Consider the following 57,671-nt stretch of genomic DNA (forward strand, 5'->3'; position numbering starts at 1 on the left):
TGCGAACGCGGTCGCGCTCGGCCCCGCACTGCTGCAAACGGGGCGCCTGAACGTCCGGCTGATGCTGGACACCGAGCTGACCGGCGACTGGCATGCGCTCGGCGTCGTGCGGATCGTCGAGCGGCGCACCGACGCGCGACTGCTCGTCGACGACGGCTACATTCCGCCGCGTCTGGTCGCGCAGCACGACGCGGCGTTGCTGGCATACACGCGCGAGCTGCACGGATTGCTGACGCAGCGCAGCGACGCGCTGGCCGAGCGCCTGTCGGAGCCGGGGCGCGGCGGCGTATCGGAAGTCGCGGATTTCCTGCTGCTGCAACTGGTGAACCGCTATCTGGCGCTGACCTGGCACGCGCAACAGGACGTCGCGACGCATCCGGAGGCGCTGTTCCGCGACTGGCTGAAGCTCGCATGCGACCTCAGCACGTTCACGGCGGCCGGCCGGCGCCCGCAATCGCTCGCGGTCTACGTGCACGACGACCTGCGCACGAGCTTCGCCGAATTGATGACGGAGCTGCGCCGGTCGCTGTCGACGGTGCTGGAGCAAAACGCGATCCAGATCGAGCTGCGCGACGCGGGCAACGGCATCCGGGTCGCGACGCTCGCCGATCCCGCGCTGCGCGACACGGCCGGCTTCGTGCTGGCCGTGCGCGCGGACGTGCCGGCCGACAGCCTGCGCGCGCGGTTTCCGGCGCAGGCGAAGCTCGGCCCGGTTGAGCGGATCCGCGACCTGGTGCAGTTGCAGCTGCCGGGCATCACGATGCGCCAGTTGCCGGTCGCGCCGCGGCAGATCCCGTATCACGCGGGTCATACGTACTTCGAGATCGACAAGGGCAGCGACCTGTGGAAGCAGCTGGCGCGCTCCGGCGGTCTCGCATTTCATTTCGCCGGCGAATTTCCGGGGCTCTCGATGGAGTTCTGGGCGATTCGCGGGTGAGGGCGGGGCAGCGCGATGAATTCTTCCTCCGATTCGATTTCCGCCGGCGCAGGCGGGTTCGTGCCGCCGAATCCGGGCGGCATGCATCCATCGGCCGCGTCCGGCGCGGCCGGGCCGACGGCCACGCAGCCGCGCCCCGGCCGCTGGGCCGCCAGCGGCACGAATCCGCTCGTCGCGGCAGCCAACCCGCTGCTCAATCTCGTGCCCCAGATCCGCTCGACCGTCCATCATCCGAATCCGGCATGGCTGCGCGAGCACCTCGTCGTCGAGATCCGTCAGTTCGAGGCTCGCGCGCAGGAAGCCGGCGTGCCGTCCGAGGCGATCATCGGCGCGCGCTACTGCCTGTGCACGGCGCTCGACGAAGCAGCCGCGCTGACGCCGTGGGGCGGCAGCGTGTGGTCGTCGCACAGCCTGCTCGTGTCGTTCCACAACGAAACCTGGGGCGGCGAGAAGTTCTTCCACCTGCTCGAACGCCTGTCCCAGCAGCCGCGCCAGCACCTCGACCTGCTGGAGCTGCTGTATTTCTGTCTCGCGCTCGGCTTCGAGGGCCGCTATCGGGTGCTCGACAACGGTCATGCGGAGCTCGACGCGCTGCGCTGGCAACTGGCTCACACGATCCGCTCGGTGCGCGGCGAATTCGAGCCCGCGCTGTCGCCGCACTGGCGCGACGTCGTCACGCGCGACGTGTCGCGTCGCTTCGTCGTGCCGCTCTGGGTCTGCGTGGCGCTTGCGCTGCTGATCGGCTTCGGCGTGTTCGTCGGGCTGCGCATCGCGCTGGCCGGGCATTCGGACCGGCTGTTCGCGTCGATCGACGCGCTGCACGTGCCGAAGCTGCAGCCTGCTCAGGCACCGCCGCGCCCGGCGGCGCCGCGCGTCGCGAAGTTCCTGGCGCCGGAGATCGCGGCCGGCCTCGTGTCGGTGCGCGACGACGCCGATCGCAGCGTGATCGTGCTGCGCGGCGACGGGCTGTTCAAGTCCGGCTCGACGTCGGTGATCGACCGTTACGCGCCGGTGCTCGCACGCGTCGCGGATGCGCTCGAGCAGGTGCCCGGCAACGTGCGCGTGACCGGCTATACCGACGACACGCCGGTGCACACGGCACGTTTCGCGTCGAACTGGGACCTGTCGCGCGAGCGCGCGGAGGCCGTGCGCGGCATGATCGCCGCGCGCCTCGACCATCCGGAGCGACTCGCGGCCGAGGGGCGCGGCACGCTCGATCCGGTCGCGCCGAACGATACGCCCGCGAACCGCGCGCTGAACCGGCGCGTCGAGATCACGCTGCTGCCGGCGCCCGGCAGTGCCGCCGTCGGCGCGACGCAGGGAGCGCACTGACATGAACCAGGCTGTCGCGCGTTTCGTCCGGCCGTTGCCGTCGCGGGAGATCTGGACCTTCGCCGGTCTCGTCGTGCTCGCGTGTTTCGTGTGGCTCGCCGGGCCGCTGTTCGCGTTCGCCGAGATCCGCCCGCTCGAAAGCGGCTGGGCGCGCGCGGCGACGATCGCGGTGCTGTTCGCCGCGTGGGGCGCACGCGTGGCGTGGCGAAGCTGGCACGCAAGCCGCTTGAACGCGCAGTTGCTGAACCAGTTGCGCGAGGCCGCGCCCGGGCCGGCGAACGCCGACGACCCGGCCAAGGCCCAGCTCGACGAGCTGCGCAGCCGCTTCGACGAGGCCGCGGCGCTGCTGAAGAAGGTCCGCTTCGGGCAGGCGGACACCGCGCGCAAGGGGTTGGCGCGTTGGTTCGACCGGATGTCGCGCCAGTATCTGTACCAGTTGCCGTGGTACGTGTTCATCGGCGCGCCAGGCTCGGGCAAGACGACCGCGCTCGTCAATTCCGGGCTCAGTTTTCCGCTCGCCGAGCAGTTCGGCCGTGCCGCGATTCGCGGTGTGGGCGGCACCCGGCACTGCGACTGGTGGTTCACGAACGACGCGGTGCTGATCGACACGGCCGGCCGCTACACGACCCATGAAGGCAACCGCGCACTCGACGAAGCCGAGTGGAAAGGCTTCGTCGAACTGCTGAAGAAGTACCGCACGCGCCAGCCGCTGAACGGCGCGATGCTGACGATCAGCGTCGCCGACCTGGTCGGCGCGTCGGAAGCCGAGCGCACGCAGCACGCGATGGTGCTGCGCAAGCGGCTGCTCGAGCTGCGGGCGCAGCTCGGCATCCGGTTTCCCGTCTACCTGCTCGTGACGAAGGCCGACCTGCTGGCCGGCTTCGCCGAGTATTTCGGCGGCTTCGGCCGCGCGGAATGCGCGCAGGTGTGGGGTTTCACGTTCCCGCTCGCGCAAAGCGAGGCGCCGGGCTTCGACCTGCGTGCCGACTTCGACCGCGAATACCGGCTGCTGCACCAGCGGCTGAACGACGGGCTGCCCGAGCTGCTCGCCACACAGACCGACGCGCGCCAGCGCGAGATGGCGTACCTGCTGCCGCAGCAGGTCGCCGACTTGCAGGACATGCTCGGCCAGTTCGTCGCCGAAGTGTTTTCCGTGTCGAGCTTCGAGCCGATGCCGATGTTGCGCGGCGTGTACCTGACGAGCGGCACGCAGGAAGGCACCGCGTTCGACCGCGTGATGAGCGGCATCAAGCGCTTCCTGAAGATCGAGGGCGTGCCGCCGGTTGCCCAGGTCGGCTCGACCGGGCGCAGCTTCTTCTTGAAGTCGTTGCTGCAGGAGCACATCTTCCGCGAAGCCGCGCTCGCCGGCAGCGACCTGCGCTGGCATCAGAAGCGGCGCGTGTTGCAGATCGCCGGCTATGCGCTCCTCGCGCTCGCGAGCGTGGTCGTGCTGGCCGCCTGGCTGCGCAGCTATGCGAACAATCGCGCGTATCTCGACCGGATCGCGCAGCAGGTGCCCGCCGTCGATGCGCAGATCGCCGGTGCGAAGTTCTCGGATGCGGCCGACATCGCGCGGCTGCTGCCGGTGCTCGATGCGCTCGGCGGGCTCGCGAATGCCGGCGGCGTCGACCGCTCGCATCCGCCGCTCGCGTACCGCTGGGGGCTGTTTCAGGGCGAGAAGATCGACGAGGCCGTCGACGCCGTGTACCGGCGCGCGCTCGACGACGTGCTGCTGCCGATCGCCGCGCGCCGGATGGAGGCCGCGCTGAGCGATGCGCGGCCGGACGAAACCGACTACGCGTATGCGGCGCTGAAGGCCTACCTGATGCTGTACGACAGCGCGCATTACGATCCCGCGTTCGTGCAGGCCGTCGTCGATCTGGAAATGGAGCGCTCGTTGCCGCCCGATTTCTCGCCGGCCGAACGCTCGGCGCTGCGCGCGCATCTCGCCGCGCTGTTCGGCAACCGGGTGGCCGTGTCGCCGTATCCGATGAACGAGCGGCTCGTGGCCGACGTGCGCGACCGGCTGCGGCAGGTGCCGTTCTCGCAGCGGCTGTATCGCCAGCTCACGCGCACGCTGCGGCCGGCGACGTCCGCGTTCGATTTCAGCGTCGCGCGCGCGGTGGGGCCCGACGCGTCGCTCGTGTTCCGCCGCCAGAGCGGCAAGCCGCTGTCGGAAGGCGTGCCGGGCCTGTATACGCGCAACGGCTATCGGAACGTGTTCGCGCCGCGCCTCGCGGGCGAGGTCGACGCATACGGGCGCGAGGAGGTGTGGGTGCTGAATCTCGGGCTGTCCGAGATCCCCGGGCCGAACGACGCCGCCGCATGGGCGCGCGACATCCGCCAGCTGTACCTGAACGACTATCTGAAGATCTGGGACGACCATCTCGCCGACATCAAGCTGCAGCGCACGGCGACGCTCGCGCAGAGCATCCAGGTCGCGCGCGCGCTGTCGTCGGCGGATTCGCCGCTCACCCGGCTGATGATCGCACTCGCACGCGACACGGCGCTCGGCGACGCGCCGGGCGGCGCGCGCAATCTCGCGTCGCGCGCGCAGGACAAGGTCGACGAGGCGCGCAGTTCGCTGTCGCAGATCTTCGCGGGGCAGGGCGCGAGCGACGCGAATCCGTCAGCGGTGGCGCCCGCGAGCCCCGAGCAGGTGGTCGACAGCCACTTCGCCGGGCTGCGCGCGTTCGCGCCGGGCAGCGGTGACCAGGCGCAGGCGTTCGACGCGGTGCTGAAGTCGATCGACGCGCTCTATACGTACCTGACGGCCACCGACGATGCGCTGCGCAGCGGCGCCCAGCCGCCGCCGTCCGACGCGCCCGCGCGACTGCGCGCGCAGGCCGGTCGGCTGCCCACGCCGTTCCGCGAAGTGCTCGACGACCTGTCGAACGTCGCGAACGGCAGCGTCGCGACCGTCGAGCAGCGCAGCGTCGCGCAGCGGGCCGGCGCGAACGTCGGCGATTTCTGCCGGCAGGCGATCGCGGGCCGCTATCCGTTCGCGCGCGGATCGTCGCGCGACGTCGCACCGGCGGATTTCGCGCAGATGTTCGCGCCGGGCGGCCTGATGGACGATTTCTTCCAGAAGAACCTGCAGTCGATCGTCGATACGACGTCGCATCCGTGGCGTTTCGCGAACCGCAACGCGGACGCCGATCCGGCGGCGGCCGCGATGCTTTCGTCGTTCGAGAAGGCCGCGGTGATTCGCGACGCCTATTTCGGCGGCGGCGCACGCACGGCGCAACTGAAGGTGCAGATCCAGCCGCTCGAAATGGACCCGTCGCTCACGGAGATGGTGCTCGACGTCGACGGCCAGATCGTCCGTTATGCGCACGGCCCGCTCGTGCAGAGCGCGGTGGACTGGCCGGGCACGCGCGGCAGCAACCAGGTGCGCCTGCAGGTGTCGGGGCAGGCCGGCGCGACCGACGGCTTCACGACCAACGGGCCGTGGGCGCTGCACCGGCTGTTCGACCGCGCGGCCGTGTCGGCCGGGCGCGGGTCGGACCAGATGGTCGCGCGCTTCACCGTCGACGGCAAACCGCTCGTGCTGCAGGTGAATGCGGGCAGTGTCCGCAATCCGTTCAGGCTGCCCCAGATGGAGTCCTTTACATGCCCTCCGAAGCAATGAGCCGCCTGCCGCCGCTCACGCGCGCCGATGGCGACGCCCCGGCCTGGTACGGAAAGATCCCCGGCGCCGGCGACTTCGTGAACAGCCGGCTGCCGCATGCGCTCGCGCAGTGGTGGGAACGCTGGCTTCAGCAGGGGATGGCCGCGATGCGCCAGCGTGGCCCGGACGAGATCGCGCGCCACTACACGGTCGCGCCGGTCTGGAATTTCCTGGTGCCGGCGGGCGCCGGCGCGTCGTGCGTGCAGGCAGGTTGTCTCGCGCCGAGCTGCGACCGCGTCGGGCGCTACTACCCGGTGATCGTCACGCTGCCGATGCCGGCGGCCGACTACTGGAACGGGCTGCCGGACGCCGCCGACGCGTTCTACTGGCAGATCGGCCACGCGCTGCTCGACGCGATTCGGCATGCGCGCGCGCCAGTCGACCTCGAGGAGACGCTTGACCGCGTGCGGCTCGCGCCGGGCGGCGGGCCGCCGGCGGAAGTTGTCGACGGGATGCCGGCAACGCTGCCCGAACGACCGGCGCTCGCCGCGTGGCCCGGGCTGTCCGGTTATTTCGATCCCCACGGCGGGACGAGCTTCTGGTGGACCAATCGCGCCGACGGCTCGCCGCTGCGCACGCATGCGCATACAGGTGCACCCGACAACGCGCTGTTCCTGACGCTGTTCGGCGGTAGCTGACGGTGCCGGTCGGCGGTCGGAGGCTGGCAACGCAGGCAATACGGATGCGGTATCGCGAGGTAGACATGAAGGACCCTTCATCGAGAGACAACGAGCACGACACGGCGACCCGCGGCGACGCGCCCGAATTCACGGTGCGGCCGCTGCCGCTCGGTCATCGCCTGGGCGAGCTGCAGCTCGACGAGGTGCTGGGCATCGGCGGTTTCGGCATCGTCTATCGCGCGTTCGACCGCACGTTGCGGCGCGCGGTCGCGATCAAGGAATACATGCCGTCGATGCTCGCGACGCGCGGCGGCGACTACACGGTGTCGCTGCGCTCCGAGCGGTTCGCCCAGGCGTTCGACGCGGGACGCGGCGCGTTCCTCAACGAGGCGCGCTTGCTCGCGCAATTCGACCATCCGGGGCTCGTGAAGGTGCTGCATTTCTGGGAGAGCCACGGCACCGCATACATGGTGATGCCGTTCTACGAGGGGCGCACGCTCAAGCAGCTGCTCGACGGCGGTGTGCGGATGAGCGAGACGCAATTGCGCAACATCGTCGGCGCGCTGCTCGGCGCGCTCGACACGCTGCATCGCGCGCAGTGCTTCCATCGCGACGTCGCGCTCGACAACGTGCTGATCCGCCCGAACGGCAGCGCGATCCTGCTCGACTTCGGCGCGGCGCGCAAGCGGATCGGCGATCTCGTCGACGACGGCGCGATGATGATCAAGCCCGGTTACGCGCCGATCGAGCAATACACCGACGACCCCGCGTTCAGCCAGGGGCCGTGGACCGATCTCTACGCGCTCGGCGCGGTGATGCACGCGTTGATCACAGGTGAACTGCCGCCCGCGGCCGTCGTGCGCAGCATCAAGGACACGTACCGGCCGCTCGCGTCGCGCGAGTTGCCGGCCGGCGAGGTGTACAGCCCGGCGTTCCTCGCGGCGATCGATCACGCGTTGCAGTTGCGGATCCCGGATCGGCCGGAGTCGGTCGCGGCGTTCGCGGCGGAACTCGGGTTGCGCGATCTCGACCGCACGGGCGGCGGGTATGGTGCGGCAGTTGTGTCGCCGGCCGCCGATGCCGGCGGCGGCGGAGCAGGGAAGGTGGCTTCCGGTGTTTTGGGGGCGGCAGCGGCGTCGGGCGATGCAACACCGGGTGTGCGGTCGTCGCAACCTGAGCGGCCTGAAGGCCCGACGAGCACTTCCGATACGCCGTCTACCGCGTCCGCCGGGGCTGGCGACAAGCCGAACGATCGCGGGCCTTTGGCGTCGACGGCGGCTGCGCAAGCCCTGCATTCATCGACTTCGCCCACGTCTGCAACTGCTTCGTCATCCGTATCGCAGGCGTCGACTTCCGCGAAAACCGGGCGATCCGACGGGCGTGAAGGTGATGAGGGGCGTGCAAAGGAAGAGGCGAACGACGAGCGGTCGGCTTCGACGCCCGAGGCGCGTGAGGATGCCGGCGTGCGATCGGGAAGCGCCGGGGCGGACAGCGGGCAGGGCCGTGCAACGGATACAGGAAACCTGAACGGAACGGCAGTGCCGATTGCTGGCGCTGCTGGCGCTGCTGGCGCTGCTGGCGCTGCTGGCGCTGCTGGCGCTGCTGGCGCCTCCACATCCACGCCGTCGCCGGGTGCATCGCCTCCGATCCACCCGCCGCGCCGCCCATCGTTCATCGCGGCGGGCAACCGGCGCACGAAGATCTACGTGGGTGGCGCGCTGGCAGCAATGATCGTCGTTGGCATCGCCGCGACCTATCTGTCGCGTCCCGCGAAAGTCGCGGGCGAACCGGAAGCGGGGGCAAGCCTGCCGCTGGCGGGCGTTGCGTCCTCGGGCGCGGCGTCGGACGCGATGCTCGCGCAGCGCGGCCCGACGCCGATCGTCGTGCCGCCGTCGAGCCTGCCGGCCGGATCGTCCGCGCAGGTGCCGCCTCCCTCGCTGGCCGCCGCGCCGGCCAGCACGCCCGCTGCGGGGGCGGCCATTCCCGCGCCGCAGGTCGCGACGACCGCCACGGACATCGCCGGCGTCACGCCGTCGCAAGCCGGTTCGAGCGCGACCATCGCGCCGGCCGGCAGCCTCGACACATCGGAGCGCGTGGTCAACGTGCCGCCGTCGGAGGCCGCTGCGCCGCCGTCGACCGCACCGGTGCCCGCGCCGGCGTCGCCATCGGAAGCGGCGACGGCCGTTGCCGCGATCAACGCGCCGGCCGTCGAGCAGCGCCCGCCGAAACAGGAAACCGTCCAGGTCCGTTTCAACGTGCGTCCGTGGGGCGACGTGTACGTGAACGGCGCACGACGTGGCGCGAGCCCGCCGCTGCGCTCGGTGTTGCTGACACCGGGCGTCTATCAGATCGAGATCCGCAACGGCTCGCTGCCGCCGTTGCACCGCACCGTGGCGATCGACTTCGGCAGCAAACCGGTCAACATCGACTATGCATTCGAATGACGTCAGCCAGGCGGCGCTGGCTGCCGCCGCATTGTCCCCGCCGTCGCCCGGTTTGCCGGCCGCGACGCCGCGCGCCGAGTTGATCGGCCGGCTGCTGGCGGAGGTCTCGCCCGAAGCCCCGTGCGGTCCGAACCTCGAATACGACGCCGACTTCCTGCAGCTTCAGGAGCGGGCGACACCGCGCGCCGAGCAGCAATACGGCGACACCGTGATTCCGGCCGAGACGCCCGACTGGCGCGCGGTCGAGCGCCTTGCGCTCGCGCTGGGCGAGCGGACGAAGGACTTGCGTGTCGCCGCGTATCTCGCGCGCAGCTGGACCGAGCAGCACGGCATTCCGGGCTACGCGGACGGGCTCGCGGTCGTCGCCGGTCTGATCGGGCGCTGGTGGGACGACCTGCATCCGTGCCTCGACGCCGATGGCGAACCGGATCCGACATTGCGGATGAACGCGCTCGCCGATGTCGCCGGCGCGCACGAATGCGCGCGCGCGGCGCGGCGCCAGCCGCTGTTCGACGGCGGCCCGAGCGTGCGCGACGCCGAACGCGCGCTCGACGGCCGCGACGAAACGGGCGGCCCGGCCGCAGTCAGCCGCGACGGCCTGGTCGCCGCGCTGTCGACCGCACGCGACGACGGCCGCGTGCCGATCGACGCGGTGCGCGCGGTGCTGGGCGCGCTGAATGCGATCCGCGCGCACGTCACGGACCGGCTCGGCAGTGAATGGTCGCCCGATGCAAGCGACACGGAAAAGGCGTTGCAACGGATCATGCACGAAATGCCGGAGCCGGAGCCGGAGCCGATGCACGCGGCACGGCCAGCGGACGGTTCGATTCCGGCGGCGCCGGCCGCATCCGGCGCCGCGCACGGCGCGTCCACGCCGGCCGCGTTGCCGAACGGGCAGGCCTGGCGCGATGCCGAGGTCGCGAGCCGCGACGACGTGCGGCTCGGCATCGACAAGATGTGCCGCTATTTCGAACTGCACGAGCCGAGCCACCCGGCGCCGCTGCTGCTGCGGCGTGCGCAGCGGCTGCTCGCGCTCGACTTCTACGAAATCATCCGGGATCTCGCTCCGGAGAGCCTGCCGAAGCTGGACCTGCTGAGCGGCGAGCGGAGCGAATGAGGCAAGCCGCCCGGCGGCGGCGACGTACACGCAATCTGATCGATGTGAAGGAGCGGACGATGACGGACAGAACGAAGGCGGCAGGCAGCGGACAGAAGTTCATCGCGCGCAATCGGGCGCCGCGCGTGCAGATCGAGTACGACGTCGAGACCTACGGCGCCGAGCGCAAGGTGCAGCTGCCGTTCGTGATGGGCGTCATCGCGGACCTGGCGGGCAAGCGTGCCGAGCCGCTGCCCGATTTACCGGAGCGCAAATTCCTCGAGATCGACGTCGACAACTTCGACGAACGGATGAAGTCGGTCGCGCCGCGCGTCGCGTTCCAGGTGCCCAACACGCTGACGGGCGAAGGGATGCTCAACGTCGACATGACGTTCGAGCAGATCGACGATTTCTCGCCGGCGGCGATCGCGCGCAACGTCGACGCGCTGCGCCGGCTGCTGGATGCGCGCACCGAGCTGTCGAACCTGCTGTCGTACATGGACGGCAAGCACGGCGCCGAGCAACTGATCGAGCGCGCGATCAACGATCCCGACCTGCTGAAGACGCTCGTGCGCGAACCGCGCGCCGATGCGCAGGCCGGCGACGCGACCCAACCGGAGGCCCGCGATGAATGACCCCGTCCAGTCCCGCGCAGAAGCTCGCAACACCCGCGACGCCGCGCAGCCGGCCGTCGCGCACGGCGAGTTCGCCGCGCTGCTGCAGAAGGAGTTCAAGCCGAAGACCGCCGAGGCGCGCGAGTCGGTCGAGCGCGCGGTGCGCACGCTCGCGCAACAGGCGCTCGAACATACGGTCGGCATGACGACCGACGCATACGGCAGCGTGAAGCAGATCATCGCGGAGATCGACCGGAAGCTGTCCGAGCAGATCAACCAGATCCTGCATCACGACGAATTCCAGACGCTCGAAGGTGCATGGCGCGGCCTGCATTACCTCGTCACGCACACCGAGACCGACGAGCTGCTGAAGATCAAGGCCTTGCCGGCGTCGCGCAACGAGGTCGCGCGGATGCTCAAGCGCTACAAGGGTGTCGCATGGGACCAGAGCCCGCTGTTCCGCAAGATCTACGAGGAGGAATACGGGCAGTTCGGCGGCGAGCCGTTCGGCTGCCTCGTCGGCGACTTCTACTTCAATCACAGCCCGCCGGACGTCGAGATGCTCGGCGAGCTGTCGAAGATCGCGGCGGCCGCGCACGCGCCGTTCATCGCGGGCGCGTCGCCGGAACTGATGCAGATGGATTCGTGGCAGGAGCTGTCGAACCCGCGCGACCTCACCAAGATCTTCCAGAACACCGAATACGCGGGCTGGCGCAGCCTGCGGCAGTCGGAGGATTCGCGCTACGTGGGCCTCGCGATGCCGCGTTTTCTCGCGCGGCTGCCGTATGGCGCGCGCACCAATCCGGTCGACGAATTCGACTTCGAGGAAGACACCGACGCCGCGAATCACGACCGCTACACGTGGGCGAACTCGGCTTACGCGATGGCCGCGAACATCAACCGCTCGTTCAAGTTGTACGGCTGGTGCTCGTCGATTCGCGGCGTCGAGTCGGGCGGGGCGGTCGAAGGGCTGCCGAGCCATACGTTCCCGACCGACGACGGCGGCGTCGACCAGAAATGCCCGACCGAGATCGCCATCAGCGACCGCCGCGAAGCCGAGCTCGCGAAGAACGGCTTCATGCCGTTCGTGCACCGGAAGAACTCGGATTTCGCGGCGTTCATCGGCGCGCAGTCGCTGTACCAGCCGGCCGAGTATCACGACCCCGACGCGACCGCGAACGCGCGGTTGTCCGGCCGCCTGCCTTACCTGTTCGCGTGCTGCCGCTTCGCGCACTACCTGAAATGCATCGTGCGCGACAAGATCGGCTCGTTCCGCGAGCGCGACGACATGGAGCGCTGGCTCAACGACTGGATCATGAACTACGTCGACGGCGACCCCGTGAACTCGTCCCAGGAAACCAAGGCGCGCAAGCCGCTGGCGGCCGCGCAGGTGGTCGTCGACGAGGTCGAGGACAACCCCGGCTACTACACGTCGAAATTCTTCCTGCGACCGCATTACCAGCTCGAAGGGCTCACCGTGTCGCTGCGGCTCATCTCGCGGCTGCCTTCGGCGAAGGCGGCGAACGAGTGAGCGGCACGCGGCATTCGATACGGCATTCAACGTGATTTCGCACCGAAACGGAGACGGCAATGGGCGTGGCAATGTTTATGAAGGTGGACGGCGTGACCGGCGAATCGGCGGACGCGCAGCACAAGGGCTGGACCGACATCGAATCGTTCACGTGGGGCGCGAGCCAGCCGGGCGCGATGGCGAGCGGCAGCGGCGGCAACGCGGGCAAGGCGAGTTTCAACGATCTCGTCGTGGCCGCGTACATGGACAAGGGCGCGCCGGCAATCGTCAAGAACTGCGCGAGCGGCAAGCATTTGCCGAAGGTCGAGATCTCCGCGTGCAAGACCGGCGGCACGCAGGTCGAGTTCATGCGCGTGACGCTGCAGGAAGTGCTCGTCACGTCCGCGCAGGTCGCGGGCATCGACCCCGGCGACGCGGCCGACCGGCTGATGATGCACTACGGCTTCCAGGCCGCGAAGGTGAAGAAGCAGTACTGGCAGCAGAACGACAACGGCGGCAAGGGCGCCGAGGTGTCGGTCGGCTGGAACATCAAGGAAAACACCGAGATGTGACGGCGGAGCGATGACGATGGACGACCCGCAAGCCCGCGCCGGCCGCCACGCCGGAGTGCGCGACCGGCTGCAGCCCGCGCTGCTCGACCGGCTGACCGACGACGCGCCGCAGCGCACGGCCGATCCGCCCGGCACGCAAGGGATCGGCGCCGAGCGCCTGCGTGCGGCCGTGCTGCGCGATCTCGCGTGGCTGCTCAATACGCGCAATGCCGAGGACGGCTTCGTCGACTGGGCCGCATTCGCGCATGCGCAGGCCTCGGTGCTCAACTACGGGATGCGGCCGCTCGTCGGCAAGCCGATGTCGGGCGTCGAGCGGATGTCGGTCGAGGCGTCGATCCGCGACGCGATCGTGCGCTTCGAGCCACGCATCGCGCCGGACAGCGTCGAGGTCCGCAGCATCGCCGATGCATCGGACGGGCGCGCCGGCGAACGGCGTCACAACGTGCTGCTGTTCGAGATTCGCGGCACGCTGTGGTCGATCCCGCATCCGGTCGAATTCGTGCTGCGCTCCGACCTCGATCTCGAGACGGGTGCGATGTCGCTGCGGTCCGCGGCGGGAAACTGACACGATGGATACGCGCCTGCTCGACTACTACAACCGCGAGCTCGTGTACCTGCGCGAGCTCGGCGACGAATTCGCGCAGCAATTTCCGAAGGTCGCCGCGCGGCTGCGGCTCACCGAATCCGGGCCGCCCGATCCGTACGTCGAACGGCTGCTCGAAGGCTTCAGTTTTCTCACCGCGCGCGTGCAGCTGAAGATGGACGCCGAGTTTCCGCGCTTCACGCAGGCGCTGCTGGACGCGGTGTATCCGGGCTATCTCGCGCCATTGCCGTCGATGGCGATCGTGCGGTTCGCGCCGATGCTCAACGAAGGCAGCCTCGCACAGGGCTGGCGGCTGCCGGCCGGCACCGCGCTGCGCGCGCGGCCCGCCGCGTCCGAGCAGACCGCATGTGAATTCCGTACCGCGCACGACCTGACGCTGTGGCCGCTCGAGCTGACCGATGCGGCCGTCACCGGCGCGCCGTCATGGCTGCCGCGCGGCGCCGTGCCAGCGCGCCAGGACGTGCGCGGCGCGCTGCGCATCCGGCTCAAGGCGCGCGGCGGCGCCAGGCTGTCGCAACTGCCGCTCGAGCAACTGACCTTTCATCTCGCGGGCCCGGAACGCGACGCGCTGCACCTGCTCGAACTGATCGCCGCGCATGCGCTCGGCGCTGTCTGCCACGATCCGGGGCAGCCGCCGCGCTGGCTGCATACGCTCGACGCCGATGCGATCGTCCATGAGGGCTTCGATCCGGCGCAGGCGATCCTGCCCGACGACGGGCGCAGTTTCCACGGCTACCGGCTGCTGCGCGAGTATTTCGCGTTTCCGGCGCGCTTCCTGTTCTTCAGTATCGGCGGGCTGCGCGCCGCGCTCGCGCGCGCCACCGGCGACGAATGCGAGCTGACCGTGCTGTTCGATCGCCACGACGCCGCGCTCGAAGCGGCCGTCGATGCGCGGCATCTGGCGCTGAACTGCACACCGGCCGTGAACCTGTTCGCACGTCGCGGCGACCGGATCCTGTTGCAGCCGGGCGCACGCGAGCATCATGTCGTCGTCGACCGCAGCCGGCCGCTCGATCACGAGGTCTATGCCGTGCAGCGGCTCGCGAGCGAGCAGCGCGACGATGGCCAGTCGCGCGAATTCCGGCCGTTTCATGCGTCGTTCGCGCGCGACGACGGCAACTACGGCGCGTACTACACGGTACGGCGCGAGCCTCGGCTGGTGTCCGCGCAGGCACGCGCGAACGGCACGCGCACCGGCTACGTCGGCAGCGAAACCTACGTGTCGCTCGTCGACAGTCAGTGCGCGCCGTACGACGAGACGATGCGCTATCTGTCCGTCGACACGCTCTGCACGAACCGCGATCTCGCGCTGCTGCTGCCGCCGGGCGATGCGAACGCGTTCACGCTGCGCATTTCGGCGCCCGTCGAGCGCATCGTCGCGATTCGCGGCCCGTCGCGCCCGCGCCCGCCGATCGCCGATGCGCAGACGGCCTGGCGGCTCGTCCGTCATATCGGGCTCGCCCGGCAAACGCTGACCGATCTCGACGACGACGAGGGCGCACATGCGCTACGCGAGCTGCTCGGCCTGCACGCCGACCCGGCCGATGCCGCGATGCGCCGGCAGATCGACGGCGTGCGGCGCGTCGCGTTCTCGCCGGTGTTCCGGCGGCTGCCGGCGCTCGGCCCGCTGATGTTCGGACGCGGCGTGCAGGTCGACGTGACCGTCGACGATCATGCGTTTTCCGGCGACAGCCCGTTCCTGCTCGGCGCGGTGCTCGAACAGTTCTTCGCGCGGCATGTTTCGATCAATGCGTTCGCCGAATGCGTGCTGACCAGCGTGCAACGCGGCACGCTCGCGCACTGGCCCGCGCGCATCGGCCGGCGGCCCGCGATATGAAGCACGGCACGCCACCCGACGCTCGATCGGCCGTCGAATCCGCCCGCCGCGATGCGTGGTGGGCGCGACTGCGCGCCGCGCCGCATGGCTACGACCTGTTCCAGGCGTTGCGCTGGCTCGATGCGCTGTCGTCCGGCCGCGCACCGCTCGGCCATGCCGCGCGGCCGCGCGACGAACCGGTGCGGCTCGGGCAACAGCCGTCGCTCGCGTTCGCGGCGTCGATGGTGGCCGGCGCATACGATGGGGACGGCGGCGCCACGCGGCCGCGCATCGCGATCCACGGTTTCGGGTTGTTCGGACCGAACGGTCCGCTGCCGACCCACCTGACCGAATACGCGCACGAGCGCGCGGCCCAGCACGACGACCCGACGTTCGCCGCATTCGCGGACCTGTTTCATCACCGGCTGATTCTGCTGTTCTACCGCGCATGGGCCGACGCGCAACCGACGGCGAGCCTCGATCGTCCCGGGCGCGCGCGGTTCGACGCGTATGTCGCGAGCCTCATCGGGCGCGCCGCGCATGACGACCGGCCGGCCGCGCAGGCCGATGCGGAACGCACGGCCGCCGACACGCTCGCGCCGCATGCGCTTTATTTCCACGCGGGTCATCTCGTGCGGCACACGCGCAACCCGGAAGGGCTCGTGCAGATCCTGAGCAGCCATTTCGGCGTCGACGCGCGCATCGTCGAGCACGTGCCGCGCTGGGTCGCGATCGAGCGCACGCAGCGCTGCGTGATCCGTGCGACGCGGCCGACCCTGCGCGTCGGCGGCGTCGCGCTCGGCATCGCGGTGCGCGACGCGCAGTCTCATTTCCGGATCGTGCTCGGGCCGCTGTCGCTCGACGCGTACCGGCGCTTCCTGCCGGGCGGCCCGCACGCGCGGCAGCTCGCGCACTGGGTGCGCGAATACGTCGGCATCGAGTTCGACTGGGACGTTCAGCTCGAACTGGCGGCCGACGCGGTGCCCGCGATCGCGCTCGGCGCGCCGCAGGGCCTCGGCCGTACTGCGTGGCTCGGGCAGCGGCTCGACGCGGGGCCCGCGCGCGATCTCGTCGTCCGTTACGACGCGCGCCGTGGCGGGCCGCCGCGCACCGGCGCCGTCCCTCATCGCGAAACCGCCTAAACGGGAACCGTCATGTCCGATATCGGCCGCGTCAACCTGTTCGGAAAGCTCAACCCGCTCCTCTACGAAACGCTCGAGCAGGCGACCGGATTCTGCCGGCTGCGCGGCAATCCGTACGTGGAGCTCGCGCACTGGATCAAGCAGCTTCTGCAGCGGCCCGACGGCGACCTGCAGCGCGTGTTGCGCCGGTTCGAGATCGACGAGGCCGCGATCGAGCGCGGGCTCGTCGCGTCGCTCGATCGGCTGCCGCGTGGCGCGGGATCGGTGTCGGACCTGTCCGTGCACATCGACGACGCGGTCGAACGCGCGTGGGTCTATGCGACCTTGAAATACGACGCGACGCGGATTCGCGGCGCGGTCCTGCTGCTCGCGATCCTGAAGACGCCGCAGTTGCGCAACGTGTTGTATGCGATCGCACGCGAGTTCGAGCGCATCGTGCCCGACGTGCTCGCCGACGAACTCGCATCGATTGTCGACGGTTCGCCCGAGGCGCAACCGGCCGCGCGTGCCGATTCGGGCTCGGGTACCGGCTCCGGCGACGCCGCGATGCGCGGTGCGCCAGTCGCGGAAGGCGCGGAAGGCGCGGCCCTGGCGCGCTTCGCCGTCGACCTGACCGCCCGTGCGCGGGCAGGCGAGATCGACCCCGTCGTCGGGCGCGACGCGGAGATCCGCCAGATCGTCGACATCCTGCTGCGGCGCCGGCAGAACAACCCGCTGCTGGTCGGCGAGGCCGGCGTCGGCAAGACCGCCGTCGCGGAAGGCTTCGCGCTGCGCATCGCCGCCGGGGACGTGCCGCCGTCTCTGCGAGACGTCGCGCTGTACCTGCTCGACATCGGGCTGCTGCAGGCCGGCGCGAGCGTGAAGGGCGAATTCGAGAGCCGCCTGCGCGGCGTGATCGACGAAGCGATGTCGTCCGAGCGGCCGACGATCCTCTTCGTCGACGAAGTCCATACGCTCGTCGGCGCGGGCGGGGCGGCCGGCACCGGCGACGCCGCGAACCTGCTGAAACCGGCGCTCGCGCGCGGCCTGCTGCGCACCATCGGCGCGACCACCTGGTCCGAGTACAAGCAGTACATCGAGAAGGATCCCGCGCTGACGCGGCGCTTCCAGCTCGTCCACGTGCTCGAACCCGAAGAGGCCGCCGCCGTGACGATGCTGCGCGGTCTCGCCGCGAAGCTCGAAGCGCACCACCGCGTGCTGGTGCTCGACGACGCGCTGCAGGCCGCCGTGACGTTGTCGCATCGGTATATTCCCGCGCGGCAGTTGCCGGACAAGGCGATCAGCCTGCTCGACACGGCCTGCGCGCGCGTCGCCGTCAGCCAGCACGCGGTGCCCGCGCCGATCGAGGATGCGCGCCGACGCATCGACGGCCTGCGCGTCGAGCGGGAACGGATCGCGCGCGAGTGCGCGCTCGGCACCGGCGACACCGCGCGGCGCGACGCGATCGATGCCGAGCTTGCCGCCGTACAGACGGAGCTCGATCGGCTCGATACGCGCTGGCAAGCCGAGCGCGACGCGTTGGCCTCGATCGTCGAATCGCGCGCCGCGCTGCTCGACGACGCGCCGTCGCGCGCGCTCACCGGCGACGCACGCGCCGATGTCCTGTCGCGCCTCGCTGTCGCACAGCAGGCGCTGGCAGAGATGCAAGGCGACGCACCGCTCGTGCTGCCCGCCGTCGACACGCATGCGGTCGCCGCCGTCGTCGCCGACTGGACCGGCATCCCGCTCGGGCGGATGGTGCGCGACGAGACGCAGGCCGTGCTCAAGCTCGCCGAGACGCTCGGCGAACGCGTCGTCGGCCAGCACCATGCGGTCGAACTGATCGCCGAACGGATTCAGACCGCACGTGCGAAGCTCGACGACCCGACCAAACCGCACGGCGTGTTCCTGCTGTGCGGGCCGTCCGGCGTCGGCAAGACCGAGACCGCGCTCGCGCTGGCCGACACGTTGTACGGCGGCGAGCGCAACGCGATCACGATCAACATGAGCGAATTCCAGGAGGCGCACACGGTATCGACGCTGAAGGGCGCGCCGCCCGGCTACGTCGGCTACGGGCAGGGCGGGGTGCTCACCGAGGCCGTGCGGCGGCGGCCGTACAGCGTCGTGCTGCTCGACGAGATCGAGAAGGCGCATCGCGACGTGCACGAGATTTTCTTCCAGGTGTTCGACAAGGGCTGGATGGAAGATGGCGAGGGGCGCGACATCGATTTCCGGCATACCGTGATTTTGCTGACGTCGAACGTCGGCGCCGATCGCGTGATGCAGCTGTGCCGCGACCCCGAGCGCCTGCCCGACATGCAGACGCTTGCCGATGCGCTGCGCGCGCCGCTGCTCGACGTGTTCCCCGCCGCGCTGCTCGGCCGGTTGACCGTCGTGCCGTACTACCCGCTGACCGATGCGACGCTCGCGCGCATCGTCGAGTTGCAGTTGCGGCGCTTCGAGAAGCGGATCGACCAACATCACGGGATCCGGCTGCGCTGCACCGATTCGGCGACCGCGCTGATCGTCGCGCGCTGCAGGACGATCGAATCCGGCGGGCGCATGGTCGACGCGATCCTCACGCATACCGTGATGCCGCGCATCGGCCGCGCGATCCTCGAAGCCACGCTCGAAGGTCGCGCGCTGACGTCGATCGAGGTGAGCGCCGCCGGCGGCGAATTCGCTTACCGGTTCGACGAGGAGGGAACGACGTGAATCGCGTATTCACACTCGACAGCCCGCACGGCGACGACCTGAAGTTCCACACGCTCGACGGCAGCGACGAACTCGGCCGCCTGTTCGAATTCCGGATCGAGGCGCTGGCTGACAGCCACAGCCTGTCGCTGAAGGACATGCTCGGCAAGCCCGTGACCGTGCGGATCGAGCAGCAGGACCTGTCGACGCGCTATCTGAACGGGATCGTCGCGCGCGCGACGCTGGCCGGCCGGCGTGCCGAGCGGCACTACGGTTACGAACTGGTCGTGCGGCCGTGGCTGTGGCTCGCGACGCGTCGCTCAGATTGCCGGATCTTCCAGAACCGCACCGTGCCCGACATCGTGCAGGAAGTGCTCGCGCCTTACGGCTTCCCCATCGAAAACAAGCTGACCGATGCGTACGTGCCGCGTGAGTTCTGCGTGCAATACAACGAGACCGACGCCGCGTTCGTGATGCGATTGATGGAGTTCGAGGGCATCTATTTTTATTTCCGGCACGCGGCCGACAATCACACGCTCGTGCTGTGCGACGCGATGTCGTCGCACGTCGCGTTGCCCGGCTACGAAACGATCCCGTACATCGCGCAGGATCGCACCGCGATCGCCGACGAGGAACACATCGACGGCTGGCTGCCCGCGCAGGCGGTGAGCGTCGGCAAGCATCAGACGACCGACTACGACTATACGAAGCCGCGCGCCGATCTTTCCGCGCAGAAGGTCGATCCGCGCGGTCATGATCACGACAGCTTCGCGTCGTTCGAATGGCCGGGCGGGTATCGCGACGATGCGCCTGGTGCGCATTACAGCCGCGTGCGGCTCGAGGAGCAGCAGGCCGAACATGAGCGGGCGAGTGCGGATACCGACGTGCGCGGCGCCGCGCCGGGCTATCTGTTCACGCTTGCGCATTGCCCGCGTGCCGATCAGAACCGCGAGTACCTGATCGTGCGGTGTTGGTACCGTTTCCAGGAGAACGCGTATGCGAGCGATCAGGGCGCGGAGGCTGTCGTGCATCGAACGATGATGCTCGTGCAGCCGTCGAGCCTGCCTTACCGATCGCCGCGTGAAACGCCGCGGCCGCGGACGAACGGGCCGCAGACGGCTACCGTGGTCGGGCCGCCGGGGGAGGAAATCTGGACCGATCAGTATGGGCGAGTGAAGCTGCAGTTTCGCTGGGACCGGTATGGGCAGAGCAATCAGGATTCGTCATGCTGGGTTCGAGTGTCGAGTCCTTGGGCCGGGGGTGGATTCGGAGGCGTGCAGATTCCGCGTGTCGGCGATGAGGTGGTCGTCGATTTTCTCAACGGCGATCCGGATGAGCCGATCGTGACGGGGCGCGTTTACAACGGCGAGAAGATGCCGCCGTGGGGGCTGCCAGGCAGTGCGACCCAAAGCGGGTTGTTGTCGAGGTCGTCGCCGGGCGGGACCACCGAGCATGCGAATGCGTTTCGGTTCGAGGACAAGAAGGGCGCCGAGCAGTTGTGGATGCATGCTGAAAGGAATTTCGATGCGGAGACGGAGGCCGATCACACACTTTCCGTCGGGAACAACCATACGCATACCGTCGGGAACGACGAAACGATGCAGGTGAAGAACAACCGGCAACGGAGCGTCGGGAAGAACGAGACCGTGAATATCGGGCAGAACCGGGTCGCGCAGATCGGGGTGGACGAGACGCATGGGGTGGGGGGAAACCGGACGCGAACGGTCGGCAAGAACGAAACCGTGACGATCGCGGCGAATCGCGACGCGACCATTGGCGGAATACATACCGAGACGGTTGCGAAAGCCAAGACTGAAACGATCGGCGAAGGCAAGACGCTGAATGTCGGACAGATGTATCAAACGACGTCGCAAGACATGAAGACGCTGGTTGCGTCGTCGCATACCGAGGAAATCGGTGCACGTACATCGACGATTGCCAACGCCCATACGCACACGGTCGGCGGTGAGCACACCGTCAACGTCGGCGCGAACCATACGACGAACGTGCAGCATCAGGTGCTCGTCAACGCCGGAGATCAGCTTTCGCTCGTCTGCGGGATGTCCAGCATCGTGATGAAGCGCGACGGAACGATCACGATCCAGGGCGTCAACGTCGCGTCGGCTGGCACCGAAAGCCACACCGTCAACAGCAAGAAGGTGACGTCGTCTGCGTCGGTCGAGCATACGGTCGAAGGGACGATCCTGAAACTGAATCCATAACGGAGGCTCGCACGAATGCAGAACTGGCAGCCGACCAATCCGATAGAACGCAGGTTCATGGATGCGCATACGGACTGGATGAGTTTCGCAAAAGAGCAGGATGCGCGATTGATGATCTGGCAGACCGACGAGACGGATGCGGAACTCGTGCGGCTCTATTTTCAGGTTCAGGACGAGACGTCGTGTGCGGTCAGGACGATGCGCGCGTCGTTCATTAGTGAAGCGAGTTATGCGAAGGCGCTGACGGACGAACTCATTGCGTTCTATGACAGCCGGCGTGAAGGATCCGATGCGCATGGGGTGCGGGCCGATTGGCAAGCGCCGTACGACGATGACAAGGATCCGTTGCTGTATCTGTTCGCGGTTGCCGACAGCCTGATGCAGCACCATCCGGACGTTTTTCCGGCGATGGTATTCGTGCTGGAACCGGCCAAAGTGCGGGATGACACGGCATGGGTGCGATGGCTCGACGATTTGCTGTCGATCATTGCGGTCGCGCCGCAGCTTGCCGAGCGCGTGCGTTTTGTCGTGCCGCGTACGGATATCGCGCCGTTTGCTGCGTTGATGCAACGGCATCGTGCCGTGGTGCGGGTCGTGCACGGCAAATACTCGATGGCGAGCGTGCCGCGCGAATTGCTGGCGGAATCGGGCGAGCGCGGGCCGAGCGGTGAATTTCGACGGCATTTCGTGTTGCTGACCGAGATCATCGAAAGCGGTAATCCGGCTCGGCTGGAGGAACTACGTGCGGCGGCGCTGAGGGTTGCCGAGCGTGAGCAGTGGTTCGATCAGTGTGTTGTCGTGCATCTGATTGCCGGTGCCGCGTATCTGAAGTGGCGCGATCGGGCGCGCGCGATCGATGCGTATCGGAGCGCAGCCAGCAGCGGGATGCGCGCAGTTGAAGCCGGGCATCCGGCAGGGCACAAGCTGGTTGCGAACGGGCTGTTCGGCGAGGCGAGCGTGCATTTGACGCACAAGGACTACGCGCATTCGGCGTATTGCTATGAGCGTGCGGCGGCGTCGACCTTGGCTGCGATGGACGGGCTGATGACGGTCGAAGCATGGCGCATGAGCGCCGTATGCTGGGAGCGGGCAGGGGAGCGCGAGCATGCGCTGGAAGCCGGGTTCAATGCGCTCGATGCAGGGTTGATGATCGACGAGCCGATGCGGGCGAACAGTAATCTGCCGATGGTTGTGGAGTGGATGGTTTTGCAGTTGGGTGTGCAGGACCGGCGGCGCAATGCGCTTAGCGAGAAGGTCGCGGCGTTGCGTGGTGGGCGTTGAGCGGGGGCCGAAACCATGGCACTCCCGGCCGTCAAGCATCTCGACCCCGTCGTCGGCGTTGACGTTCATTCGGTACTGGTCACACCGGGTACGCCACCGGTGTTCCTGCCGCATCCTCATGTCGGGTTCATCCTCGATCTGCGGGAGTACGTTCAAGCGGCAAAGGCCGTGGCCGGTTGCATTGCGATGATGATCGTGCAGGACAAGGTGACCGAATACATCGAAGATCATCCCGAAGATGTGAAGGCCTTGGAACACCTGGCCGATGAAGCAAACGAGCAGGTCAATGAACAGCTCAATGACTTGATGGGCGGCGGAAAGCTGCCGGACCTCAAGAACGACCCCACTATAGCGAAGGGGATGAAGCTCGCGAAAGAGGCCGACGAGATCGAGAACCGCATCAGTAACGATCTTGGCTCGAACGTCGGATCGGGGGGCAGCAGCGGCAGGCCGATTTTCGTGAACGGGATGATGCGTGCCACGGCCGGCACACATGCGTATCACGTTCCGGGGTTGCATTTTCCGCTCGGCGAATCGTTTGCGCCGCCTCCTGCGGAGGACTTCGAACCGTCGAACGACGGGGAATCGTTCATGGGCAGCAAGACCGTGCTCGCGAACAACGATCCGATGTCGTACATGGCGTTGCAGGCGCTGAGTTGCTGGTCGGTTGGCATGGAGCCGCCGCCGCACAATGGCGCGCACACGGAGCGAACCTATCCGTCGATGCCGAGTTCGGTCATGCTGCCGATTCCGGCAGGGCGGCCTGTGCTAGTGGGTGGGCCGCCGATCATGAATATGGCTGCGCTGGCGATGGGGCTGTTCAAGGCCTTTCGGGGTAGCGAATGGGCTAAAAGGCTTGCGGACAAGCTGCATTTGAAACCCGGTTTCCTGCGTTGTAATGTGCTGGGAGCCGATCCGGTGGATATGACCACCGGCGATGTGGTGGTACAGCAGCGGGATTTTACGGTGCCAGGACGGCTGCCGCTCAGATGGGACCGATATTACGCGAGTCGCGACCGGTGCGCGGGCGCTGCCGGCGTGGGCTGGCAGACCCCGGCCGACATCCGGCTCGAACTGATGCGGCACGAAGGATCGATTGGCGCGGCGGCATACTTTCCGGACCATGCGACGGCTTTCGACGTCATACCGAAAGAAGAGGGGTGGCCGGCACGGGTGTATGACTTGCAGTATGGGCACGCGCTGTACTGGCGGGATGGCCGACTCGTGCTGCGTGCCCGCGCTGGCGTTGAATACGAGTACGCGCGGCTCGCACAGTGGCAACGCGCTGTCGACGCACTTCACGATGACATGCGCCTCATACTGCTCATCGATCGGATGGCGGATCTCAGCGGCAACGCGTGGGGGTTCGAGCGTGAACGTGACGGTAGCCTGAGGCGCGTCGTCGAATGGAAGCGAGATGAGGCGACAGGGCGCGTGGTCGAATGCGGCGTTGGCCGAAGAGCGGACACCGGATTGCTTACCTCGCTGACCCTGATCGACACGGGCGGCCGTGCGCATCCGCTCGTCAGTTACGAGCATGACTGTGAGCGAAACCTGACCGCTGCAATCGACGCGATGGCGCACCCACACTATTTCGCATACGCGGACGGCCACCGGATGGTGCGCCATACCAGTGCGCGAGGTGTGTCGTTCCACTACAGTTACCAGCAGCATGACGACGGCACGTGGCGCGTCGATCACGCGTGGGGAGACAAGGGACTCCTCGATTATCGCTTCGCCTACGATCGGAAGCGGATGGAAACGCGCGTCACCAATTCGCTCGGCCACACCACCGTCCTGCAGTTGAACGAGCGAGGCATGCCGTTGACCAGGGTCGATCCGCTGTGCGGCGTGACCAGTTACCGGTACGACGCACAGGGGCGCACGAATGCCGAAACCGATCCGGGGGGGCGGACGACTGCATGGGAATATGACCAGTACGGGAACCTGCTGAGGCAGATACTGCCGGATGGCAGTGCGGTGCACACTACGTACAACCGGGATCACCGGCCGGTCTGCGCAACTGCGCCGGGAGGCCGGCAGTGGCGGTATGAATGGGACGAGCACGGCAATCTGCTCACGCAGACGACGCCGGCGCAGACGACCTCACGCTATTCCTATGACACGCATGGACAGATCGTCGCGCATATAGGGCCACGCGGTGCGATCACGCGATTCGATTACGACCGCGATGGTCATCTAGCGGTGTTGACTGACGCGCTTGGCCACCGCACGCAGTACACACATGACTCGCTCGGAAACCTGGTCAAGACCGTCAATGCGCTCGGGCAGGTCAGCCACTATGAATACGACCTTAACGGCAGTCTGACCCGCGCGACCGAGCCGGGTGGGCAGGAAATCCATTGTACGTATGATCCCGACGGCAATCTCGTGCGCTATCGGGATCCGGCCGGGCATATAACGCAGATGGCGTACTCGGCGCTCGGACAGGTAAGCCGGCGGCTCGCGCCGGATGGCACCGCCATCGAATACAGGTATGACTCCGAGGAGCAATTGATCGGCGTGGTCAATGAACGCGGTGAACTCTACGTGCTCGAGCGCGATGCGTTGGGCCGGGTTACAGCGGAGACGGATTACTGGGGACAGACGCGACGTTACCAGTACGGCGCGGCGGGCAATCTGTACGCCAGTACGGACCCGCTCGGGCAGACCATCGAGTACCGTTACGACCGGCTGGGCCGGATCGTCGAAAAGCGCGTGCCGGCCCCGGCACACGCCGAAGGCGTGCGGATCGACCGTTTCGTATTTGACCGGCAGGGTGACCTCGTGCTCGCTGAGAACCCCTCGAGTCGCGTCGAGTTCCGCTACGACGAATTGGGGCGGGTGATCGAGGAGCGACAGGGCGACGATTTCACGATCGCGAGCACCTATGATGCAACCGGCAACCGGATCGAACGCAGAACTCGGCTCGTTGCCGGCAGTGACGTGGTCGAATATTCCGTTCGCTATGAATATGACGCGTTGGATGCCGTGACGTCGATCCAGATCGATGATGCTGTGCCGATCGTCCTTGAACGCGATGCGATCGGTCAGGTTTGCGTCGAGCAATTGAGCGGAGCGTTGCGGCGCGAGCTGTCGTATGAAGCGGGCGGGCAAGTGGCAAAACAAACGCTGCTGAGCGGCACCGGTGTGCTGTTCGCAAGTGAATATGCATACGACGCGAATGGCGAGTTGGTGGAGAAGCGCGATTCGCGCAACGGCATCGAGCACTTCCGGTACGACCCTGTGGGCCGGGTGGTCGCGCATACCGACCCTACGGGCCGGCTGCGCCGCTACCTGCACGACCCTGCGGGCGATTTGCTGAAAACGCACATCCGGGAGCGCCGCACGGCGGGCGCGGATGAGACGACGCAGACCGGTACCTGGGTGCGCGAAGGCGAATACGACGGCTGCTACTACGCGTACGACCGCGCGGGCAACCTGATCCGCAAGCAGGAAGCCGGGCAGGATCTGACCTTGTGCTGGGATGCGGCCGGGCAACTGGCCGAAGCGATGGCGGTGCGGCCGACTGTTGCAGCAGTACCGGGCAGTCAAGTTCGCATCCACGCACAGTATGAATACGATGTGTTCATGCGGCGGGTGCGCAAGGTTGTGTATGCCGGGACCGCTGGCGGTGCGAACCGGGAATCGCCACGCGTCAGCCACTTTTTCTGGGATGGCGACGCGCTCGTGGGCGAGTACACGACGGGCGATCACGTAACTGGCAATGCGGCCTCGGACGAGGGCGACAGGGTGGGCGTAGTGCAGCCGGCTTCACGGGACTTAGCCGAAGTGGTCGCTGCCCCCCCGTCACGTCGCGTGTATGAATGGGTCAATTATCCGGGCACATTCCGGCCGTTTGCGGCGGTGCATTGCGATCTGCCCGAGCACGGGGCCTCCGCGCAGGCAGCGGGACAGTTGGCACAGAGCTCGGGAGCGGCGTATTTTTACCAGAATGATCCCAACGGAGCGCCTCAGCGGATGCACGATGCTGTCGGGAATTGCGTCTGGGAGTATTGCCCGGCGGAATGCGTTGAGCGTTTAGGGGCTTCGTGGAATGAGCAGCCGATCAGGCTGCAAGGACAGTATCATGACGCTGAAACGGGGCTCCACTTCAACCGGTATCGATACTACGATCCCGATACCGGAATCTTTATCAGTGAGGATCCGATTGGCCTAGATGGTGGACTCAATCTATATCAATACGCACCTAACGTCTTTAACTGGATTGATCCGTATGGATTGGAGCTTACACCTCTAAATGAGCGCGGATACACCGTATACGGGCTATTCGAGCCTGGAGCTGATGCGCCTTACTATGTGGGGCACACAAAGCAGTCTCTACGGGATCGTCTAGCTGGACATAGAAGCGAAAATGGCAGGTATCGGGCAAATGCTGGAACTGAGATTAGACCATTGGAGATTGGTGTTGAGGGAATGCTTACTTACACCCAATCCAAGGGGTTTGAGCAGGCATATAGTGAATTGTATGGCACCAAGACAGGGTTTCCCGGCAATGATATCAACCCAATCAAAAAAAATCGACAGGATGACAGGGGGAAATCGCACAAGAGTCATTACGACGCGAAGGCCGATGGGCTTGGCATAAATGGTTGTGGAGGTAGTTGACGTGGCTCTTTTAAATATTAATCCGGGTGATGTTCTTGGCGTTCCTGCTCTGTCGGGTGATGCGTGGGGATTTGTTTTGGCTCGCATAATCCGCAGTGAGCCGTCACCATGGATTGAGGTTTTTGGCGATTTTAGTCGAGATTTTTCTATAACCGAGGAGGAAATTTTAAATCGAGATTTTTCGATCTCGAATAGGCTATTCAATCCTGTACATGCCGCACTCGATTTTAATCGTCATTTCGGTGAGGTCAAGTGGCCGATTCTTGCGAGGAATCCAGAGTATTCGCCGGGGCAGTCGGCTGCAGAGGAAATCGAATTCGAGGAAGTTTCTTACTGGAAGACTGGGATCTATTACAGAAACGGGATCAAACATCAGGAATTGCCGGGTCACAGGAGGGATTTGGAGGACGCAACTATTTATTCCAACCCACAGCTTGTCTGGCGAATCAACCTTTACCTGTCTGGATATTTTTCCAAAGGAGTTGCCTGGAATTCTCGATTGAAGAAGAGCGTTATAGAGAAGGAGGGAATGGACTGGTGGATCAATGGAATCAATGCGTGCAATGCCAACATGGATGCTATTGCATTAGCGTTTAAGGCAGTTCGCCGTGGGCGGAGGAGCTAACGCCAAGTGTGGCTGGTCAATATTTGACATAAGGTGAATTATCGATAATTTTGGTGTAGGTCCCAAGTTCAGATGTCGCGTTTCCGCTAAATAAAAATGTCGCGTTTGGGCCTCGGTAAGCTTGCCGGCTCCCCGTCAGATCATGGAGCTGGCGATGTACCGAACAGCTCTGGTGACATTGAACATGCAAGAACTCGACCGTCTGAAGGTCTGACGGTCCGGCAGATCGAGCGACTGGATTTGGAGTTGGCCCAACGTGCGCTGTCGATCATCCGCGATCGCTACGCCGATTTCGGACCGACATTGGCTTGCGAGAAGCTGGGAAGCCCACGACATCCGGCTCGCCAATGAAACGGTCAGGAATCTGATGACGGAGGCTGGCTTGTGGCTCCCACGTCGACAGCGACCGCATATGCGCCGTGCGACGGCAAGACACCACCCGCGTTCCAACCGCCCCTTCACCCGACAATCACCTGCTGCCCCGGATTGATCTCCCCCGGATTGCTCGCCAGATTCCGGTTGAGCTGCAGGATCTCGTTCAACGCGACATTGATCCGCTGACCGTCCGACATCCGCTGCTGTTCGTCGGCCGGTATGCGAGCGGCGGCAAGCAACGATCCTTCGTGAGTTTCCGCAATGGTCCACAACGAATCGCCGGCGACGACGTTCACCGTCAGCGGTGTTGGCGTCGGGCTCGGCGAACCCGTCGACGGCTGCGCGGGTGAGGACGGTGTCCCCGACGGCTGCGCATTCGGCGTCGATGACGCGGACGGACTCGGCTGAGCCGCCGGCGCCGTCGTCGCCCCCGGCGTCGGTGAGAGCGAGGCCCCGGGCGTCGGCGTCGTGCTGCTGGAACCCGAAGGCGTCGGCGTCGGCGACAGCGACGGACCGGAACCAGGATGCTTGTTCTTGTCGTCCGCTCCCGTCAACGCCGAGATCACGCCGTACCCCTGCATGATCCCGAAGATCGCCACCGGGAACAGCGCGATGCCGGTCGGCAAGCGCGCGAGCCACGGCGTGGCATTCGGGAATTGCGTATGCAGACGCCCGGCACCCAGCAGCGCGCCGGACATTGCACCGAGCATGCCGGTCATCCCCTCGCCGAACGTATGCGCGGCCATTGCGCCGTGAATACCGCTAGCCAGACCGACGGCCGATGTCACGTAGTCGCCGGTCGCGCTCGCGATCCGCGCCAGCTGACTGCGATTCTCCGCATTCACGCCGCGCGAACCACCCTTGTAGACGATGCCGGTAGAGATGGCGCTGATGATCCCGCCCAAGGCCTGCCCGCCGGCCAGCCCGTCGCCATGGAGGAACTTGGCGCCGTTGATCGTGATCGAGCCGCCGTACCCTCCCAGGGCGAGCAGCCGCCCGACCCGGCCGACCGAGTGCCGCGGGCTGCCGTGGTGCAGCAGTTTCAGCGACGTCCCGCCGACCACGCCCTGCATCTGCGCGAGCATGTCGGCAGCGATCGCCTGCGTGTGCGTCGCGGTTTCGTCGAACGACAGCGTCCCGTCCTCGTTGAGCGCGCGCAGCTGCGCGGCGGCGGCCTTGCCCTCGTGTGCAATCTGTTCGAGCTGCGTGCCGCGCGCGGCGGCGTCGAACCCGTTCGCCTTGAGTTGCCTCTGCAGCCCGCGCACGAGGCGGTCGACGGCCCGATCGAACGCGCGCGGATCGCCGTTCTTCAGGCTGGCGACCGCGCCGTGATGCAGCGCCTGGAACACGCGACCGACCCGCAGGCCGGCGTACAGCGAATTCGTCGCGGTGCCCACGAATTCGTTGCCCGTCGCGACGAGCGCACCCGCGGCGGTCCCGCCGGTCAGCGTGGCCGTGGTCATTTCGCCGGCAATCCGCCGTCGCGACGGCGGGCGTCGGGTCGTGCCGATCGGCTCGTCGTGCACGCGCAGTGCGTGCAGCTCCGCCTGCGCGCGCTTCGCGTCGGGAATCTCGACCTTGGCGAGCTGTGCGGTCTCCCGCCGGCTTGTACCGATCGGCTTGGTGCCATCGTTGATCAGCGCGGGATCGCGCACGACCGCGCGCCAGTGCTCGGCCGGGTCCGCGGCGGATGGCTGCGCGCGCGTGGTCACGCGGTCGGGCACGCTGTCGCCGTATTGCTTCAGCCAGCGTGCGGCGAACGTGCGCGCGCCCTTCTCCGTCTTGTTGCCGGGCCCGTTGCCGTCGCCCTTCCAGTGTTCGGTCGCATGCTCGATCGTCGCCTTGCGCGCCTGGTTCAGCCACACGGTCGTGTTGCCTTCGTAGAGCTTCTTGCGCAGCGCGGCCACTTCGGCGGGCGTCATCCCTTGCGCGGCACCGATCCGCTCGACCTCCGCGAACAGCAGCTGATGCTGGTTCGCCAGCGTCTGCCGGTCGACGCGCTCGAACACGCGCGTGAGCGCATCGGCACCGTGCAGGCGATCGATGATTTCCGGTCGCGCGCGGTTCTCGACGATCAGTTTCGCGAGCGCGCCGGTCAGGTCCTGGTTGCCGATGAAGTCGGCGCCGTGCGTGCCGAGCGACAGCCCGACGTGGACCCATTCGAGCCCCTCGCGCTCGAGCACGGCGCGCAACAGCTTCTCGTGCCCTGCGCCCGGCACCGATTCGGGCACCGCGTCCCAGCCGTGGAACGTGACCATCACGTTGGGCGCGGTCGTGTCGGGATGTTCGTTCGACCATTTCTCGAGCGCCGTCATGACGCGCACGTAGTCGTGGTATGCGTCGTTGGTGCCCGACTGGTACCGGTAGTCGGTGCCGGACACGAGCGCGCGCGACGGCGCCGTTTCGAGTCGGATCGCGAAGCCGGTGCGCGCCGCCTCGTCGAGCCAGCGATTCAGATGTTCGAGATGATCGAGCGCGAGCGCCGTCCCGTCCGTGCCGGGCGCCGGATGAATCATCCCGTTCTCGCCGTCGAACACGGCGTGCTTCTGGTCGCCGAGCGCCTTCACCGCGCGCAGGAAATCCGGATCGTGCGCCTTGCCGAGCACGGCCGCGAGCAGATGCGGATCGACCACGAGCGTGACGACCGGCGTCACACCGCCGTATTGCTCGACGATCTTGCGCATCAGCGCCGGATCGTCGCTCAGCGACAGCGAACGTGCCATCGGCACCATGCGGTCCTGCAACGCTTCGCTCGAGCGCGTGAAGAAATACCGGATCCGCTGATCGGCGACGGTGGCCGCGCCCAAGCGCCGGGTGCGCGCGCGCAGCTTGCCCGGCACCGGCAGGAAGCGCGACGCCGACGTCGACACGTCGCGCCCGACATACAGCTTGTTGAGCAGCGTGCGCCACATGCCCGGGTCGACCATCACGGCCTGCGGCTCGCCCTTCAGCACGAGATTCACGTTGCCGGCGCGCTGCGCCTGCTTGTTGTAGGCCTCGATCTGGTCGTGCGTCGCGAAATAGTGCTCGGTCTTCGCGGCACCGTTGCGCAGGTTGAACGCGACGACGGTCGACGACGACAGCCCGGGCTGGTACGGCTCGATCGACAGCGGCGCGGGTGCGGTGCCGCTGCGCCGCAAGCGCTGCAAGTCGTTCAGCACCTCGTTGTAACCGTGCCGCGTCCGGGCCGCGAGCGCCCTGAACGGCGCCGAATGCTGGCCACGCGCTTCCGCGTCGGTCAACTGCTCGCGCAGCGCCTTCGCGCGCGCCTCGAGCGCCGCGACACGCGTCGGCCGCGCACTCCGCATGAACGCGCGCGGCGGCAGTTGCGTGAGCAGGAAATGCACGTCCGTGCCGAACCGGTCGTTGCCGATCGGCATTTCGTCGAGCGGCACGCCCTGATGATTCGGGTTGTTGGCGTGCCGGACCGTGTCGAACCACCGCATCTCGCCGTTGCGCGCGGCGATCACGCCGACCGGATCGTCGAGCGCCTCGGCCACGGCGCCGTCCGTCCTGAACACGTAGATCACGTGCTGGTTGCCGTCGACCGCACCGTTCCGGATCGCGGTCAGCAGGTGCGGCACGCTGTTGCCGCTGAAATCGACCGCGTTGAGCGCGGATGTGCTCGACGGCAGCAAATGCGGATCGACCGGCGGCCGCGTTGCCGTGTTGCTTTCACTCCCCTGCTCCGCCTGTGTGAGCGGCCGGCGAAGCGGCACCTTCGACTGGAAAAGATCGCCGAGCGAACGGTGCGGCGGTTTCTCTGCCGCGGTGGCTTCCTTCGCCGGCCGGAAGCCGCCGATTCGATCGACGGTTTCCGGCTTGACGTCGCTGACGACGAACCGGATGCCGCGTCGCGGTGAGCGCAGGACCGGAATGCCGCCCCTGCGCCGTCGCCGGAACACCGTGCGCAGATCCTGCTCGGGAATCTCGGTATCGCCGAGCGGCGCCTTCTCGTAGTACTTCCATTCGTGGTTCGTGTTGCGCTCCGCGTAGCCGAGCACCTTGCCCGTCTCGTCTTCGACCACGTGAATCCAGCGCTGCTCTCCCTCGACGGCACGCACGGCCTGACGCGGCCGCTTGAAACCCGGTGCGTCGTGCAGTTTCGCCACGTCCGCGGCGAGCGCGGTGTCGACCGGATGCCCCGACGCGGTCACGGACCACGACGACTTGCCGTCCCGCGTCTCGATCTTCGATGCGCCGCCGAACTGCATCAGCTCGTCGTGCGCGACCGGCGACACGAAGAAATCGAACTGACGGCGTGCCGTGCGCCCGCTGCTGCCGGTCTTCACGAGCGCCTTGCGCAGCGCGCGCGGCACGCGCTTGCCGTCCAGCATCCGCACGGGGCCGAGCGCGCCGTGCTCGTCGGTCTCGAGCACCGCGACGAACGCCGGCGCCGCGTGTTCGGCGTCGGCGGCGGGCGCGTCGGTATGCGCGGTGATCAGCACGTGCGCGTTCGGGCCGAGCTGGCGCCCCAACCCGTCGAGCGTCGGCGCGCGCCGGCCGTCGACGCGCGTGAGCGTGCGCCGGCCGAGGCTGTCGAGCCACGTCGCGGCAATGGCCTGCGGATCGCTCGCTTCGGCCACCGCGGCGCCCTCCGGCACGGCCGGCGGGTTCGCATGACCGGATACGGCGGCAGGCGCCGCCGCGCCGGACGATTCGCCGGACGATTCGCCGGCCGTACCCGCAAGGCGGCCGGCCGCCGGCCCCGCGTGGCCGATCGTCGGCCAGGTCGGGCGGCCGTCGGTCGCCCCGACCGCACGCATGCCGCCCGCGTGGACGGCCGTATAGCCTTCCGGCAAGCCCGAGCGATCGATGCCGACGAGCCGGTACGACACCTCGCCGGTCGCCGCGTCGCGGGTACGCACGACGTACATGTCGACGCCGGCCGGCTTGACCAGTTCGCCGCCATCGGGCGTGGTGATGCGCAGCGCGCGAGCCGTATCGTGGCCGAGCGCCGACAGCAGCACCACGTCGGTCGGTGCCGCGCCCTCGACCGCGGCGAGGTTCGCGGCTGCGCTGGCCGCGACGCGCTCCTGCGGCGTCAGGTCGCCCCGTGCGAACGCGGTGCCGTCCGGCAACGCGTCGGTTTGCACGTAGGCGTGGTTCCGTGGGCCGGTATGCGCGGCATCGATTGCCTGCCCGAGATCGCCGTGCGCGACCGTCCGCGCGCCTTCCGGCAACGCGAGTCGGGCATCGGCCGCCGAACGTGCCGGCGCGTGCGTGGCGGCGGTAGCCGGTGCATCGGGCACCGTGCCGCTGAACCGGAACCAGCCGTCCTCTGGATCGAGCGCGCCGAAATCGGTGCCGCTGCCGAGTTCGATGCTGCCGTCGCGCGTCACGAAGTCCACGCGCAGGTGGGTCAGCCCGGCGGCGTCGAACGCCTGCATCACCCCGTCGATCACGCGGGTCGGCTCGGGGCCGTCGAGGAAGTAGCTCGGCCAGCGCTGGCTCACCGTGCCGCCGGGTTGCGTCACGCGCGCCGCGTCGCCGATCACGCCGGGCCGGTCGGCCAGCGCGGTGCGGAACGGATGATCGAGCGTGACCGATTCGAACGTGTCGTCCGGAATCGCGGTGAAATCGTAGTCGGGGTCGGCAAACGTCGGATCGGCCACGCGCGGCACCGTCGGGCGCGGCGGCGGATCGCCGAGCGGACGCGACGCGGTACGGGCGGTCGTCGCGGCCGGCTCCGCGTCGCGGCCCGCGGGGAGCGCCGGCCGGCCCGCGCGAGCCGGATCGCCGCGGAAGCTTTGCATCGGCAGACGATCCTTGTCGACCTGGCCGGTCAGTCGCGTGCCGCGTACCGTGGTCGAACCGTCGGGCTCGACGAGCAGGATGTCCGGCGGCGCCCAGACCGATGTCGGCCGTCCGGTCAGCTCGGACAGGCGCTGCGCGAGCGCCGCCGCGAAGGTCGTGCTGGCCGCCCGTACTTGCCCGGGCGCGATGCGCAACGGATCGTGCTTGTTCGATCCGCCGAAGCACGAATACAACGTGACGTCCTGCCCCGGTTCGAGATGCGGCGCCACGCGCTCGGCCACCTCGTCCGGCGTGAGCGGACGGCCTTCGGGGCCCAGCATCGCGTCCGCCGATATCCCGTGGCCGAACACGACGTGATGGCCGGGCGGCGACATCAGCCCGCGCGCGCCGATCGGATGGAGCGGATCGTCGTGCGGCATCAGCAGCGTATCGGCCGGACGCAGGAACTCGGGGTGTTGCGTCGCGTCGACGCCGGTCACGTCGTCGAACCCGGGCTGCAGCACCGACTGACCATGAACCGTCGTCGTGATGACGCCGTCGTTGGCGATCCGGCGGTCCGTATAGACGCGGCTGGTCTTCGGATAGATTTTCTGCGTTTTCCCCGACAGGCCGTCGTCGGCCTCGGCTTCGGCGACCTGCTCGACGCGCGCGGCCCATTCGTCCGCCGTAAAGATCTGCCCCGGCCCGACTTCGACGAGCGGAGTCGTCTCGTAGACAGGCGGTTCGCCGGGTTCCGCATCCGGAGCGAGCCGCGGATGCGCGGGCCCCCCCGGCGTCACGCCCTGGCGTCCGCCCTCGCCTTGCGGACCGCCGACGCCGCGTCGGCCGCTGTCCGAGTCCGGATCGATCTGCGCGTCGATCGGATGCACCGGCTCGACCGGCGCGTCGTTCTGCACGGCCGTGCGCGCCGCCGGTTCGCCACGCTGGGCGAACACCATCGGCGGATCGCTCGCGTCGGGCGCCTCGGGCAGATGCAGATAAAGCCGAGTCGCGACGTCGGGATCGTTTGCCGGCAAGATGATCTTGTCGTCGATCGGATGCAGTTCCAGCGCACCGGTGCCGCGCACGGAGTTGGACGTGATCGACGCGATCACGGGCACCTGCAGTTCGTACGCGAGCTCCTGCGCGAACGAATAGCCGCCGGCGCCGAGATAGCAGCCCGTCAGCAGCACGCCGTTGCCTTCCGTATAGGCCGGATCGTCGAGCAGCTTGCGCGCGAATTGCCGCGGCGAAATCGTCTTGCCGCCTTCCGTGACGGCGGCCGCGCTGTCCAGGGTCACGTCGCGCGGCGCCGTGCCGTGCGACTCGGCGATGTCGAACCCCGACACCTTCAGGAACTGGCGCGCGGTCGCGTGGCCGAGCAGGTTCACGACGTTGGAACCCGGCACGGGCCGCAGTTCCAGAGGATTGATCCGGACCGGCTGCGCGCCGCCCGGCGAGAACTTCCCGTTCACGTCGGGCTCGATCTCGAAGCGCGCAAGCCGGCGGCCCGGATTGGGCAGCGCGCGCCGCCATCCGGCCGCGTCGTCGTCGCCCAGCCGGCCGAATACCGGCGCCTGGATCAGATCCGCGAATTCCTGCAGCAACTCGGGATTGGCGCCGCTGTGCGGCCCCTCCAGCGCGATCGGCGTGCCCGGCGTATAGCCTTTCCACGCCAGCTCTTCCAGCGCGTGCGTCATCTCGAGCGCGCTGGCCGACCGGCCGCTGCGCGGATTGATGATCGAGCCGCGCTTCGTCAACAGGCGCCACACGTACACGCCGATCGGCACGCGCGCATCGCCCGTGGTGGCGCTGCCGCCCCACTGGTTCGATACCGGGCGCGGCGCGACGCTGCTCCAGTTGACCGGATGCGCCCCCTGGTCGATGACCGCCAGCGCCGGCGAGAACCGGTACGTACGCGGTTCGCCGCTGACCGAATGGTCCGGCACGCCGGCCTGATCGGGCGCGCCGGGCTCGATCAGGATACCGCCCGTATAGCCGGAGTCGGGGCTGCCGTCGGCCCGATAGCGCGGCGAACGCCATGCGACGAAACCGCTTGCGCCGTACACGTCCACGCCCAGCACGTTCGCGAGCAATTGCGCGAGCGGACTCACGCGCGTGCCGGCGCCGCACGCATAAAGAATGACCGGCGACTTGCCGTCCCAGCCGCTCTGGCGAATCAGCGCGGCCATGTCTTCGGCGCTCATCGCCTTGCCGGTCGCGCTCGCGAAGGCGTCGGCCCATGCATGCGCGTACACGGCGAAGTAGCCGGGCGGCACCGGCATCAACGGCCGCTCGCCCGCCGGCAGCCGGTTCTCGGGCTGGCTCGGGTTGTCCGAATAGATCGCGAGGTCGGCTTCGCGGCGCGGATACGCGGCCCACTGCGTTTCGCGCATGCCGAATGGCGCGTTGATCACGTCGACGCGCCGGCCGCCCTCGTAGCGAATCAACGGCTTCTGCGGATCGAAGCCGCGCGGGTATACGACACGCAGCGTGCGGTCGTACGCATCGTTCATCGACAGCATGAACGCATCGCCGGCGTCGGTCAGCCCGACGTGGCCGACCACCGCTTCGGGCGGCACCGAGCCGTCCGCGGCGAGCGCCCCGTGATCGACCAGCGCGATCCGGTAGCGGCCGCCCGCCACGCCGTCGGCGCCGACCATCAGCGCGTCGTGATACGTCGTGTAGCGCGTCACGCCGATCGTGCCGCCTTCGTCGGGCGCAACCGCCGCCCGCGCCTTTGCATCGTCGGCCGCGTTCGCGCGCCGCTGGTCCGCCCGCGCCGCGCTCAGGTCGTCGACGATGTTGCCCTTTTCGGTCGCGGGTAGCCCGTCTTCCTCGGGGTTGCGTACGTTACCTTCCGGGTCCTCCAGCGCGTACACGTAGTACTCGACGTCCTCGAGCCGGTTGCCGCTCTCGATGATTCCACCGACCACCTCGCTCAGCATCGCCGGATCGGCCGCCACATGCGCGGGGATCTCCCAGGACGCCGGATGCGCGCCGTTTGCCGGCATGCCGGCCCTGGCCGTCGATGCGGCGTCGCCAGCCAACGCATCGGCGACGGCCGGCGTCGCTTCGCCGTCGGGCGCGAGCCGCGGCACGATCGCGGCGTCGTCCGGCGTGCCCTGCATGCGGTGCGCGCGAAACCACGACGCGATGCGCGCCCGCAGCCCCTTGTCGGCCGGCGCGACCGCGCCGCCGTCGTCGATCGGTTCGCCGAAGCTGTTCGCCTGCTCCTCCGCGTGCTGCCACGGATTGCCGATCTCGCCGACCGCGAGACGCTGGTTCGCCAGCCCGTTGCCGTACAACGTATCGACGACGTTGATCGCGACCGGCCGCGACATCGTCGACGGTGCGGGCGTCTTCGTGATCGCGCGAATCGGCCGCTCCATCAGCGTGTGCGAGCCGAGCCCCATCTGCGCGATGCCGATGCCGAGGTTGAGCAATTGCTGCGCGCGATCGGAATCGGACATCGCGTCCCAGTTCTTGACCAGCGACACGCTCTGATCGGCCATCTGGTAGCCGCCGATCACGCCGCCCGTGACATTGAATACGCCGGCGGTCTTGCCCGTCGTCTGCGCGAGCGACTGGAACGCGTCGGCTTCCTGCGTGAAACGGCCGAGGCCTGCCACGTCGGCCGCGGCGCCGTCGCCGCGCGATGCGACCGTCAACAGGTCGGAGACCCGCCCCGTCGTGCGCAACAGCGACGATGCCTCCGCGAGCGACTTCGCCGCCACGCCGAGCCCGCCGCCGGCGATGCCCGCGCCGCTGCCGATCAGGCTGATCCAGTCGCCGCGCGCCTGTTCGTTGCCGAAGCCGATCGACTGGCCGTGATCGCTCAGGTTCTTCAGGTCGCCGATCGCGGCAGGCACGCCGACGGCCATGCCCGCGCCGACGGCCGTCCACGCGGCGCCGAGCATCAGGCCGCCGACCGGCGCCCCGATGCCGCTCGCGACCAGCACGACGCCGCCGGCCGCGGCAAGAATGCCGGCGCCCATTTCGAGGATGTGTTCGGCGTGCTGGTACCACTCCGTCTTGTGCGCGTCGATCGGCTGGTATTGCGAGAAACCGCCGGATGCCGGACCGTTCGTCAGGCTTTTCGGCACGTACAGCTTGCCGTCGTCGGACAGCGCGTTGTTGTGCTGATAGTCGTCGACGGAGTCGTACTTCCAGCCGCGATCGTCGATCAGCTTGTACTGGTCCGGATGCCCCTCCACCTGCACCTTGAACAGCGCGCTCGGCGCGGTGCCGGTCCCTTTCGACACGTAGTAGATCGGCACCAGCGACACGACCGCGTGGTCGCCGCCGACCTTGCGGATCTGATCGACGACGGTCTGGATCATCTGCGTCGCGGCCGAATTCCTCGCGTACAGCGACTGACTGTTAACCGCCGTGCCGCTCGGCAACTGCCCGTTGCCGACGATCAGTTGCTCGAGCATCGCCATCGACGGCACGTCGTTCCGGTCGGTCGGCGTCACGCCCGGGTCGTCCGGCTGAATTCCGAGCCCGGCGCCGACGAAGTTCGTCATCTGATTGGAGCCGGTGGTGAACGTATAGGACTTGTCGTCGAAGTGCTTCTGGAAGTCGTCGAAATACGCCTTCAACTGCTTGTCCGGATCGGCCTGGAACAGCTTGTAGCTGGCGTTGGCGGTGTCCTTGTTCTGCTTGTCCTGGGCATTCTTCGTGCCCTGGTCGTAACGCAGCTGGAAGTCGTTCGCGAAGCCCGAACGGAACCGGTCGTCGTTCTGCATCTTCGACAGCAGCGCCTTCGACAACGTCGGGTCGACGCCCGACGACAGCGCCTGCCGCACACCGTCGAACCCGTAGCCGGCGTCGCCGCCGCGCAACGTATAGATCATCGTCTTCGCGTTGCCGTTGGCGTCGAGCAGCCAGCTCGCGACGTCGTCCTCGCGATGCACCGGCACGCCGCTCGCGGTCGGCTGCTGATCGGCGAGCCCGACCGCCGTGCTGAGGCCCTTGTAGAACTCGATGCCATCGCCGTATGGCTGCGGCCTGCCCGTGTTCGACTGCGTCCACTTGTTGCCGAAATCCTTCTCGACGGTATCGAGCACGACGCCCGCAAATTCGGGCGGCGCATTGGCGAGGATGTCCTGCATCCACTTGCCGGCCTTGTCGGCATTCATCCGGCCGTCGACACGTGCCTGCATGCTGGCCTGGTCCGTCGCTTGCGAATCGGGCTTCTGCATCAGCGGATCGATCTGCGAATGGATGAAGTTCGCGTTGAAATGCGGCTGGCCCGCCTGCGTCCACAGCGTCTGGCGTTCGTCCAGCGAGAACGACGCGTTCATGTTGGTCTTCAGCACCTGAAGCGCCGCGCCCGGATTGCTGCCCGGATTCTCCATCAGCCGCGCGACCTGCTGCTTCGTGTACTGCAGCCGCACCTCGGGCGCCGCCGCAAGCAGCGTCTGGATCTTCTGGTAACCGGGGTTGTTCTTGTCCGCCTGAGCCTTCGCCATCGCGTAGGCAAACACGCCGCCCGCCTGGTTGATCTGCGCGTTCAGTGCGTTGGCGTCGGCGTCGCTCAGGCCGTCCGTGCCGACCTTGATACCCGTCAGCTTGACGAACGCCTCGGCGAGCGGATTCTGCTGAGCGAGGAGCTTCTCCTGCGACGACAGCTTCGGATCGTTCGGATCGACGGTCACACCCGTGTCCTGCATCAGCGCGAACGTGACCGGGTCGGACTGCGCGAGCTGTTTCATCTGCGGCGACAGCGACGGATCGTCGGGATTGATCGTCGCGATCGTGCGCTTGAGCTGGCTCTCCTCGCCCAGCGCGTCGACGAGGCCGGTGTACCACATGCCGTCGTGATTCTGCTTCACGGACGCGACGACCTGCTTCTGCTCGTCGGCCGTCACGTAGGTCAGCGCGGTGTCGTCGCCGCCCGTCACGACCTTGTCGTACTGGCTCTGCGCCTGCGACAACGCCTGCGTGATGTCGGCCTCGTCGGCGCGGCGCAATCCGCCGGGCTCCTTCTGCCACGCCGCATAGTCGGCCTTCGCGTCGTTCAGGCGCAGCGTCGCGGCCGACGTGCTGTATTCGTGGCGCAACGCGGTGGTGAGCGCCGTGTAGGCGTCGTTGGCGTTCGTGTCGGCCGTGGTGGCCGCCTGGCGCAATTGCGCGCCGGCGTCGGGATCGGCGCGCCGGATGCCGCCCGGCAACGCGTTGTAGCGCTGCACGTCGGCGTTCGCGTCCTGATCCTTCTGCATCGCCACCGCGAACTGGAACGCCTTCACGTTGGTCGCCCGCTCGGGCACGGATTCGGCCGACACCGCCTTTTGCGCATCGTCGAGCACCGAGCCGAGCACCGGATCGTTCGGCGACGCATTGCGCAGATCCGAGGCCACGCCCGCGATCGCCTTGTTCGTGTCGCCGCCGCCGTCGGCCGCGACGCGCATCTGGTTCTCGACGGCCGCCTGCACCGAGCCCCATGCGGCTTCGGCCTTCTTCACCTGGTTGTCGAGATCGGCCTGCGACGCGCCCTGGTCGTGCAGACGCTTGAGCGCCGCCATTTCGGCCTGCGCGAGCTGCAGCAGGCGCTGCGTCTCGGCCTGTGCGGCCGCGAGGGCCTGCTGTTCCGCCGTCTGGGCCGGCGGAGCGCTGCCGGCCCCGTTCGTCGGTGCCGGATCGTCGTCATTCTGCGGCTGCGGCACGTTCACCGGTCCGCCCCCGCCCACAGCCATCAACACCATATCCGTTCTCCCGCGGCATGCGTGACGTGCCGGCACAGCGGCAGGCGGGCCACGCGCAATAGTCCATTGTGCAGAACGGCCGCGCGTGAAAAAGTCCCGCATTACGTAGTCGCCGGCCGGGTTGCGGCGGCGCGGGAAGGCGCCTGCTACGAACGCAATGAACCCGACGCGGCGATTCGGCCCTTGCCGTTTCGAGCGGAAAATTTTGCTGGTCGCTGCGCGCGACGTCAGAAATACATGCCACCTCCCACCGGCAACGCGGCAATGCACGACCTTGCGCGCTGCAACATCACGCGGCCAGCTCCTGAAAATGCCGACGCTCACGCTGAACCGCCTCGTAAATGCCGAATCCTTCCGCACACGCGATGGTTCCATTCCGTGCCGATTCGACGAAAACACCCTGCGTCGAACCGCCGCGATTCCACGCGATTTCGCAGAGGACCTTTCCTGTGCAGCGCCTTAATCGACGGTCGCGCGATCTCCAATAATGGCCGCTCGATCCGTCGGCCGGCGCGCCGACGCGACCCACCGGCGATCGGGCCGGAGACCAACGATAAAAAATCCTATGCATTCCTATAAAACCATCCAGCCCGCCAACGCGCGCGTTGCCACGCCGCATGCCGTCCGCCGCGGCCGTCGCACCGCCACACTCCCGGGGGCCGTGCTCGCCGCCTGCGCGGTCGGCCTGATTCCGTGCGTCGCGCACGCGCAGAGCAACGTGACGCTGTACGGCCTGATCGATACGTCGATCACCTACGCGACCAACCAGCGTACGCAAGGCGCCGGTTCGCCCGGCAGCGGCAGCGTCGGGCTGACGAGCGGCGCGTTGAACGCGTCGCGCTGGGGGCTGCGCGGCCGCGAGGATCTCGGCGGCGGGATGGCGGCGGTCTTCACGCTCGAGAACGGCTTTTCTGGCACGACGGGCAAGCTGTCGCAAAAAGGCGTCGACATGTTCGGCCGTCAGGCGTGGCTCGGCGTAAGCTCGCGCACGGCCGGCACGCTCACGTTCGGCCGCCAGTACGACCTGATCCTCGATTTCGTGACGCCGCTCGGCGCGTCGGGCCCCGGCTGGGGCGGCAACCTCGCAGTGCATCCGTACGACAACGACGACTCGAACCGCAACCTGCGCATCAACCACGCGGTGAAGTACACGAGCCCGACGTATCGCGGGCTGACGTTCGGCGCGATGTTCGGATTCTCGAACACGGCCGGCGCGTTCTCGAACAACGCCGTGTGGAGCGCGGGGCTCGGGTATGCGAACGGGCCGCTGAAGCTCGGCGCCGGCTACCTGAAGATCAGCCGCGACCGCAATGCGCCGAATCCGGACGGCGCATTGAGCACGGTCGACGGCTCGGCGACGATCACGGGCGGCAACCAGCAGATCTGGGCCATGGCCGGCCGCTATGCGTTCGGCCCGCATTCGGTCGGCGCCGCGTGGTCGCACTCGGCCACCGACGGCGTGAGCGGCGTGCTTCAGGGCAGCGGCATCACTCCGCTGAAGGGCGAATCGCTCGTCTTCGACAACTTCTCGGTCGATGGCCGCTACTTCGTCACGCCGGCATTCAGCGTGGCCGCCGCGTACACGTATACGATGGGCCGTTTCGACACGCGCACGGGCCAGACGCGCCCGAAATGGAACCACGTGGTCACGCAGGCCGACTACGCGTTCTCGAAACGCACGGACGCGTATCTCGAAGCCGTCTATCAAAGCGTGAGCGGCGGCAACGGCAATCCCGCGTTCAACGCGACCGTCTGGACGATGACGCCTTCAGCCAACAGCAACCAGCTGGTGGTCGCGCTCGGGTTGCGGCACAAGTTCTGATGCCCCGCGATGCGTGACACGCCCGCACCGGCATGGCACATCACGCATCGCCGCGTATCCCGCGGTTTCCGCGCAAGCAAGAATGCGTCCTGCGTCGTTCCCGTGTGAAAAATGAGAGAAACTGGTCACGCTGTGACATTTTTCCTAATCTAGTTGCAGCGGCGCCGTGCTTCGGCGTTCCGGCCGAGACAATCTTTCATATGGCGCATCGCCGGCTTACGAAAGCGCATCGCGCACGGAAGCCGGCACTTTCGCGCCGTCTCGCCGGATGCGTGACGCGGCAGTTCGCGCGCACCACGCTTTCCTCGCAGTCAACCGCAGGAGACGCACGATGAGCAAAACGAACCGATTTGCGGTCATGGCAGCCTTCGCGCTGCTGGCGGGTTGTCACCACGCGGCGAAAACGCCCGAGAATGCCGAGATGGCGCCGGCGCAATCGAGCGAAGCCGTCGCGACGGTGGCGGCCGACGATCTCAACAATCCGAACAGCCCGCTCGCGAAGCGCAGCGTCTACTTCGATTTCGACCAGTACTCCGTGAAGCCGGAATACCAGACGCTGCTGCAGGCGCACGCCGACTACCTGCGCAGCCACCCGTCGCGCCGCGTGCTGATCCAGGGCAACACCGACGAACGCGGGACGTCCGAATACAACCTCGCGCTCGGCCAACGCCGGTCGCAAGCGGTGATGGGCGCGCTCGAAACGCTGGGCGTGCAGGCCTCGCAACTCGAAGCGGTCAGCCTCGGCAAGGAAAAGCCCGTCGCGCTCGGTCACGACGAGGATTCGTGGGCGCAGAACCGCCGCGCCGATCTCGTCTATCGTTGACCGGAGGCCGCCGCGACGGCGGCATTCCGGCTACGCATCCCGTGACGTAGCGAATCTGCGGGGGGCGCGCCGCGCCCCGGCAGCGTGCGCGTGCGAACGCGTGCGCCGCTCCGTTTCGCCCTGTGCCGAACGCAAAAAGCATGGAATAAACCGCCCGCCGGAAACGTTTCGTCATCGCGCGGTCGCCGGTTCACGCGAACCGCCCTGCCGCGCGGCCTTCTCGGCGAAAGGAGAGTGAAATGAGTTCCGCAAGATTGGCCGCGGCGCTGCTCGCGGCGCTGATGCTGGTGCTGTCGGCCGGATGTGCGTCGTCGGGTGGCGGCATGTCGCAAGGCCCCGGCATGAGCCGGTATGGCGGCGCGGGCGGCAGCGGAGGTGGCGGTGGCGGCGGAGGGGGCGGCGGCTACTGAAGCGCCGCCGGAAAGACTCGAGCGGGGCGTCACGCACGCGCGCAGCCGGAAACCGGCCGCCTCGCGCGCGACGCCCCGCTTCGTCGCACGACTTACCGACGCATGGCCTTCACGTCGGCCGGCGTGACGCTCGCGGGCTGGCCGCCCCACGTCGCGCGCAGGTAATTCGCGAGCTGTGCGAGTTCGTCGTCGCTCAGCGTGTGCGCGAAACCCGGCATCGGCTGGAGGTTCTCGAAGCCGGCGAACTTCTGCTCGTCGATGCCGTCGAGCATCGCGACCAGCAGGTTGCGCGCATCGCCCTGACGCAGCGTCGAATTGCCGTTCATCGGCACCGCCACGTGCGGCTTGCCTTCGCCGTCGAAACCGTGACAGCCCGCGCACACCGCGAGATACACCGAGCGGCCGGCCGCGAGCTGCACGGCATCGGCCGACACCGGCTTCACCGGCTGCGGCGCCGGCGGCGTATCGCCGAGCAGGTACACGGACAGCGCGCGCAGATCGTCCTTCGTCATGTATTGCGTGCTCAGATGCACGACCGGATACATTTCGCCGAACGCCGAGCCTTGCGGCGCGATGCCGACGCCGAAGAACGTCTGCAGGTCGGTGCCCGTCCAGCCGCGCGCGGCGAGGCCGGCCGGCGTGATGTCCGGCGCGGCCACGCGGCCGAGCGCGGCGCCCGCGAACGGCTTCGCGCCGTCGAGCTGCCCCGTGAACGCACGCGGCGTGTGGCATTCCGCGCAGTGGCCGAGCGCGCCTGCCAGATAGCGGCCGCGCTGCCAGTCGGCGGACCGGCCGGTCGATGCGTCGGGCAGGCTGTCCTTCAGGAACACCATGTCCCAGAACGCCATGCCGAAGCGCAGGTTGTACGGGAACTTGAGTTCGTGCGCGCGGTTTTCCTGCGCGACCGGCTTCACCGTCTTCAGGTACGCGTACATCGCGTCGGTATCGGCGCGCGTGAGCTGCCGGTACGACGTGTATGGCATCGACGGATACAGACGCTTGCCCGGGGCCTTGCCGTCGTGCAGCGCGGCGTAGAAGTCGTCCGCGCTCCAGCCGCCGATCCCGTGATCCTTGTCGGGCGTGATGTTCGAACCGTAGAACGTGCCGAACGGCGATTCGAGCGGCGCACCGCCGGCGAACGGCGCGCCGTCCTTCGCGGTGTGGCACGCCGCGCAGTCCGCGGCCTTGACGAGATAGCGGCCGCGCGCGATCTGGTCGGCGCCGGGCGCGCCGGAAGCCGCGTTCGAGGCCGGCGCATCATGGCCGCCGCAGGCGGCGAGCAGCAGCGCGCAGGCGGCCGCGAGTGCGGGCAGGCCCGCGGCCCGCGCGGCACGATGGGCGAATGTGCGTTTCATGCGGCGTCCTTCACGAGTCCCGGCGTCGTCAAAATCACGTCCTTCACGGCTTCGTAGTAGCGGACGTAACCGGTGCAGCGGCAGATGTGCGCGTTCAGCGCGTCGGTGATCGTGCGCTCGACGTCGGCCTTCGCGACCGGCTCGCGCTTCAGGCGTTCGATCAGCACCGTCGCCGCGTTGACGAAGCCCGGCGTGCAGTAGCCGCACTGGAAGCTGAAGTGCTCGAGGAACTTCTGCTGGATCGGCGACAGCTCCACCACTTCGCCGGCTTCGTTGCGCTTCGCGTGGCCTTCGATCGTGCGGATCGAACGGCCGTGGAAGAAGTGCGCGCCGGTGATGCACGTGCGCATTTCCTCGCTCGTGCCGTCCGGCTTGTCGACGATCACGACGCACGCGTGGCAGATGCCCTGCCCGCAGCCGAGCCGCGAACCGGTGAGGCCCACATACTCGTGCAGGAACTCGATCATCATCAGCCCTTCGGGCACCTGCATCGGGCCGACGGACTTGCCGTTGATGTTCACCGACAGCGGTTTCTGCCGAAAGCGGACGAGCGAACGTTCGACGGCGGCCGGTGCGGCAGCGGGTGCCGATGCCGGGGCGGCCGAAGCCGCATTCGGCGCGGATGCGCCGGTCGCGGCCGCGCTGGCGCTCGCGGCCGACGCGGCGGTTTGGGCGGTCGTCATGCGAGCACCTCCTGAATCTTTTGCGGGGTCACCGGCAAGTCGGTGAAACGATGGCCGATCGCGTGCGCGATGCCGTTCACGATCGCGCCGACGACGGGAATCATCACCACCTCGGCGACACCCTTCGGCGGATCGGTCTCGGACAGCGGCGGCAGGATGTCGCCCGTCTGCGACCACACGGCGACGTCGGTCGCGCGCGGCAGCTGGTAGCGGTTGAAGTTCCACGTGCCGTTGCCGGGGCCGTCTTCGTAAAGCGGCAGGTATTCGTGCAGCGCATGGCCGATGCCCATCGCGAGGCCGCCCTGCAACTGGCCCGACACGAGTTGCGGCGAGATCTGGTTGCCGCACTCCATGATCGAGTGATGCGTGAGCAGCTCGACCTTGCCGGTCGCTTCGTGCACGGCCAGCTCGACGAGCGTGCCCACCGCCGTGTAGTACGTGACGGCCGCGTTGTTGCGGCTCGTCGGCGGGATGAACACGCGCTTGCGGTCCAGCACGCGATAGCCGTTCGCGGTCGGCGCCAGCGTGCCGTGCATCGCGGTCGCGCCGGCCGGCGCGGCGGTGCCCGGCATCGGGCCGTCGTCGCCGGTCTTCGGCGCGCCGACCCGCAGCGACAACCCGTCGATCGGCAGACGATCGACCGCGCCGCCCACGTCGAACTCCGCGTCGGTCCATTGCCAGCGGTTGAACACGTGCACGACGGCGCCGGTCGGCAGGCCGAGCGCATGCGCCTGCTTCGCGAGCTGCTCGAACGTCAGCGGCTCGAGGCCGTCGGCGGTCAGCTTGCCGTCGACCCAGCGCGCGTCCTCGATGCGGATCGTGTACGGCGCGGCCTGGCCGCCGCCGAGACCGCGCGTCCAGATCGACATCGCGGCCGGCCACAGCCCGTAGCGGAACACCGCGCGCGCGGCTTCGCGCGTGCTGTGCGTGAAGTAGTACGCGGAGTTCGTCGCGCTCGACGGCGACGCATAGCCCGGCGACCAGCGCGGATTCGCGCTCAGCCGGTCCTGGTCGGCCTGCGACATCAGGTACGGATCGCCGCTCGTCTCGACCGGCAGATCGGGCCATTCGGTCACGGCAACGCGCACCTCGGTCGCCGGGCGGCCGAGCCACTTCGCGACCGCGACGGCCTGCGACGTCGACATCCCCGTGCCGATCTCGGCCGCCGTGTGATGCAGCGACACCTTGCCGTTCTCGTCGAATTCGACCTTCGCGAACGATGCCTCGGCACCCGTGCCGAAATCCTTCTGCACGCACGCGAAGCCGACGCCGTAGCGCTTGCCCGGGTTCACCGCCTCGAATTCGGCCTTGCGCGCCGCACGGCGCGTCCACAGCGGATGCTGCCTCGCGCGTTCCAGCACTTCGTCGACGCGCAGCGCGCCGGCGGGAATCGCGCCCTGCGTGTTCTTCATCCCCGAGCGCAGCGCGTTGCGCAGGCGGAACTCGATCGGATCGAGGTTCAGTTGCGCGGCGATCTCGTCGACCGCCATCTCGGTCGCGGCCATGCTCTGCAGCGTGCCGTAGCCGCGCGCGGAGCCGGCGTCGATCGCGCGCGACGCGATTGCGACCGCAGCCAGGTCGCTCTTCGGGAAGTAGTAGATCGATTGCGCGGCCGTCGCGCCGACCATCGCCACCGACGGCGAAAAGTTCGAGCGCCCGCCGCCGTTCGCCTCGAAGTCGCCCTTGAACGACTGCATGAGGCCCGTGTTGCGATCGACCGCGATCCGGTAATGCATCTTGAACGCGTGGCGCTTCAGCGACGTCTGGAACTGCTCGTAGCGGTCGTTCGCGAACCGCACCGGGCGGCCGTCCGCGTACAGCGCGCAGACGAGGCCGTAGAACGGCACGTTGCAGTGATCCTTCGAGCCGTAGCCGACCGTGTAGCACGGATGCACGAACAGCTTCTTCACCGGGAAGCGGCATTTCGCGACCATCGCGGCCGCGTTCTCCGCCACTTCGAGCGGCGACTGGGTCGGCACGACGAGGTGCATCGACTGCGTCGCGGCGTCGTACCAGCAGTTCGCGTTGTCGGGTTCGAGCGCGGCGGTATCGACCGACTGCGTGCTGTACTCGCGATCGAACACGAGCCAGTCGGCCGACGGACGATCGAGCTCGGCGGCGATCCGGCCGGCCAGGAACATCCCCTGCTCGTCGAGCCTGCCGTGCTCCTTGCCGTCCGGCCAGACCGGCAGGTGCTTGCGCATCATGCTCGGGAAGATCGGCGCATCCTTCAGGCTCGAATAGACATCGTCGTCGTAAGCCGTCTTGCCGCCCACCCGCACGTAGCGGAACGTGCCCCACGGATCGCGCTCGAGCGGGCCCGTGACCGCGCCGTAGCGGATCACGTCGTCGCGGAACTTGAGCGCGTTCTTCGCGAAGCGGAAGCGCGCGAAGTCGTGATAGATGAGGATCGCGACCGCATGGCCGAGATACGCGGGGGTCTTGCCGGCCGGCAACAGCATGTCGTCGCCGTAGAACGTCGGGAACGCGACGCCGTCGCGTGCGAGATCGTCGGCCGTGACCACGCGGTCCGGCTTCAGCTCGTCGCCGAGCAGCGACAGGTCGAAGCCTTCGTAGATGCGGTCGGCCTGCGTGGCGCGGAGGATCAGCGCGTGCGACTGCTGCTGCGGCCAGTGCGGCATGTCGGCTGCGCGCACGTCACGGGCGAACACTTTCGAGCCCGTGACCTTCGCGATGCCGTCGATGCGGAATTGGGGGATGCCGGTGACGCTATCCCATTTGACGGGGGTGAGGAGTTTTTCTTCGAAGAGCGCCGCGAACGCGCGGCTGCCGATGGGCGCGACGTAGACCGCGACGCCCGCCAGCACGCTGGCTTTCAGAAAACCCCGCCGTGACAGGCCGTGGTTTTTCATGTGGGGGGAACCTCCTGATGCGGCTCGGACGGCGATCGGGTGTCGCGGCGTTCGGAGCGGCGCGCATTCTGGCATTGTTTTCGATATATCGCCTATAGTATTTTCCGCATGAATTACTTATTGAATTTCTTATAACGAGATTCAGACGGGCTGCGGCGTCCGGTCGCGGGCGACATACGGGCGCGATTGGGCGGTGTCACGGCGGGCGCATCGATCGCCATGAGCTGATCGCCGCCATGTGCGGCGCGCTGAAACCAGTCCGCGGGCGGCCGCCCGAGATCGTCCTGCGGGCAACGACGCCTGCCCCCGCGTCGGCGAATGCGCAAGGCGCGCGCGGCCGACGTTTCATGGTAATGTCGTGCGCATCCGGCTCGCCGGTCACTCCGCCACGTGCCGTGCGGGGCGGCCGGCAATGCGCCGCATCGTGTCGAGGTCAAAATAGCCATGGCAGTCAAGGCAAGCCTCCTGAATGCCGTTCTCGCCACTCCCCCCTGCGGCAATCACCGCGTGACGGCCGCGCTGCGCCCGTCGATGCTCGTCACGCTGTTCGAGGACGTGCGCCCGATGGCGCTGTCCGGCCTCGCAAGCGCGTTCGTCGCGGCGATCGCGCTGATCCGGCTGCAACAACTCTGGTGTTTCGTGTGGCTCGTCGTCGACGTCGGCCTGCTCGCCGCGCGGCTCGCGATCGCGCGCGCGTATGCCGTGCGCCGTGCCGCCGGCGACGATCGCGCCGAATACTGGGCGCTGCGCTATGCGCCCGTGTCGCTCGCCGCGTGCTTCGTGCTCGGCCTCGGCGTGATGGGCTGCGTGGAGGCGCCCGACGCCGAGCTTGGCACGCTGTCGGTGATGGTCGCGGGCGGCGTGTTCGGCGGAATCGCGTCGCGCAATTCGGCGCTGCCCCGGCTCGCGATGACCCAGGTCACGCTCGGCGTCCTGCCGATCGGCCTCGGCGCGGTGCTGGTCGACCGGCCCGGCGCCTGGCTGCTGCTGCCGCCGCTCGCGATCTATCTCGCGGCCATGCGCACGGTCGTCCAGCGTCATTACCGCGTGCTGGTCGCGCTGATCGCCGCGCGCCAGCGCAACGCCGAGCTCGTCGCGCGCTTCGACGCCGCCCTCACCTACATGCCGCACGGCCTGTGCATGATCGACGGCGAGAGCCGCGTGATCGTCGCGAACCGCCGCACCGCGCAATTGTTCGGCTCGCCGCGCGAGATCATGCTCGACACGCCGCTGCCCGACGTCGTCGCGGCGCTCGGCGCGAACGCGGTGACCGATTCCGACGGCGCAGGTCTTGCCGCGCAATGCGACGTCTGGCTGAACCATGACGAACCGGTGCCGCTCGACATCACGCTCGCCGACGGCCGGCAGCTGGAACTGACGCGCCATCGCGTGCCGGACGGCAACGCGGTGATCATCGTCGAGGACGTCACCACGCGCCGCCGCAGCGAGCAGCACATTCGGCACCTCGCGCGACACGACGCGCTGACGGGTTTGCCGAACCGCCACGAACTGCATGCGCAACTCAAGCGGATGCTCGCGCACCGGCCGCGCCTGCCGAGCGCCACGCTCGCCGTCATGTATCTCGACCTCGACGGCTTCAAGGCAATCAACGACCGGTTCGGCCACCAGGCCGGCGATGAAGTGCTCACGCAGGTCGCCGAGCGGCTCGGCAAGACGCTGCCGCCCGGCGAGCTGGCGGCGCGGATCGGCGGCGACGAGTTCGTCGTCGCGCTCGACGCCACCACGATGCACGCCTGCTCGCTCCTCGCCGCGCGGATCATCCGGCAGATCTCGGCGCCGTACACGTTGTCGATCGGCGAGACCGTCAGCTTCGGGATCAGCATCGGCATCGCGCTCGACGACGGGCACGGCTCCCCCGACGAACTGATCCGCCAGGCCGACAGCGCGCTGTACGACGCGAAGTCGGCCGGCAAGGGAATCTACCGCTTCTATTCGGCCGGAAGCAGCCGCGTGACGCCCGCGACCACGAGCTGAGCGCGCGCCGTTCGCGTTGACGCCGGCGGCCTCCGCGCGTCCCTTCGCTTCCCGCGATTCATTCCCGAAACGCTTCGCGTGACTCCGCGCATACGCGCAGGTGTTCCGCCGCGCGCGCCCGTGTCACGTGACGTGTTCCGTAACATCGGCCCGCGCTGCATGTCACGTTCGCCGCAGAAGCCCGCACGATCGGGGCGGCGCACGGTATTTCATCGCTGGCACCCTTATTGCTCCTTGACTGGGAAACAGGATGTCAGGGAGCCCAAACATGAATACCGTCGAAGTCCTCAGCCATGCGGAAGCGAGCGATCAACTGGACGTGATCGACGGCGCCTCGCTGATCCGACGGCTCGTTTCCGAGCACCGCGCGCCCGCCGCGCGTGAAGCCGCGTGCGTCGACAATCCGCCGCTGACGCTGTACGGCGCATATCGCCAGGGCGTCACCGATCACGCGGCGCGACGCGCGAATCCGTATCGCGCCGGCAGCCGTTTCTGGGCGCTGTGGGAAGAAGGCCGTATCGAAGCTGAAACCTCCGGTCGCTGACGCGATCGCGCGCGCCGGCCCCGTCGCGACAAGGGGCCGACGCGCCGCACGGCATGCGCGGGCGGCCGCGCGCCGGCATGCGTTTCAGCGTTGCAACATCGCGTGCGGCTGCTCGGGTTGCGTATGTCGCGGGTTCGCACGCGGGCCGGTTGACGGCGTCTGGCATTGCCCGCACCGCGCACGCCGCGCGGCGGTCGTTTCCCGATAAGATGGCAGATTCCGTTCATCGAACGATGCCGCCATGACCGCCTCCTCCTCCCACCGAAATCCCATCCACTGCGAAATCGATCTCGATGCGCAAGGCAAGCATGCGGGCTATCTGCGCCTGCCGCATTCCGTGCATCGCTCCGCATACGGCTGGCTGCCGATCCCGATCGCGTCGATCCGCAACGGCGACGGCCCGGTCGCGCTCGTGATGGCCGGCAATCACGGCGACGAATACGAAGGCCAGATCATCGTGTCGCAGCTGATGCGCGAGATCGATCCGGAGATGGTCAGCGGGCAGTTGATTCTGCTGCCGATGGCGAACTTCCCCGCGGCCGACGCCGGCTTGCGCGTGTCGCCGCTCGACGAGGGCAACCTGAATCGCAGCTTCCCCGGCGACCCGGCCGGCACGCCGACGCAGATGATCGCGCATTACATCGAGCATGCGCTGCTGTCGCGCGCGCAGTATCTGGTCGACCTGCATTCGGGCGGCAGTTCGCTGCTGTACCAGGGCGGCAACATGCTCGCGATCGACCCGCTCGACGACGACGAGGCCGCGAAGCTCAACGGCCTGCTCGTCGCGTTCGGGCTGCCGAACGCGCTGCTGCACGCGCCGAACCCGGTGCACTCGGCATCGGCCGCGCGCCGGCAGGGCGCGATCTCGATCGTGACCGAACTCGGCGGCGCGGGGATGGCCGATCCGTCGCTGATCCGGCTCGGCCGCCACGGGCTGCTGCACTACCTCGGCCATATCGGCCTGCTGCACGGCGCGCTCGTGCCCGACGCGCCGCCGACCGTCACGCGCTTCCTGCGTGTCGACGGCGATCGCCACTTCGTCTACGCGTACGAGCGCGGGCTGTACGAACCGCTCGTCGAACTCGGCGATCAGGTGAAGGCCGGCCAGCCGGCCGCGTGGGTGCACTTCCCCGATACGCCGCTGCGCGAACCGGTGCTGCACCGCTTCAACGGCGACGGCGAAGTGGTGTGCAAGCGCGTGCCCGCGCAGGTGCGGCGCGGCGATTGCCTGTTTCAGCTGGCGGAGGCGTCGACGCCTCCGCGCGTTGGCCGATAGGCCGAGTTACCGACCCGTATCTTTTCCGTGCAGTCTGCCAAGGATGGCGGACCGCATGCGTTCGCCATTAACCAACTTGACAAATTAACTCTTTTGGTTAGGATCGCGGATGGAAAAGAACGCGCCTCATTGCAAGCTGATCTGAAACTGACCGTGATCGACGACGTGCTGATCGTGTCGTTCAAGGAGCGATGAAAATGAAGTGTCCTGCGTGCGGTGGCGCGAAACTGGTCCGCGATACACGAGACATCCCTTACACATACAAGGGTCGCTCGACCGTCGTTCGCGATATAACCGGCGACTTCTGTCCGGCCTGCGGCGAATCGGTGCTGGATATCGACGAGGCAACCCGGCTCGGTGAAGCGATCGGCGAGTTCAACAAGCAAGTAAATTCGACCATCGTCGACCCGAAGTTCATCGCGAAGGTGCGCAAGAAGCTGATGCTGGATCAACGCGAGGCGGCCGAGATATTCGGTGGCGGCGTCAATGCTTTCTCGCGCTACGAAACCGGCAAGACGAACCCGCCGCTTGCCCTCGTGAAGTTGCTCAAGATTCTGGATCGTCATCCGGATCTGCTCGCGGAAGTACGCGCAGCCTAGCCATACGCCCCTCCGGCATTGCGCATGCGACGAACATTCGACGCGTGCGCCCCCCACCCCACTCCCCCTGCAAGCCTTCTGACGCTCCCCGCGAAATCCTTATCGAAATTGCTTCGTTCGTCTTTGCCGGCCGCGCCGCTAACGTGTTCGAAACGGCGGCGGCACGCCGGATGCAGCGCAGGAAGCACCGCGGCCGCCGTCATCACGACAACCGCGTCGCGATAACGGAGCAGACCGGACGGGCCGCGTGGCAGGCCCCCGCCAGGAACGTCCGCATCGCGCGCCCTTCGCGATGCCCATGGCCACGAACGACCGCCTCATCGACACGACACCGCTCGACGTCCGCGCCCAGCCGCTGGTCGACGCGCTGATCGACGAATACGCGACGCGCTACGACGCGTATCGCCCCGACAGCCGCGCGTCCGCACGCGACGAACTCGCGCGCTACCCGGCCGAGCTGTTCGCGCCGCCCGAAGGCGCGTTCGTGCTGCTGCTGCGCGACGGCGAAACGATCGGCGGCGGCGCATTCAAGCGCTACGACGCGCAGACCGCCGAACTCAAACGCATCTGGACCCGCGCAGACCTGCGCCGCCAGGGGCTCGCGCGCCTGATCGTCGATGCGCTCGAACTGCGCGCCGCGCAGCAGGGCTATCGACGCGTGTACCTGACCACCGGCTTTCGCCAGCCCGAAGCGTGGGCGCTGTACGACCGCACCGGCTATACGCGGCTGTTCGATTCGTCGATCGATCCGGAAGCGTATTTCCACCTGCGCTTCGGCAAGGATCTCGCCGATCCGTCGCGCACGTCGACGCTCGCCGACCTGTGGGCGCCGCTTCCCGAAACCGTGCTGCCGCGCTGAACGCCCCGCGCCACCCGATTCCGCTCTTCCGTTCCCCAAGACACGAAACGACAGGACACATCCATGCAACGAGCCGTACCCTTCACGCCGCGTGCGCTCCGCACGCTGGCCGCCGCGCTGATCGGCGTGACCGCGATCGCCGCGGCCGCCGCGACCTTCGACCTCAGCCCCGAGCAACGTGGCCGCCCGCGCGGTGCGGCCGATGCGGCCGTCGAGCGCGCGGTGCCCGCGTCGTTCAGGTTCGCCGAAGCCGGCACGCTGACGATCGGCGTCGCGCCGAGCCTGCCGCCGATCAGCTCGTATGCGACCGACGCGCGCACGGTGATCGGCTTCGACGCGGACGTCGGCCAGCTCGTGTCCGACAGCCTAGGCCGCAAGCTGAAGATCGTCCCGCTCGCATGGGCCGACTGGCCGCTCGCGCTCGAATCGGGGAAAGTCGACGCGGTGATCTCGAACGTCACCGTCACCGAGGAGCGCAAGCAGAAGTTCGATTTCTCGACCTACCGCAAGGACCAGGTCGGCTTCTACGTGCGCAACGACAGCAAGATCCAGTCGATCCGCGAGCCGAAGGACGTCGCGGGGCTGCGCATCGTCACCGATGCCGGCACCAACCAGGAAAAGATCCTGCTCGCGTGGGATCGCGAGAACGTCGCGCACGGCCTGAAGCCCGTGCAGGTCCAGTACTACGACGACCAGGCGATGCGCATCGTCGCCGTGCAGTCGGGCCGCGCCGATGCCGTGTTCAGCGTGAACTCGGTGCTCGCCTACCAGAGCGCGCAGCAGGGCAAGACGCGCCTCGTCGGCGCGATCAGCGGCGGCTGGCCGCGCACGGCCGACATCGCGATCGCGACGCGCCGCGGCAGCGGGCTCGCCGAGCCGCTGACGGTCGCGCTGAACGGGCTGATCCGGAACGGCCGCTATCAGCAGATCCTCGACCGCTGGAACCTCGCCTCCGAAGCGATCGACCAGTCGCGCACGAATCCGCCGGGCTTGCCGAAGAGCTGAGCGCCGCCCGTCCACGCCCTCGCAGGAACGCCGACACCATGTCTTATTCGCTTTCATTGCTGGACAAAAGCCCGATCGCCGACGGGGCGACCGCCGCCGACGCGCTGCGCTTCACGACGACCCTCGCACGGCGCGCCGAACAGCTCGGCTACGAGCGCTTCTGGGTCGCCGAGCATCACGGCGCGCCGGGCTTCGCGAGCTCCGCGCCCGAGATCGTCGTCGCGCACCTGCTCGCGCACACGTCGCGCATTCGCGTCGGCTCGGGCGGCGTGATGCTGCAGCACTACAGCCCGTTCAAGGTCGCCGAGTCGTTCAAGCTGCTCGCCGCGCTCGGGCCGGGCCGCGTCGATCTCGGCATCGGCAAGGCGCCCGGCGGATTGCCGCTGACCACGCGCGCGCTGCAGTGGTTTCACGACAAGGCGAAGAAGCCCGACTTCGCGGGCCAGCTCGCGGAACTCGACGCGTTCCTCGGCTGGGGCGTCGCCGAGGATCATCCGCTCGCCGGCGCGGTCGCGATGCCGGTGCCGCCGCAAGCGCCCGAACGCATCCTGCTCGGCGGCTCGCCCGACAGCGGCGCGCTCGCCGCCCGCCACGGCTGGCGCTTCTGCTACGCGGGACACTTCAACGGCGACGACGCGAACCTCGAACGCTCGCTGGCCGCGTACCGCGACGCGGGCGGCACACGCCCGATCGTCGCGCTGTACGCCGTCGCCGCGCCGACCCGCGACGAAGCCGAGCAACTGATCGGGCCGCTGAAGATCTTCAAGCTGCAATTCGCCGGTGGCCAGAGCTTCAATCTGGCGAGCGCGCAGGCCGCCGCCGAATTCGCGCGGCAGAGCGGCGCGTCCGACTACCGGATCGACGAGCTGCGCCCGACCGTGCTGGCTGACACGCCCGAGCGCGTGCACCGCGCGCTCGACGCGCTGAGCCGGCGGCTCGGCGTCGATGCATTCGTGATCGACTCGCCGGTGACCGACTACGCGGCGCGGCTCGCGTCGGCCGAATGGCTCGGCGGCGCGCAGTCGATCACGCCCGTGCAGGCGGCCCTCGCCGCCGAACGTTTCCCTTCCTCCGACCAGAACGCGTGACGCTCCCATGACGACCCGACGATCGATTCCCTTCGGCCTGATGCTGCAAGGCGCAGGCAGCCACATGAACGCGTGGCGGCATCCGAGCAACCCGCCGGACGCGAGCATCAACCTCGACTTCGCGATCGGCATCGCGCGCAAGGCGGAAGCCGCCGGCATCGCGTTCGCGTTCGTCGCGGACGGCCTCTACATCAACGAGAAGTCGATCCCGCACTTCCTGAACCGCTTCGAGCCGCTCACCGTGCTGTCGGCGCTCGCGGTCGCGACGAAGAAGATCGGCCTCGCGGGCACGATCTCGACGTCGTACAGCGAGCCGTTCACGGTCGCGCGCCAGCTCGCGTCGCTCGACGCGATCAGCGGCGGGCGCGCGGGCTGGAACGTCGTCACGACGCCGCTCGAAGGCACCGCGAAGAATTTCGGCAAGGCGCATCCCGATCACGAACTGCGCTACGAAATCGCCGACGAATACCTCGACGTCGTGCAGGGGCTGTGGGACAGCTGGGACGACGACGCGTTCGTGCGCGATCGCGCGAGCGGGCGCTTCTTCGATCGCGACAAGCTCCATACGCTCGATCATCACGGCCGCTTCTTCCACGTTGCCGGCCCGCTGAACATCCAGCGCTCGCCGCAGGGGCAGCCGGTGATCTTCCAGGCCGGCTCGTCCGACACCGGCATCGGGCTCGCAGGCAAGTACGCGGACGCCGTGTTCACGCATTCGCCGTCGCTCGACGAAACGGCCGCGTTCACGCGGCGCGTGAAGCAAAGCGCGGTCGAGCACGGGCGGCAGCCGGGCGACGTGAAGATCTTCCCCGGCGTCGGGCCGATCGTCGGCCGAACGGCCGCCGAGGCCGAAGACAAGTACCAGGCGATCCGCGACCTGCTGACGATCGACGAGGCGCTCGCGTATCTCGGCCGCTATTTCGATCACCACGATTTCACGCAGTACGCGCTCGACGCACCGTTCCCCGAACTCGGCGATATCGGCCGCAACAGCTTCCGCTCGACCACCGACCGGATCAAGGCCGACGCGAAGCGCAAGCACCTCACGCTGCGCGAGACGGCACTCGCCGTCGCGACGCCGCGCCCGAACTTCATCGGCACGGCCGAGCACGTCGCCGACGAGCTGATCCGCTGGCACGACGCCGGAGCCGGCGACGGCTTCATCCTCGGCTTTCCGGTGCAGGCCCAGGGCGTCGACGACTTCGTCGAACTCGTGATTCCGGTGCTCGAGGCGCGCGGCCGCTACCGCCGCGACCTGCCGGGCAGCACGCTGCGCGACCACCTCGGCCTGCCGCGCAAGGCGAGCCGCCATGCGGCGCCCGGCGCGGTGCGCAAACAGGGCGACGCGGCCGAAGCGCACGCCTGACGCCCGCGCGCCGCCTCGCGCGGCGCATCCGGCCAACCCGATCGAGGACCCTCACCGACATGAGCGACACGACCCATCTCGGCGGCGCACTGCCGCCGCTCACTTCCGCCCCCGCCCGCGACGCCGGCACGCGCCCGCGCATCGTGCCGGCCCGGCACCGGTCGCGCACGGTCGGCACTGTGCTCGCGCTCGTGCTGATCGCGCTCGCGCTGCATTCGATTCTCGGCAACCCGCAATGGGGCTGGCCGGTGTTCGCCGAATGGTTCCTGTCGCCGCCGGTGCTGTCCGGGCTCGCGCGCACGCTGGTGCTGACGCTGCTCGGCGCGGTGTTCGGCTTCGCGCTCGGCGCGCTCGTCGCGCTGGCC

The 57,671-nt window shown here is 67.9% G+C and carries 34 protein-coding genes and 1 pseudogene (2 of these 35 cut by a window edge); 31 read left to right on the top strand and 4 right to left on the bottom strand.

All coding sequences use genetic code 11. The features are described from left to right. The 18 genes and pseudogenes from tssK to WS45_RS36530 form a co-directional block, all read left to right on the top strand. A protein-coding gene (gene tssK, locus WS45_RS13980; protein ID WP_059525489.1) for a type VI secretion system baseplate subunit TssK crosses the window boundary here: on the top strand, positions 1–937 show its 3' portion. 446 nt of this gene lie to the left of the window's left edge; the window shows 937 of its 1,383 coding nt (coding positions 447–1,383); its start codon lies beyond the left edge, outside the window; its stop codon occupies positions 935–937. Between the two features lie 15 nt (positions 938–952). Then, positions 953–2,269 (top strand): DotU family type VI secretion system protein, encoded by a 1,317-nt coding sequence (locus WS45_RS13985; RefSeq protein WP_059700410.1) that lies wholly within the window; start codon positions 953–955, stop codon positions 2,267–2,269. A 1-nt stretch (position 2,270) separates the two neighbouring features. Beyond that, the gene (gene tssM, locus WS45_RS13990) at positions 2,271–5,900 is read left to right on the top strand and encodes a type VI secretion system membrane subunit TssM (protein ID WP_059525492.1); all 3,630 of its coding nucleotides are present in this window, start codon (positions 2,271–2,273) and stop codon (positions 5,898–5,900) included. Next, positions 5,882–6,577 carry a type VI secretion system-associated protein TagF gene (gene tagF, locus WS45_RS13995; RefSeq protein WP_156437139.1) on the top strand — a complete coding sequence of 232 codons (696 nt, stop codon included), beginning with the start codon at positions 5,882–5,884 and terminating at the stop codon, positions 6,575–6,577. Before tssM ends, tagF begins: the two co-directional genes overlap by 19 nt. A 65-nt stretch (positions 6,578–6,642) precedes the next feature. Then, entirely contained in the window at positions 6,643–9,003 is a 2,361-nt protein-coding gene (locus tag WS45_RS14000; RefSeq protein WP_059700412.1) for a serine/threonine-protein kinase, read from the top strand. After that, entirely contained in the window at positions 8,990–10,120 is a 1,131-nt protein-coding gene (gene tssA / locus WS45_RS14005) for a type VI secretion system protein TssA (RefSeq protein WP_082721911.1), read from the top strand. The genes WS45_RS14000 and tssA overlap by 14 nt, the downstream gene beginning before the upstream one ends. Before the next feature lie 59 nt (positions 10,121–10,179). Continuing rightward, the gene (gene tssB / locus WS45_RS14010; protein ID WP_059525499.1) at positions 10,180–10,734 is read left to right on the top strand and encodes a type VI secretion system contractile sheath small subunit; all 555 of its coding nucleotides are present in this window, start codon (positions 10,180–10,182) and stop codon (positions 10,732–10,734) included. Next, on the top strand, positions 10,727–12,244 hold the full coding sequence (gene tssC / locus WS45_RS14015; RefSeq protein WP_059525500.1) for a type VI secretion system contractile sheath large subunit: 1,518 nt from the start codon (positions 10,727–10,729) through the stop codon (positions 12,242–12,244). The genes tssB and tssC overlap by 8 nt, the downstream gene beginning before the upstream one ends. A gap of 59 nt (positions 12,245–12,303) precedes the next feature. Next, a complete protein-coding gene (locus tag WS45_RS14020; protein WP_059525502.1) occupies positions 12,304–12,795 on the top strand; it encodes an Hcp family type VI secretion system effector in 492 nt (163 codons plus the stop codon). Between the two features lie 16 nt (positions 12,796–12,811). Continuing rightward, positions 12,812–13,360: a type VI secretion system baseplate subunit TssE gene (gene tssE, locus WS45_RS14025; protein WP_059700599.1), complete on the top strand. Its 549-nt coding sequence runs from the start codon at positions 12,812–12,814 to the stop codon at positions 13,358–13,360. A 4-nt stretch (positions 13,361–13,364) separates the two neighbouring features. Continuing rightward, positions 13,365–15,236, top strand: a complete 1,872-nt coding sequence (gene tssF, locus WS45_RS14030) for a type VI secretion system baseplate subunit TssF (protein ID WP_059700414.1) — start codon at positions 13,365–13,367, stop codon at positions 15,234–15,236. Further along, positions 15,233–16,357 (top strand): type VI secretion system baseplate subunit TssG, encoded by a 1,125-nt coding sequence (gene tssG / locus WS45_RS14035; protein ID WP_059700415.1) that lies wholly within the window; start codon positions 15,233–15,235, stop codon positions 16,355–16,357. Before tssF ends, tssG begins: the two co-directional genes overlap by 4 nt. A 12-nt stretch (positions 16,358–16,369) precedes the next feature. Further along, on the top strand, positions 16,370–19,051 hold the full coding sequence (tssH, locus tag WS45_RS14040) for a type VI secretion system ATPase TssH (RefSeq protein ID WP_059700417.1): 2,682 nt from the start codon (positions 16,370–16,372) through the stop codon (positions 19,049–19,051). After that, positions 19,048–21,252: a type VI secretion system Vgr family protein gene (gene tssI, locus WS45_RS14045; protein WP_059700419.1), complete on the top strand. Its 2,205-nt coding sequence runs from the start codon at positions 19,048–19,050 to the stop codon at positions 21,250–21,252. The genes tssH and tssI overlap by 4 nt, the downstream gene beginning before the upstream one ends. Before the next feature lie 15 nt (positions 21,253–21,267). Continuing rightward, positions 21,268–22,533: a hypothetical protein gene (locus tag WS45_RS14050; RefSeq protein ID WP_059700421.1), complete on the top strand. Its 1,266-nt coding sequence runs from the start codon at positions 21,268–21,270 to the stop codon at positions 22,531–22,533. A gap of 15 nt (positions 22,534–22,548) precedes the next feature. Next, the gene (locus WS45_RS14055; protein ID WP_082721912.1) at positions 22,549–27,162 is read left to right on the top strand and encodes an RHS repeat-associated core domain-containing protein; all 4,614 of its coding nucleotides are present in this window, start codon (positions 22,549–22,551) and stop codon (positions 27,160–27,162) included. 1 nt (position 27,163) lies between these two features. Next, on the top strand, positions 27,164–27,787 hold the full coding sequence (locus tag WS45_RS34955) for a hypothetical protein (protein WP_156437140.1): 624 nt from the start codon (positions 27,164–27,166) through the stop codon (positions 27,785–27,787). Positions 27,788–27,964: 177 nt separating this feature from the next. Then, a pseudogene (locus tag WS45_RS36530) lies at positions 27,965–28,196 on the top strand (ISNCY family transposase); the annotation flags it as partial. A 49-nt stretch (positions 28,197–28,245) separates the two neighbouring features. On the opposite strand, the gene WS45_RS14065 reads toward WS45_RS36530, so the two are convergent. Next, on the bottom strand, positions 28,246–40,608 hold the full coding sequence (locus tag WS45_RS14065) for an LWXIA domain-containing protein (RefSeq protein WP_059700423.1): 12,363 nt from the start codon (positions 40,606–40,608) through the stop codon (positions 28,246–28,248). Between the two features lie 565 nt (positions 40,609–41,173). On the opposite strand from WS45_RS14065, the gene WS45_RS14070 reads away from it, so the two are divergent. The 3 genes from WS45_RS14070 (at position 41,174) to WS45_RS35650 (ending at position 43,663) form a co-directional block, all read left to right on the top strand. Further along, positions 41,174–42,430, top strand: coding sequence for a porin (locus WS45_RS14070; protein WP_059700424.1), 1,257 nt, complete (start codon positions 41,174–41,176; stop codon positions 42,428–42,430). A gap of 331 nt (positions 42,431–42,761) precedes the next feature. Further along, positions 42,762–43,253 (top strand): peptidoglycan-associated lipoprotein Pal, encoded by a 492-nt coding sequence (pal, locus tag WS45_RS14075; protein ID WP_059700426.1) that lies wholly within the window; start codon positions 42,762–42,764, stop codon positions 43,251–43,253. Between the two features lie 239 nt (positions 43,254–43,492). Next, positions 43,493–43,663, top strand: a complete 171-nt coding sequence (locus tag WS45_RS35650) for a hypothetical protein (RefSeq protein ID WP_179950367.1) — start codon at positions 43,493–43,495, stop codon at positions 43,661–43,663. Between the two features lie 92 nt (positions 43,664–43,755). Here WS45_RS35650 and WS45_RS14080 read toward each other — a convergent pair whose 3' ends face one another. Genes WS45_RS14080 through WS45_RS14090 form a run of 3 tightly spaced genes read right to left on the bottom strand, consistent with a single transcriptional unit; the run spans position 43,756 to position 48,574 of the window. Further along, positions 43,756–45,018 (bottom strand): cytochrome c, encoded by a 1,263-nt coding sequence (locus WS45_RS14080; RefSeq protein WP_059700428.1) that lies wholly within the window; start codon positions 45,016–45,018, stop codon positions 43,756–43,758. Continuing rightward, complete coding sequence (locus WS45_RS14085) at positions 45,015–45,701, bottom strand: (2Fe-2S)-binding protein (protein WP_059700430.1); 687 nt, start codon at positions 45,699–45,701, stop codon at positions 45,015–45,017. Before WS45_RS14085 ends, WS45_RS14080 begins: the two co-directional genes overlap by 4 nt. Next, a complete protein-coding gene (locus WS45_RS14090) occupies positions 45,698–48,574 on the bottom strand; it encodes a xanthine dehydrogenase family protein molybdopterin-binding subunit (protein WP_059700432.1) in 2,877 nt (958 codons plus the stop codon). Before WS45_RS14090 ends, WS45_RS14085 begins: the two co-directional genes overlap by 4 nt. A 444-nt stretch (positions 48,575–49,018) precedes the next feature. Between WS45_RS14090 and WS45_RS14095 the strand changes: the two genes are divergently transcribed. The 10 genes from WS45_RS14095 to WS45_RS36425 all read left to right on the top strand — a co-directional run. Continuing rightward, positions 49,019–50,569, top strand: coding sequence for a diguanylate cyclase domain-containing protein (locus WS45_RS14095; protein ID WP_059700435.1), 1,551 nt, complete (start codon positions 49,019–49,021; stop codon positions 50,567–50,569). Between the two features lie 268 nt (positions 50,570–50,837). Next, positions 50,838–51,113, top strand: coding sequence for a hypothetical protein (locus WS45_RS14100; RefSeq protein ID WP_059525528.1), 276 nt, complete (start codon positions 50,838–50,840; stop codon positions 51,111–51,113). A 241-nt stretch (positions 51,114–51,354) separates the two neighbouring features. Further along, a complete protein-coding gene (locus WS45_RS14105) occupies positions 51,355–52,389 on the top strand; it encodes a succinylglutamate desuccinylase/aspartoacylase family protein (RefSeq protein WP_059700436.1) in 1,035 nt (344 codons plus the stop codon). Positions 52,390–52,416: 27 nt separating this feature from the next. Beyond that, a complete protein-coding gene (locus tag WS45_RS34960; RefSeq protein WP_156437141.1) occupies positions 52,417–52,584 on the top strand; it encodes a hypothetical protein in 168 nt (55 codons plus the stop codon). A gap of 2 nt (positions 52,585–52,586) precedes the next feature. Further along, positions 52,587–52,988, top strand: coding sequence for a type II toxin-antitoxin system MqsA family antitoxin (locus tag WS45_RS14110; RefSeq protein ID WP_059525531.1), 402 nt, complete (start codon positions 52,587–52,589; stop codon positions 52,986–52,988). Positions 52,989–53,286: 298 nt separating this feature from the next. Next, positions 53,287–53,847, top strand: a complete 561-nt coding sequence (locus WS45_RS14115) for a GNAT family N-acetyltransferase (protein WP_059700438.1) — start codon at positions 53,287–53,289, stop codon at positions 53,845–53,847. Positions 53,848–53,910: 63 nt separating this feature from the next. Beyond that, a complete protein-coding gene (locus tag WS45_RS14120) occupies positions 53,911–54,852 on the top strand; it encodes an ABC transporter substrate-binding protein (protein ID WP_059525535.1) in 942 nt (313 codons plus the stop codon). 38 nt (positions 54,853–54,890) lie between these two features. Then, positions 54,891–55,940, top strand: coding sequence for an LLM class flavin-dependent oxidoreductase (locus WS45_RS14125; RefSeq protein ID WP_059700440.1), 1,050 nt, complete (start codon positions 54,891–54,893; stop codon positions 55,938–55,940). 7 nt (positions 55,941–55,947) lie between these two features. Next, entirely contained in the window at positions 55,948–57,306 is a 1,359-nt protein-coding gene (locus WS45_RS14130) for an LLM class flavin-dependent oxidoreductase (protein WP_059700442.1), read from the top strand. A 59-nt stretch (positions 57,307–57,365) separates the two neighbouring features. Further along, positions 57,366–57,671 carry the 5' end (the start) of an amino acid ABC transporter permease/ATP-binding protein gene (locus tag WS45_RS36425; protein WP_082721913.1) on the top strand. The gene runs 1,473 nt beyond the window's last position, so the window shows 306 of its 1,779 coding nt (coding positions 1–306); it begins with the start codon at positions 57,366–57,368; its stop codon lies off the right edge, out of view.

Source organism: Burkholderia sp. RF2-non_BP3 (assembly GCF_001522185.1).
Lineage (GTDB): Bacteria > Pseudomonadota > Gammaproteobacteria > Burkholderiales > Burkholderiaceae > Burkholderia > Burkholderia diffusa.

Bases quoted from the DNA above. Each gene is read 5' to 3' on its own strand.
- WS45_RS13985 (WP_059700410.1), top strand. From the start codon at position 953: ATGAATTCTTCCTCCGATTCGATTTCCGCCGGCGCAGGCGGGTTCGTG.
- tssM (WP_059525492.1), top strand. From the start codon at position 2,271: ATGAACCAGGCTGTCGCGCGTTTCGTCCGGCCGTTGCCGTCGCGGGAG.
- tagF (WP_156437139.1), top strand. From the start codon at position 5,882: ATGCCCTCCGAAGCAATGAGCCGCCTGCCGCCGCTCACGCGCGCCGAT.
- WS45_RS14000 (WP_059700412.1), top strand. From the start codon at position 6,643: ATGAAGGACCCTTCATCGAGAGACAACGAGCACGACACGGCGACCCGC.
- tssA (WP_082721911.1), top strand. From the start codon at position 8,990: ATGCATTCGAATGACGTCAGCCAGGCGGCGCTGGCTGCCGCCGCATTG.
- tssB (WP_059525499.1), top strand. From the start codon at position 10,180: ATGACGGACAGAACGAAGGCGGCAGGCAGCGGACAGAAGTTCATCGCG.
- tssC (WP_059525500.1), top strand. From the start codon at position 10,727: ATGAATGACCCCGTCCAGTCCCGCGCAGAAGCTCGCAACACCCGCGAC.
- WS45_RS14020 (WP_059525502.1), top strand. From the start codon at position 12,304: ATGGGCGTGGCAATGTTTATGAAGGTGGACGGCGTGACCGGCGAATCG.
- tssE (WP_059700599.1), top strand. From the start codon at position 12,812: ATGGACGACCCGCAAGCCCGCGCCGGCCGCCACGCCGGAGTGCGCGAC.
- tssF (WP_059700414.1), top strand. From the start codon at position 13,365: ATGGATACGCGCCTGCTCGACTACTACAACCGCGAGCTCGTGTACCTG.
- tssG (WP_059700415.1), top strand. From the start codon at position 15,233: ATGAAGCACGGCACGCCACCCGACGCTCGATCGGCCGTCGAATCCGCC.
- tssH (WP_059700417.1), top strand. From the start codon at position 16,370: ATGTCCGATATCGGCCGCGTCAACCTGTTCGGAAAGCTCAACCCGCTC.
- WS45_RS14050 (WP_059700421.1), top strand. From the start codon at position 21,268: ATGCAGAACTGGCAGCCGACCAATCCGATAGAACGCAGGTTCATGGAT.
- WS45_RS14055 (WP_082721912.1), top strand. From the start codon at position 22,549: ATGGCACTCCCGGCCGTCAAGCATCTCGACCCCGTCGTCGGCGTTGAC.
- WS45_RS14065 (WP_059700423.1), bottom strand. From the start codon at position 40,608: ATGGTGTTGATGGCTGTGGGCGGGGGCGGACCGGTGAACGTGCCGCAG.
- WS45_RS14070 (WP_059700424.1), top strand. From the start codon at position 41,174: ATGCATTCCTATAAAACCATCCAGCCCGCCAACGCGCGCGTTGCCACG.
- pal (WP_059700426.1), top strand. From the start codon at position 42,762: ATGAGCAAAACGAACCGATTTGCGGTCATGGCAGCCTTCGCGCTGCTG.
- WS45_RS35650 (WP_179950367.1), top strand. From the start codon at position 43,493: ATGAGTTCCGCAAGATTGGCCGCGGCGCTGCTCGCGGCGCTGATGCTG.
- WS45_RS14080 (WP_059700428.1), bottom strand. From the start codon at position 45,018: ATGAAACGCACATTCGCCCATCGTGCCGCGCGGGCCGCGGGCCTGCCC.
- WS45_RS14085 (WP_059700430.1), bottom strand. From the start codon at position 45,701: ATGACGACCGCCCAAACCGCCGCGTCGGCCGCGAGCGCCAGCGCGGCC.
- WS45_RS14090 (WP_059700432.1), bottom strand. From the start codon at position 48,574: ATGAAAAACCACGGCCTGTCACGGCGGGGTTTTCTGAAAGCCAGCGTG.
- WS45_RS14095 (WP_059700435.1), top strand. From the start codon at position 49,019: ATGGCAGTCAAGGCAAGCCTCCTGAATGCCGTTCTCGCCACTCCCCCC.
- WS45_RS14100 (WP_059525528.1), top strand. From the start codon at position 50,838: ATGAATACCGTCGAAGTCCTCAGCCATGCGGAAGCGAGCGATCAACTG.
- WS45_RS14105 (WP_059700436.1), top strand. From the start codon at position 51,355: ATGACCGCCTCCTCCTCCCACCGAAATCCCATCCACTGCGAAATCGAT.
- WS45_RS14110 (WP_059525531.1), top strand. From the start codon at position 52,587: ATGAAGTGTCCTGCGTGCGGTGGCGCGAAACTGGTCCGCGATACACGA.
- WS45_RS14115 (WP_059700438.1), top strand. From the start codon at position 53,287: ATGGCCACGAACGACCGCCTCATCGACACGACACCGCTCGACGTCCGC.
- WS45_RS14120 (WP_059525535.1), top strand. From the start codon at position 53,911: ATGCAACGAGCCGTACCCTTCACGCCGCGTGCGCTCCGCACGCTGGCC.
- WS45_RS14125 (WP_059700440.1), top strand. From the start codon at position 54,891: ATGTCTTATTCGCTTTCATTGCTGGACAAAAGCCCGATCGCCGACGGG.
- WS45_RS14130 (WP_059700442.1), top strand. From the start codon at position 55,948: ATGACGACCCGACGATCGATTCCCTTCGGCCTGATGCTGCAAGGCGCA.